This is a genomic window from Thioalkalivibrio sp. ALD1 (assembly GCF_000381245.1).
Classification (GTDB): domain Bacteria; phylum Pseudomonadota; class Gammaproteobacteria; order Ectothiorhodospirales; family Ectothiorhodospiraceae; genus Thioalkalivibrio.
In genome coordinates this window covers 287,484-345,154 of the sequence record NZ_KB906242.1, presented here as the reverse complement: position 1 = coordinate 345,154, position 57,671 = coordinate 287,484, and the positions used below count along the sequence as shown (strand labels likewise).

Annotated in this window: 46 protein-coding genes, 1 tRNA gene and 1 other RNA gene (1 of these 48 only partly in view); 7 read left to right on the top strand and 41 right to left on the bottom strand. The window is 63.9% G+C overall.

What is annotated here, in order from left to right; all coding sequences use genetic code 11:
* From F623_RS0106260 to F623_RS0106075, 39 genes are all read right to left on the bottom strand, one after another.
* A protein-coding gene (locus F623_RS0106260) for a ParA family protein (protein ID WP_018861338.1) crosses the window boundary here: on the bottom strand, positions 1-550 show its 5' portion. 251 nt of this gene lie to the left of the window's left edge; only the first 550 of its 801 coding nucleotides appear in the window; its start codon is at positions 548-550; its stop codon lies off the left edge, out of view.
* Positions 547-1,464 carry a flagellar motor protein MotD gene (gene motD, locus F623_RS0106255; protein WP_018861337.1) on the bottom strand — a complete coding sequence of 306 codons (918 nt, stop codon included), beginning with the start codon at positions 1,462-1,464 and terminating at the stop codon, positions 547-549. The genes F623_RS0106260 and motD overlap by 4 nt, the downstream gene beginning before the upstream one ends.
* A 7-nt stretch (positions 1,465-1,471) precedes the next feature.
* On the bottom strand, positions 1,472-2,215 hold the full coding sequence (locus F623_RS0106250; protein WP_018861336.1) for a flagellar motor protein: 744 nt from the start codon (positions 2,213-2,215) through the stop codon (positions 1,472-1,474).
* Positions 2,216-3,322, bottom strand: a complete 1,107-nt coding sequence (locus F623_RS0106245) for a chemotaxis response regulator protein-glutamate methylesterase (protein WP_018868234.1) — start codon at positions 3,320-3,322, stop codon at positions 2,216-2,218.
* A 2-nt stretch (positions 3,323-3,324) separates the two neighbouring features.
* Positions 3,325-5,457, bottom strand: a complete 2,133-nt coding sequence (locus F623_RS0106240; RefSeq protein WP_018868235.1) for a chemotaxis protein CheA — start codon at positions 5,455-5,457, stop codon at positions 3,325-3,327.
* An 81-nt stretch (positions 5,458-5,538) separates the two neighbouring features.
* Positions 5,539-6,315, bottom strand: a complete 777-nt coding sequence (locus F623_RS0106235) for a protein phosphatase CheZ (protein WP_018861333.1) — start codon at positions 6,313-6,315, stop codon at positions 5,539-5,541.
* 101 nt (positions 6,316-6,416) lie between these two features.
* On the bottom strand, positions 6,417-6,797 hold the full coding sequence (gene cheY, locus F623_RS0106230; RefSeq protein WP_026278642.1) for a chemotaxis response regulator CheY: 381 nt from the start codon (positions 6,795-6,797) through the stop codon (positions 6,417-6,419).
* A gap of 57 nt (positions 6,798-6,854) precedes the next feature.
* A complete protein-coding gene (locus tag F623_RS0106225; RefSeq protein WP_019572162.1) occupies positions 6,855-7,616 on the bottom strand; it encodes an RNA polymerase sigma factor FliA in 762 nt (253 codons plus the stop codon).
* Positions 7,613-8,437, bottom strand: a complete 825-nt coding sequence (locus tag F623_RS0106220) for a MinD/ParA family protein (protein ID WP_018868237.1) — start codon at positions 8,435-8,437, stop codon at positions 7,613-7,615. Before F623_RS0106220 ends, F623_RS0106225 begins: the two co-directional genes overlap by 4 nt.
* Entirely contained in the window at positions 8,424-9,668 is a 1,245-nt protein-coding gene (gene flhF / locus F623_RS0106215) for a flagellar biosynthesis protein FlhF (protein ID WP_026279354.1), read from the bottom strand. Before flhF ends, F623_RS0106220 begins: the two co-directional genes overlap by 14 nt.
* 78 nt (positions 9,669-9,746) lie before the next feature.
* Entirely contained in the window at positions 9,747-11,858 is a 2,112-nt protein-coding gene (gene flhA, locus F623_RS0106210; RefSeq protein WP_018868239.1) for a flagellar biosynthesis protein FlhA, read from the bottom strand.
* Positions 11,858-13,009 carry a flagellar biosynthesis protein FlhB gene (gene flhB, locus F623_RS0106205; protein ID WP_018861327.1) on the bottom strand — a complete coding sequence of 384 codons (1,152 nt, stop codon included), beginning with the start codon at positions 13,007-13,009 and terminating at the stop codon, positions 11,858-11,860. The genes flhA and flhB overlap by 1 nt, the downstream gene beginning before the upstream one ends.
* A gap of 1 nt (position 13,010) precedes the next feature.
* On the bottom strand, positions 13,011-13,772 hold the full coding sequence (gene fliR, locus F623_RS0106200; RefSeq protein ID WP_018861326.1) for a flagellar biosynthetic protein FliR: 762 nt from the start codon (positions 13,770-13,772) through the stop codon (positions 13,011-13,013).
* Positions 13,773-13,790: 18 nt separating this feature from the next.
* On the bottom strand, positions 13,791-14,060 hold the full coding sequence (gene fliQ / locus F623_RS0106195; protein WP_018861325.1) for a flagellar biosynthesis protein FliQ: 270 nt from the start codon (positions 14,058-14,060) through the stop codon (positions 13,791-13,793).
* Positions 14,061-14,069: 9 nt separating this feature from the next.
* Positions 14,070-14,837: a flagellar type III secretion system pore protein FliP gene (gene fliP / locus F623_RS0106190; protein ID WP_018861324.1), complete on the bottom strand. Its 768-nt coding sequence runs from the start codon at positions 14,835-14,837 to the stop codon at positions 14,070-14,072.
* Positions 14,837-15,280: a flagellar biosynthetic protein FliO gene (fliO, locus tag F623_RS0106185; RefSeq protein WP_026278637.1), complete on the bottom strand. Its 444-nt coding sequence runs from the start codon at positions 15,278-15,280 to the stop codon at positions 14,837-14,839. The genes fliP and fliO overlap by 1 nt, the downstream gene beginning before the upstream one ends.
* A gap of 3 nt (positions 15,281-15,283) precedes the next feature.
* Positions 15,284-15,895, bottom strand: coding sequence for a flagellar motor switch protein FliN (gene fliN / locus F623_RS0106180; protein ID WP_018861322.1), 612 nt, complete (start codon positions 15,893-15,895; stop codon positions 15,284-15,286).
* A 12-nt stretch (positions 15,896-15,907) separates the two neighbouring features.
* Positions 15,908-16,882: a flagellar motor switch protein FliM gene (gene fliM, locus F623_RS0106175; RefSeq protein WP_018861321.1), complete on the bottom strand. Its 975-nt coding sequence runs from the start codon at positions 16,880-16,882 to the stop codon at positions 15,908-15,910.
* An 8-nt stretch (positions 16,883-16,890) separates the two neighbouring features.
* Positions 16,891-17,400 carry a flagellar basal body-associated protein FliL gene (fliL, locus tag F623_RS0106170; protein WP_018861320.1) on the bottom strand — a complete coding sequence of 170 codons (510 nt, stop codon included), beginning with the start codon at positions 17,398-17,400 and terminating at the stop codon, positions 16,891-16,893.
* A 282-nt stretch (positions 17,401-17,682) separates the two neighbouring features.
* Entirely contained in the window at positions 17,683-18,762 is a 1,080-nt protein-coding gene (locus tag F623_RS0106165; RefSeq protein ID WP_026278636.1) for a flagellar hook-length control protein FliK, read from the bottom strand.
* Between the two features lie 64 nt (positions 18,763-18,826).
* Positions 18,827-19,279: a flagellar export protein FliJ gene (gene fliJ, locus F623_RS0106160; protein ID WP_018861318.1), complete on the bottom strand. Its 453-nt coding sequence runs from the start codon at positions 19,277-19,279 to the stop codon at positions 18,827-18,829.
* A gap of 1 nt (position 19,280) precedes the next feature.
* Positions 19,281-20,657 carry a FliI/YscN family ATPase gene (locus F623_RS0106155; protein WP_018861317.1) on the bottom strand — a complete coding sequence of 459 codons (1,377 nt, stop codon included), beginning with the start codon at positions 20,655-20,657 and terminating at the stop codon, positions 19,281-19,283.
* Positions 20,654-21,358 carry a FliH/SctL family protein gene (locus F623_RS0106150; RefSeq protein WP_018861316.1) on the bottom strand — a complete coding sequence of 235 codons (705 nt, stop codon included), beginning with the start codon at positions 21,356-21,358 and terminating at the stop codon, positions 20,654-20,656. The genes F623_RS0106155 and F623_RS0106150 overlap by 4 nt, the downstream gene beginning before the upstream one ends.
* On the bottom strand, positions 21,355-22,368 hold the full coding sequence (fliG, locus tag F623_RS0106145) for a flagellar motor switch protein FliG (protein WP_018861315.1): 1,014 nt from the start codon (positions 22,366-22,368) through the stop codon (positions 21,355-21,357). The genes F623_RS0106150 and fliG overlap by 4 nt, the downstream gene beginning before the upstream one ends.
* A complete protein-coding gene (gene fliF / locus F623_RS0106140; RefSeq protein WP_018861314.1) occupies positions 22,358-24,016 on the bottom strand; it encodes a flagellar basal-body MS-ring/collar protein FliF in 1,659 nt (552 codons plus the stop codon). The genes fliG and fliF overlap by 11 nt, the downstream gene beginning before the upstream one ends.
* 29 nt (positions 24,017-24,045) lie before the next feature.
* The gene (gene fliE / locus F623_RS0106135; RefSeq protein ID WP_018861313.1) at positions 24,046-24,375 is read right to left on the bottom strand and encodes a flagellar hook-basal body complex protein FliE; all 330 of its coding nucleotides are present in this window, start codon (positions 24,373-24,375) and stop codon (positions 24,046-24,048) included.
* 147 nt (positions 24,376-24,522) lie between these two features.
* A complete protein-coding gene (locus tag F623_RS0106130) occupies positions 24,523-25,896 on the bottom strand; it encodes a sigma-54-dependent Fis family transcriptional regulator (protein ID WP_018861312.1) in 1,374 nt (457 codons plus the stop codon).
* A 185-nt stretch (positions 25,897-26,081) separates the two neighbouring features.
* Positions 26,082-27,470 (bottom strand): sigma-54-dependent Fis family transcriptional regulator, encoded by a 1,389-nt coding sequence (locus F623_RS0106125; protein WP_026278635.1) that lies wholly within the window; start codon positions 27,468-27,470, stop codon positions 26,082-26,084.
* Between the two features lie 86 nt (positions 27,471-27,556).
* A complete protein-coding gene (locus F623_RS0106120) occupies positions 27,557-28,090 on the bottom strand; it encodes a PilZ domain-containing protein (protein ID WP_018861310.1) in 534 nt (177 codons plus the stop codon).
* Positions 28,091-28,159: 69 nt separating this feature from the next.
* Positions 28,160-32,035, bottom strand: coding sequence for a phosphoribosylformylglycinamidine synthase (purL, locus tag F623_RS0106115; RefSeq protein WP_018861309.1), 3,876 nt, complete (start codon positions 32,033-32,035; stop codon positions 28,160-28,162).
* Between the two features lie 86 nt (positions 32,036-32,121).
* Positions 32,122-32,541: a secondary thiamine-phosphate synthase enzyme YjbQ gene (locus F623_RS0106110; RefSeq protein ID WP_018861308.1), complete on the bottom strand. Its 420-nt coding sequence runs from the start codon at positions 32,539-32,541 to the stop codon at positions 32,122-32,124.
* 54 nt (positions 32,542-32,595) lie between these two features.
* Positions 32,596-32,956: a transfer-messenger RNA gene (gene ssrA / locus F623_RS13150) on the bottom strand.
* An 18-nt stretch (positions 32,957-32,974) separates the two neighbouring features.
* Positions 32,975-34,069: a 23S rRNA (cytidine(2498)-2'-O)-methyltransferase RlmM gene (rlmM, locus tag F623_RS0106105; protein WP_018861307.1), complete on the bottom strand. Its 1,095-nt coding sequence runs from the start codon at positions 34,067-34,069 to the stop codon at positions 32,975-32,977.
* Between the two features lie 94 nt (positions 34,070-34,163).
* Positions 34,164-35,897: a thiosulfohydrolase SoxB gene (gene soxB, locus F623_RS0106100; protein WP_018868240.1), complete on the bottom strand. Its 1,734-nt coding sequence runs from the start codon at positions 35,895-35,897 to the stop codon at positions 34,164-34,166.
* Between the two features lie 476 nt (positions 35,898-36,373).
* On the bottom strand, positions 36,374-37,378 hold the full coding sequence (locus F623_RS0106095) for a class I fructose-bisphosphate aldolase (protein WP_018861305.1): 1,005 nt from the start codon (positions 37,376-37,378) through the stop codon (positions 36,374-36,376).
* 143 nt (positions 37,379-37,521) lie between these two features.
* The gene (locus F623_RS0106090) at positions 37,522-38,079 is read right to left on the bottom strand and encodes an RDD family protein (RefSeq protein WP_018861304.1); all 558 of its coding nucleotides are present in this window, start codon (positions 38,077-38,079) and stop codon (positions 37,522-37,524) included.
* Positions 38,080-38,111: 32 nt separating this feature from the next.
* Positions 38,112-38,582 carry an SgcJ/EcaC family oxidoreductase gene (locus F623_RS0106085; RefSeq protein WP_018868241.1) on the bottom strand — a complete coding sequence of 157 codons (471 nt, stop codon included), beginning with the start codon at positions 38,580-38,582 and terminating at the stop codon, positions 38,112-38,114.
* A gap of 38 nt (positions 38,583-38,620) precedes the next feature.
* Entirely contained in the window at positions 38,621-40,183 is a 1,563-nt protein-coding gene (locus tag F623_RS0106080) for a phospholipase D family protein (protein WP_018868242.1), read from the bottom strand.
* 139 nt (positions 40,184-40,322) lie between these two features.
* A tRNA-Val gene (locus tag F623_RS0106075) sits at positions 40,323-40,399 on the bottom strand.
* A 267-nt stretch (positions 40,400-40,666) separates the two neighbouring features.
* Between F623_RS0106075 and F623_RS0106070 the strand changes: the two genes are divergently transcribed.
* From F623_RS0106070 to F623_RS0106045, 6 genes are all read left to right on the top strand, one after another.
* The gene (locus F623_RS0106070; RefSeq protein WP_018868243.1) at positions 40,667-41,569 is read left to right on the top strand and encodes a complex I NDUFA9 subunit family protein; all 903 of its coding nucleotides are present in this window, start codon (positions 40,667-40,669) and stop codon (positions 41,567-41,569) included.
* Between the two features lie 76 nt (positions 41,570-41,645).
* Complete coding sequence (locus F623_RS0106065) at positions 41,646-45,146, top strand: DNA methyltransferase (protein ID WP_018868244.1); 3,501 nt, start codon at positions 41,646-41,648, stop codon at positions 45,144-45,146.
* Positions 45,147-45,477: 331 nt separating this feature from the next.
* A complete protein-coding gene (locus F623_RS0106060) occupies positions 45,478-48,186 on the top strand; it encodes an ATP-dependent RecD-like DNA helicase (RefSeq protein WP_018868245.1) in 2,709 nt (902 codons plus the stop codon).
* 300 nt (positions 48,187-48,486) lie between these two features.
* The gene (locus F623_RS0106055) at positions 48,487-48,729 is read left to right on the top strand and encodes a type II toxin-antitoxin system Phd/YefM family antitoxin (RefSeq protein WP_018139194.1); all 243 of its coding nucleotides are present in this window, start codon (positions 48,487-48,489) and stop codon (positions 48,727-48,729) included.
* Positions 48,726-48,989, top strand: coding sequence for a Txe/YoeB family addiction module toxin (locus tag F623_RS0106050; RefSeq protein WP_018139193.1), 264 nt, complete (start codon positions 48,726-48,728; stop codon positions 48,987-48,989). Before F623_RS0106055 ends, F623_RS0106050 begins: the two co-directional genes overlap by 4 nt.
* Before the next feature lie 559 nt (positions 48,990-49,548).
* A complete protein-coding gene (locus F623_RS0106045) occupies positions 49,549-51,840 on the top strand; it encodes an EAL domain-containing protein (RefSeq protein ID WP_018868246.1) in 2,292 nt (763 codons plus the stop codon).
* A 523-nt stretch (positions 51,841-52,363) separates the two neighbouring features.
* Here the strand turns inward: F623_RS0106045 and F623_RS0106040 are convergent.
* The gene (locus tag F623_RS0106040) at positions 52,364-52,966 is read right to left on the bottom strand and encodes a bifunctional 2-polyprenyl-6-hydroxyphenol methylase/3-demethylubiquinol 3-O-methyltransferase UbiG (RefSeq protein WP_018868247.1); all 603 of its coding nucleotides are present in this window, start codon (positions 52,964-52,966) and stop codon (positions 52,364-52,366) included.
* Between the two features lie 113 nt (positions 52,967-53,079).
* On the opposite strand from F623_RS0106040, the gene F623_RS0106035 reads away from it, so the two are divergent.
* Positions 53,080-56,214 (top strand): error-prone DNA polymerase, encoded by a 3,135-nt coding sequence (locus tag F623_RS0106035; protein WP_018868248.1) that lies wholly within the window; start codon positions 53,080-53,082, stop codon positions 56,212-56,214.
* Positions 56,215-56,235: 21 nt separating this feature from the next.
* Here F623_RS0106035 and F623_RS0106030 read toward each other — a convergent pair whose 3' ends face one another.
* Positions 56,236-57,666: a mannose-1-phosphate guanylyltransferase/mannose-6-phosphate isomerase gene (locus F623_RS0106030; protein ID WP_018868249.1), complete on the bottom strand. Its 1,431-nt coding sequence runs from the start codon at positions 57,664-57,666 to the stop codon at positions 56,236-56,238.
* Positions 57,667-57,671: the final 5 nt, after the last annotated feature.

Genomic DNA, 57,671 nt, shown 5'->3' with positions numbered 1-57,671 from the left:
TCCGGTAGTGAAGCTCGGCCTTGCGCGATTTCTGAACCATTTTCAAGGTGTTGATCATGCGTTCGAGCCCCTTGAGCGCGAGAAACTCCGTCTGCACCGGAACCAGGAGCTCATCACAGGCGGCCAGTGCATTCACCATCAACACTCCCAGCATGGGCGGGCAGTCCATCAGCACATAGTCGTACTGGTCTGCGACCTGCTCCAGCGCCTGGCGCAGCACCAGGCCCATGCCACTGCGCGTACCCAATTGCCGATCGAGCGTGGCCAGTGCCGTGCTGGCCGTCAGCAGGTCCAGACCCGGGAAACGGGTCTCGCGGATCAATCCACGCGGATCCGGGCGCTTGCCCTCCGCACACTGGCTGAACAGTTCGTACACCCCGCGCGTGGCCGTTTCAGGGTCATGCCCAAAATAGGCCGTCAGCGACCCATGCGGGTCGACGTCGACCATCAGAACGCGCTGTTCCGGTCCAGACAGCAACCCACTCAGGGTCACCGTTGTCGTGGTCTTGCCGACCCCGCCTTTCTGGTTGGCAACCGCCCAGATTTTCACTCGGAACTCCCCCCGTTTCCATCCATCGTCGGTGACTGCAGCGACAAAGGCAGGTCCTCTCGCAGCTGCTCGGGCTCCTGCGTGCCATCCTCGCGCGGCCGAGCACCAGGGAGAACCACGATGGCCACTCGCCGATTCTCCGCCCGCCCTTGTTCCGTGTCGTTGCTGGCTACCGGCCGATGTTCCCCGTAACCGAGGGCCACCAGATTCTGCGGTTCGATGCCCGCATCTTCGAACACGCTCACCACGGCCGCTGCACGCCCCGACGAGAGCTCCCAGTTGGAAGGATAGACCGCCGTCTGGATTGGAACATTGTCCGTATGGCCCTCGACGTGCACTCGCGAGACACGAGGCGCGAGAATCGCCCCGACCTCGTCCAGCAAGGCCCGGGCCTCAGGATTCAGTGTGGCCGAGCCACTCCCGAACAGCAGTCGGCTGGTAATCTCGATTTCCAGCCAGTACGCCTCGCGACTGACACGGAGATCGCCATCCTCGATCAGTGGCGCCATCGCCATCTCCAGCTCGTCCGCCACATCGGCCAGTGCCTCCAGGAATTCCTGAAGCTCGTCATCCGTGCCCGCGTCGTCGAGCAGACCGGAGAAGGCCATGTCGATGGGTGCCACACCCTCCTCCATAATGCCGGGCTGTACCTCGATCGGTACCAGCGCGCGCATCTCGTCAAGGGAATGATCGCGTGACACGGTGGGTTCACCGACCTGAATCGGATCGGTCTGGGCCGGGGCACGGAACGCATCGACCAGTGATTCCGACAGCACCCGATACTTGCCGTCATCCACCGAGGAGATGGCGTACATCACCACAAAGAACGCGAGCAGCAGCGTGACCAGGTCGCCATACGGAATCGCCCAGGCCTCATGGTTCTCTGCTTCTTCGTGGCGTTTGCGCCGAGCCATTGCGACCTCACTCGCGGATGAAGCCGCTAAGCTTGCTTTCGATATTGCGCGGGTTTTCCCCCTCGGCGATGGAGATCAGACCTTCCATCAGCATCAGCTGATGCTGGGAGCGCTTCTGGATAATCGACTTCAGCTTGTTCGCCACCGGAAGGAACAGCAGATTCGCCGAAGCGATCCCGTAGATGGTGGCGACAAAGGCCGCGGCAATCCCCGCCCCGAGCTTGCTCGGATCCGCGAGGTTCTGCATGACCGCCATCAACCCCATCACGGCCCCCACAATACCCAGCGTCGGGGCGTAGACCCCCATGCTCTCGAATACCTTGGCGCCCTGGGTATCGAAGTGCTCGCGATTGTCCAGGTCCGCCTCGAGAATCTGGCGGATCGTCTGCGGTTCGGAGCCATCAACCAGTAGCTGGAGTCCCTTGCGGGCAAACTCGTCGTTCTCTTCGTCGGCCAGGGTTTCAAGGCCGAGAAGCCCCTCCTTGCGTGCCACGTTGGACCATTCCACGATGCGTTCCAGCATCGCCTCGTTGTCGATCCGAGGAGGCTTGAAGGCCCAGGGCAGGATCCGCATCCCGTGCAGGAAAACCGCCATCCGGGCCTGTACCAGGGTGGCCCCGAGCGTCCCGAGCACCACGATCACGAACGCGGCCGCATTCCAGAGTGCACCCAGACCACTCCCTTTCGCGATGCTCCCCCCGAGCACCGCGACGAGCCCCAGGGTGACCCCGATGAGGCTCAGGATATCCATCTAGCAAAACCCCTTCACCAGTGCCGGGCCAACCTCCGGCAACGGGTACACCTGGTCCACCAGCCCAGCCTCTGCAACTGCGGCGGGCATGCCATACACGACCGACGTCGCGGCGTCCTGTGCCCAGACCTGCGCACCGGCGGCCTTCAGTGCCCGCGCACCCTCGCGACCGTCCGCACCCATTCCGGTCAGCACCACGGCCAACACCTGACCACGCAAAGCCTCCACCGCCGAACTGAACGCGGCATCCACGCTGGGCTTGTAGATCGTACCCAACGGGCTCTCGCTCACCCGCACCGTGGTCTGGCTACCGCGCTCCAGGGTGGTTTGCATCCCCCCGGGAGCCAGCAGGGCGACCCCCGGACGCATCACATCTCCGTCCTCGGCCTGCTTGACCCGGATCTGGCACATTGCATCCAGGCGTTCGGCAAACGCGGGCGTAAAGCTCGCAGGCATATGCTGGACCAGCAAAATCGGCTGCGGAAAATTCGCGGGTAGCCCTTTAAGGACCTCCTGCAGAGCCACCGGCCCACCCGTGGACGTCCCGATCAGCACGGCGCGAACCTGGCGCAACGGTACCGCCGGGCGGCTGACCGGCGGCGCCTGACGCTGCACCTCGGCGGCCTTGCGGTCCGCCTCTTCGCGGCGCGCCGACGGCCGAGCCTCCACCGCCGGCCGCACGCTTCCGGGTTCGCTGGCCGAGCGGGCCCGGCTGCGCGAAAGGCTGCGCACCCGTCGGCGCAACAACATGCGGGCGCTGTCTTCGTCGGACGCGATATCGCTGAAGCGCTTCGGTAGAAAATCGACCGCCCCGGCCTCCAGCGCATCCAGCGTCGCCTGAGCACCTTCGGTCGTCAGGCTCGAGAACATCAACACCGGGCGGGGATTTTCCGCCATGATCCTGCGCACAGCGGTAATGCCATCCATTACCGGCATCTCGATGTCCATGGTCACGACATCGGGATCCAGTTCCTTGACCTTGCGAATCGCCTCCTCGCCGTTTTCCGCGCTGCCGACGACTTCAATACCCGCGTCGGAATCCAGAATCTCGGCGATGCGACGGCGGAAGAACCCGGAGTCGTCCACCACCAGTACCTTTACTGGCATTCTTAGCCCTCGACCGTTTGTGCGGGACGCCGGGTGCGGCCCGCCGACGGGAGCTTGTGCGTCAGCAGGCCCACCAGATCGGCGACATCCAGGATCAGCGCGATCCCACCGTCACCCGTGATCGTGGCACCCGCCAAACCCTTGACGCCCTGCAGATTCTGCCCCAGTGGCTTGATGACCACCTCTTCCTGTCCCACCAGATCATCGACCACCAGCCCCACCTTGCGGTCTGCGGTATGCACCACGACCACATGCGATTCCGGTTTCGCTTCGGGGATAAATCCGGGCTTCAACCAACGCTTGAGATAATGAATTGGAAGCGCTTGATTTCTCACTACAATGACTTCCTGATCGTCCACGTAATGGGTCTTGGTCAGATCCAGGTCCAGGATCTCCGAGACGGACGCCAGCGGGATCGCGAATCGCCGCCCGTCGAGGATGACCATCAATGCAGGGAGAATCGCCAGAGTCAGTGGCAGCTTGACCCGCAGCGTGGTCCCGACGCCAATCTCCGAATCGATCTCGATGGTGCCATTGAGCTGCGAGATCTTGGTCTTGACGACGTCCATCCCCACCCCGCGCCCGGAAACATCCGAGATCTCGGTCTTGGTGGAAAAACCGGCCATGAAGATCACGTTGAAGGCCTCGCGATCGGTCATTCGCTCTGCCATGACCGGCTCCATCAGGCCCTTCTCTACCACCTTGCGCCGAAGGGCCTGCGGGTCCATGCCGCCGCCGTCGTCCTTGATCAGCAGCGCGATGTGATCGCCTTCCTGTGCGGCACCCAGTACGACCGTACCCTTGCGCGGCTTGCCCGCCTTTTCGCGCACTTCGGGGGTTTCGATGCCGTGGTCCACCGCGTTGCGCACCAGGTGGACCAGCGGATCCGACAAAGCCTCCACCAGATTCTTGTCGAGGTCGGTGTCCTCGCCAAAGATCTCCAGTTCGATCTCCTTGCCGAGGCTGCGCGACAAGTCCCGGATCACGCGCGGAAAACGATTGAAGACCTTGTTGACCGGCTGCATGCGGGTCTTCATCACCGACGTCTGAAGATCCGAGGTCACCAACGCCAGCGAGCTGATGGCCTTGCCCAGCTCGTCGTCCACATGCTGGCTGCGCAACATGCTCAGGCGGTTGCGGACCAGCACCAGTTCGCCGACCAGATTCATGATCTCGTCCAGTCGCTCGGTATTCACGCGCACCGAGGTCTCACCCTGAGAAGCCTGTCGGGAGCCGCCCGCAGCCGCCGGCTTGGCCGGCTCCTTGGCGGGTTCCGGCGCTGAAGACGGTTTGGGATCGTCGGCAGGTTCGGGCTTCGCGCTCGACTCTTCGGGGGCTTCGGCATCGCTGGCTTTTGCAGGTGAAGATGCCGGCGACGCACTGGCGGGGGGTCCATTCCCACGCGCCTGCAGTTCGTCCAGCAAGTTCTCGAACTCGTCGTCCGAGATCAGGTCTCCGCCACCATCGGTGGCCCCACCCTCACCGGATTCCGCGCCAGTCGACTCCCCGGAGCCGCTCGCCGCTTCGACCGCCTGCGGGGTACCATCGCCATGCAGCGTATCGAGCAGGGCTTCGAACTCGTCATCGGTGATTTCGTCATCCGCGCCCACCAGCCCCGAATCATCGCCTGCATCGTCACCTGCGGCCGTGGAGGTGGCTTCCACCTCGGCGGGGGGCGCCGGCTCAGGCTCAGGGGGTACATCTGCGGTCGGGGCTGCCTCGGATTCGGAGTCACCAGCCACGTCCTCGTTGTTGGCCATCTTCCGCAGGTCTTCGACCAGATCCGCCTCGGCCGGAGTAGGCTCCACCCCGGAACGCAGGTCGCCGAACATTACGTTCAGCGTGTCGAGCACCCGAAGCATAGTATCCATCAAGTGGCTATCGACACGCCGCTCGCCATTGCGCAGCAGGTTGAAGACGTCTTCCGCGTGATGACAGACCGTCACCAGCGCATCCAGGCTGAGAAAGCCCGCGCCGCCCTTGATCGTGTGGAAGCTGCGAAATACTGCGTTGAGCAGATCCCGGTCATCGGGATGCTGCTCCAGATCAATCAGCTGCTCGTTGAGCCCTTCGAGCAGTTCCCCGGCCTCAATCAGGAAGTCCTGAAGGATTTCGTCGTTGGGGTCGATGGCCATTCGGTCTCTCCATTCCGGTGAGGCTTGCCGTTTAAGGGATGGGTCCAGGGAAAGCGATGCCGATTATCGAATCGGCATCCCCTAGAAGCCCAGACTGGACAACAGATCGTCCACCTCGTCTTGTCCTTGAACGACATCTTGGCCGGAATCTTGAGTCTTCGGCACTGCCGGGCCATGTCCACGCCGGTCCGCTTCACGCTGCTCCGGGTCGCCCCCCATCTTCTTCTCGGCGGCCTCCACCGTCTCCATGCGCCCGCTCGACAGCCGGATCAACGAAACCAGATTCTCCTCGAGATCCGTCACCAGCTGAATCACCCGACGAATCACCTGACCGGTAATGTCCTGGTAGCTCTGTGCCATCAGCACCTCGGACAACAGGCGCCGCAGTTCCTCGGTGTCGTTGTTCGCCTGGGCGAAGAACTCATCGAGATCGCGGGCGAACTCGCGGAACTCGTCCACCGAGAGCTGGCGATTGCGAAAGCGCGTCCACTTGGCCGTCAGCACACCCGCCTGCTGGCTGAAAGACTCGGCGATCGGGAGGCTCGTCTCGATAGCGGTCAACGTCTCGTGAGCGGCCTTTTCCGTCATCGTGACCACATAATTCAGGCGTTCACGCGCATCCGGGATCTCGGCCTGGGTCAGCTCGACCAGTCGCGAATCACCGCGGAAGCTTTGCAGGGCCTCGTGGAGATCACGGGTCAGCTTGCCCAGCTCGTCAAACAGCTCGCGATCGTATGGCCGCGCCAGATCCTGAATCAGCCCCCGGGCGGCAACGTCATCGCCTGCTTCCAGAACCTGGACAAGCTCGCGTGCGCGTGCAAGCTGCTGCTCCTCCACCGATTTTTCTTGTTTGGTCATCCAAAGCCCCTTGCTCGCTCCCTACCCCGGGCGTGCTGACCGGGATCTACCCCTTGGCCACGGCGTTGCGCGGACCGCGGGTACCGCATTCAAGACCCCAATTACCCTTGGGATTCAATGCGTTCGAATATTTTGTCGATCTTTTCCCTGAGGGTTTCCGCGGTAAATGGTTTCACCACGTAGCCGTTCACACCCGCCTCGGCCGCCTCGACAATCTGATCACGCTTGGCCTCCGCCGTCACCATCAGCACCGGCATCGTCTTCAGCTTGTCGTCCGCACGCACCGCCCGCAACAGATCGATGCCCGGCATATTGGGCATGTTCCAGTCGGTAATCAGAAAATCGAAGTCACCGTTCTGGAGCATCGGCAGTGCCGTGCTGCCATCGTCGGCCTCTTGCGTATTGTTGAAGCCGAGATCACGCAACAGGTTCTTGATGATCCGCCGCATCGTGGAGAAGTCATCCACGATGAGAATTTTCATTCCCTTGTCCACAGGTCACTCCGGGATAAATTTTTGTGGGTACCAATGGCGTGGCTGTCAGAATAACTGCAAAGCCTCACCGTCTTCGAGCCAGGATCCCATGCGAGCGCGCAGCCGGATCACGGCCTGACTGCGAATCTGGCTGACGCGCGACTCCGTCACACCCAGAACCGCGCCAATCTCGCGCAAGTTGAGCTCCTCAATGTAATAAAGCGAGAGCACCAGGCGCTCGCGTTCGGGCAGATCCCCCAACGCAGCGGCCAACTCCTCGCGGAAAGCCCCCACCTCCATCGCTCTCGCGGGCGAGGCCTCCTGCCCTTCAACCACCCGGTCGGCATCGCCATCGGTGCCGCCCAGATCATCCAGTGCAAACAAGTGTGCGCCCGCATGGTCCTGCAGCATTGCGTAGTACTCGTCGATCGGCACCTCGAGGACCTCGGCGACCTCGCTACCGCGGGCCGCGCGTCCCTCCCGGGCCTCGACCGCCTGAATGGCCTCGGCGATCTTGCGACTGTTCCGGTGAACGGAGCGTGGCGTCCAGTCGCAGCGCCGCAACTCGTCGATCATCGCGCCGCGGATGCGAATACCGGCATAGGTGGCAAAGGTTGCGCCCTGCCCGCCCTCGAACTGCCGTGCAGCCTCCAGCAACCCGATCATCCCCGCCTGGATCAGATCGTCCACCTGCACCGAAGCCGGCAGTCGCGCCATCAGATGATGTGCGATGCGATGCACCAGCTCGATGTGCTCCGCGACGCGCTGCTCGTGGCCGGTTGCGGCCACGCTCTCGTATCCGGGGAGGCGATTACGCGACGACATCATGCACTCTGCAGCATTCGCTCGACGAAAAACCCGACGCCGCCATCAACGCCCCGCGCCACGGGCCAGCGATCGACGGTGCGCGCGAGTTCGGTGAAGGCCTTGGCCGCGGGGCTACCGGGATACTGCTGCACGACTGGTGCCCGCTTCTGCACGGCCTTGCGCAGATTCTCGTCCATCGGGATGTACCCGGCCAAGTCCAGGATGACTTCCGGCAGATAGTTGCCACAAACGGTTGCAAGTTTCTGCAGCAATCGCTCGGCACCAGCGCGATCCTGCACCATGTTCGTAACCAGACGGAAGCGCCGAATGCCATGATCTCGGTGCAGCACTTTGATCAGGGCGTACGCATCGGTAATCGAGGCAGGCTCGTCACAGACCACCACCAGGGTCTCCTGGACCGCGCGGCAAAAGGTCGTGACCGATTCCTGCAATCCGGCCGCGGTGTCGACCACGAGTACATCCAGCGGTTTGGAATAGGCACTGAACGCGTGGATCAACCCGTTGTGCTCGACTTCGGAAAGGTTGGCCATCGAAGCAATCCCCGAGGCCGAGGGGATGACCTTGATCCCCTCGGGACCGTCGATCAGGATGTCCTGCAGATCCTCGACTTGTGCGGTCACCAGATCGTGCAGGGTTCGCTCGGGCCGCAGTCCGAGCAAGACGTCGGCATTTGCCAGCCCCAGATCGGCATCGAACAGCATCACCTCGCGCCCCAGCCGTGCGAGCGCGACGGACAGGTTGACCGAAACGTTGGTCTTGCCAACCCCGCCCTTGCCGGAGGCGACCGCGATGACCTTCAGCGGCGAATTAGTGCGTGGCATAACGTCCCTTTCCCACCGGATGGATCATTTCCAGGACACCCGCATCCCGGCTGGTGCGCCTTGCCGCCTCGCTGCGAGGCGCGCTGGTGAAGTCCGCAAGGGTTTCGTCGGTCCATCGTTCATCGCGTGACATTCCGCGCGCGGGCCGACGCTCTTCGCCGAGCGCCCGCCGAGTCAGATCACCCGTCTCGACCCGATGGAAGTCTTCCGCGATCCGCTGGCCATCACTGACAAAGGTGAGTCCCAGATGCTGATCGAGCAATACCGACAACGTCTCCCCCAACTGTTCGGCTTCATCCAGTTTAGTCAGTACGAGCGCCGTCGGCTCCGTCTTGCGAAAAGCATCCAGCACCCGACGCAGCGCCGCGGCCTGGGTCGTCGCGGAGACGACCAGCCAGCTCTCGCAACGCACGCGACCCGGCCAGCCGGCGAACAGCGACTCGTCTCCCACCGTCGAGGGCGCCTGACCCGCGGTGTCGACCAGGACCAGATGTCCATCATCCAAACGCGCGGTCATGTCCCGCAACTCGCGCACGCCCTGCAACACCCGCAGCGACACCCCTGCCATAGTCGCAAAGGCCTGCAATTGACGGGTCGCCCCAATACGCTGTGAATCCAGTGTGACCAGCGTAACCGAATCCGCGCCCATGCGGCGGATTTGCCGCAGGGCGATGCGCGCGAGTGTGGTGGTCTTGCCCACTCCCGTAGGACCCACCAGTGCCAGCACACCCCCCTCGTCCAGGATATCCGGGTGGCGGGTGGCAATCGCCCCCGAGAGCCTGGCGCGCAGGCGCTCCCACGCCTGTTCCACGGTGCTGTCGTCGAGGATGCTCCCGGCGAGGCTGCGCGCCAGTGATTCGCTGAAGCCCCGGTCCATCAGGCGCGCCTTGCATTCCGCCGCAAGCGGATGCCGCGCCGCCCATTGTGCGGCCTCATTGTCGCTGTGCTGACGCGTCAGAAGACTGCGCAGGTCTCGCAGCTCCTGGCGCATCGCGACCAGTTCCGGATCGGCCGGCCAGGCCGAAGCAGCCGGGGCACGCGACCCCGATGCCGGCGCCTCTCGCGGGGCATGGACTGCATTCACGGCGGCCTGCTGCTCGCGTTCGGAGACTCCTGCGTCGCCATCTTCCAGCGCCGCGACCACCTCCAGCCAGCCATCCACACGCCGGCTCGACAGGATAACCGCCTCGTCGCCCTGCTGTTCGCGCACCTGCCGCATCGCGTCGCGCATGTCGCGTGCCCGGTACCGTCTCACATTCATCGCTGTTCTCCCGTTTTGCCCTGGCGGAGCCGCTCGCTACTGTTTGCCTCAGGCGCTCGCAGGTGCTGCCTGCCGGGCCGAATCTTCCTGTCCGACCGTGGCCACCACACGGATCCGCCGGTTGTCGGGGATCTCGGTGAAGGCCAGTACTGCCAGATTGCGCACGGCGCCCCGCAGCCATCCGGCAATCCAGGAACGGATCTCCGGGGCCACCACCAGGATGGCCGGCTGGCCACTGGCTTCCTGACGCTGTGCCGCCTCGGAGACCGAACGCTGCAGGCGCTCCGCCAGACCCGGCTCCAGTCCCACCGTCTCGCCGTTACTGCCCTGCAGAGACTTATGCAAAAGCTGTTCCAACGATGGATCCAACGCGATCAAAGGCAGCTCGTCGTCCGGTCCCACAAGGTCCTGCACGATCGAGCGTGACAGGGCCACCCTGACCGCCGCGGTCAAAGTGCCGGGATCCTGACTCTTGACTCCCTCCTCTGCCAGGGTTTCGGCGATTGTGCGCAGATCGCGGATCGATACCTGCTCGGCCAGCAGGTTCTGCAGAACCTTCAGGATTACCGACAGCGAGAGCGTCTTCGGCACCAGGTTCTCGACCAGTTTCGGCGAATGCCGCGCGAGCTGATCCAGCAGATGCTGCGCCTCTTCGTGACCAATCAGGCGATGCGCGTTCTCGCGGAACACCTGGGACAGATGCGTGGCGATCACGGTGGCGCAGTCCACCACGGTGTAGCCGGCGCCCTGCGCCTGGTCGCGGTCTGCCGGATCGATCCACAGGGCGTCGAGATTGAAGGTCGGATCCTTGGTCGGCGTGCCCGGCACAGTGCCGAACACCTCGCCCGGGTTGATCGCCAGCTCGCGATCCGGGAAGACCTCGGCCTCCGCCACAGTGACACCCAGCAGGGAGATCCGGTACGCATTCGGAGTGAGCTCCAGGTTGTCGCGGATATGGACCGGCTGCAGCAGGAAACCGAGCTCCTGGGAAAGCTTGCGGCGAACGCCCTTGATCCGCCCCATCAGCTGACCGTCCTGACTACGATCCACGAGCGGGATCAGCCGATAGCCCACCTCCAGGGAAACCAGATCAATCGGCGGGACGTCGTCCCAGGTCAGGTCGCGGTTTTCCGGGCTGGTTTCGGCTGGCTCGTCCGGCACGCGTTCCACCTCCAACGCCTGTTCGCGCTCGCGCCGCTGCATCAGATAGGCCGAGCCGATGGCCAGCGAGGCCAGGCCCAGGAACACGGCATTGGGCATGCCCGGCACCAACCCCAGCACAGCGATCACGCCGCCGGCTACGTACAGCACGCGCGGGTTGGAGAACATCTGGCCGAACACCTGTTGCCCCATGTCCTGCGTGCTGGAGACGCGGGTCACGATGATGGCCGTGGCCGACGACAGCACCAGCGACGGGATCTGCGCGACCAGTCCATCGCCGATCGTCAGCAGCACGTAATTGGTCGCGGCATCGCCCATCGACATGCCGTGCTGCAGCGTACCGATAGTCAGGCCGCCGATGATATTGACGAACAGGATCAGGATCCCGGCGATGGCGTCCCCGCGCACAAACTTCGAGGCACCGTCCATCGAGCCGTAGAAGTCGGCTTCGCTGGCAATGTCCTCGCGGCGTTTGCGCGCCTCTTCCTGAGTCAGAATTCCGGCATTCAGATCGGCATCGATCGCCATCTGCTTGCCCGGCATGGAATCCAGGGTGAACCGGGCGCTGACCTCGGAAACGCGCCCCGCGCCCTTGGTCACCACCACGAAGTTGATGATGATCAGGATCGCGAACACCACCAGGCCCACGGTGTAGTTGCCGCCCACGACGAAATCGCCGAAGGCCTGGATCACCTGACCGGCTGCATCGGTACCGGTGTGGCCCTCCAGCAGGATGACGCGCGTGGAGGCCACGTTCAGCGCCAGACGCAGCAACGTGGCGACCAGCAGCACCGTGGGAAACACCGCGAACTCCAGCGGCCGTGGCGTGTACACCGCGACCATGATCACGACCAGCGACAGCGCGATGTTGAAGGTGAACAGGACATCCAGGGCGATGGGCGGCAGCGGCAGCACCATCATCGAGAGCATCGCGATCAGCAGGATCGGCGCCCCCAGGCCCCATTTGCCGACAGTCCCCAAGCGGTCGAAGAAGGCCATTAGCGGTTCCTCCGACGGCCGCGCTGCCGCTGCGGATCGAGATAGTCATCCGGCACCGGCAGATCATCCGGCATGGCGACGTCCGCATCCGAGCGCTTCAACTGATAGACGTAGGCGAGGATGCGCGCGACGGCGACGAACAGCCCGTTCGGGATCTCCTGGTTCAGGTCCGTGGTGAAATAGATCGCTCGGGCCACACGGGGTGCCTCGACGCGAATGATCTTGTGTTCGTCCGCGACCGCCCGGATCGAGGCAGCAACCTCGTCTACGCCCTTGGCCACCAGCTTCGGGGCCGCCATTCGCGAGGCCTCGTACACGATCGCCACCGCGAAACGGGTCGGGTTGGTGATCACCACATCCGCCTTCGGCACCTCCTCCATCATCCGACGCTGAGCCATTTCCTGCTGCAACTGACGGATTTTCTGCTTGACCTCGGGTTTACCGTCGGTCTCCTTGTATTCGTCCTTCAGTTCCTGGCGCGTCATGCGCAGCTGTTTCTGGTGATTCCACATCTGGAACGGTGCATCGATCGCGGCGACCAGGATCAGCGCGGCCGAGACCGCCACGAAGGTGCCCAGCGCCAGTTGCGCGGCGTGGGCGATCGCCTGCTCCAGGGGCTCGTAGCCCAGCATCAGGAGTCGGTCCGAGAACGTCCACAGCACCGATATGGCCACGCCGGCCACCAGCACGAACTTGGCAAAGGTCTTGCCAAACTCCATCAGGCCCTGCCAGGAGAAGATGCGTTTGAGACCCTTGAGCGGGTTGAGCTTGGAGGCCTTTGGCTTGGCTGCCTGCCACGAGAAGTTTGCCCCGCCGATCAGGAAGGGCGCGAGTACGGCTGCCACCATCAACACACCAAACAGTGGTAGCAGCGTGCGCAAGGTGGCAAACATCTGCTCGGACAGGTAGGGCAGTAACAGCGAGCTGTCGTAGGCCAGTTCGCGCTCTATATCGAAACGCCCGGCCGTCTGCTCGGCCAGCTGGCCGCCCAGCGTCGGGCCGAAAAACGTCATGAAACCACCGGCCGCCATCAGCACCAGGAACGTCGACAGCTCCCGCGAACGCGGGACCTGACCCTTCTCCTTCGCCTCGCGCAGGCGTTTCGGAGTCGGCTGTTCGGTTTTCTCTTGTCCGTTCTCGTTCTCGGCCATTCTAGAACCCCAGCATCGCTTGCATCAGGCCAAAACCGTCGAACATCAGATCCCCGAGCCGCTCCGGCAGACCGGGCATGGTCAGCAGCAGCAGGATGAAGCCCATCAGGATCATCATCGGGAAACCCACCGCGAAGATGTTCAGCTGCGGCGAGGCACGCGTGATCACGCCCATCGAGAGGTTGACCAGCAACAGCGAGGCAACCGCCGGGATCGCGACCAGAACAGCGCCCTGGAACATCGCGCTGCCAAAGGCCAGGAGAGAGGCCAGGGCCTCCGCGTCCAGCCCCGACGGCGCCACCGGCAACGTCTCGAAGCTGGTCAGCAGCAGCTCCAGCGCGATCAGGTGCCCGTTCATCGCCAGAAAAATCAGCGTGGACATGATTACGAAGATCGTGGACACCACCGGCACCTGAACCCCCTGCGCCGGATCCACAATCGAGGCAAAACCAAGGCCCATCGACAGTGCGATCACCTCGCCGGCCTGCGTCAGCGCGGAGAACACCATCTGCAGGATGAAACCCATCACCAGCCCAATCAGGATCTGGTGCACTGTGACCACCACCCCCTCGATGCTGATCGGGTCCACCGCCGGAAGTGCCGGTCCCTGCATGGCCACGAAGATCGCCAGTACCAGGGCAAACAGGATGCGCACGGTCGCCGTCAGTTGATCACCGCCAAAAATGGGCATCACCAGGAGCATCGCCCCAATGCGGGCAAACGGCCACATGACCGCTCCCACCCACACGAGGATCTGCTCCATGGCGAGGTTCACGGCTGCCTACCCCACCATCCCCGGCGCGGCGTCATATAGCCGCTCGGTGTATTCGATGATCAGCGCAAGCATCCAGTGCCCGGCCACCAGCAAGGCCGCGAACATCGCCAGCAGCTTGGGGATGAAGGACAGCGTCATCTCCTGGATCTGCGTCGCGGCCTGCAGCATCCCGATCGCCAGGCCCACGGCCAGGGCCGTCAGCAGCGGCGGCGCGGCCAGCAGGACCACCACGGTGAGCGTCTCGCGCCCGACATCGACCACCATTTCGGGTGTCATCGTTTCTCCCTAGACAAAAAAGCTGGTGGCGAGCGTGTTCATCATCAGGGCCCAGCCATCGACGAGAACGAAAAGCATCACCTTGAAGGGCAGCGAGATGATCAGCGGCGACAGCATGACCATACCCATCGACATCAGGACCGAGGCCACCACCAGGTCGATAATCAGAAACGGAATCAGGATCAGGAACCCGATCTGGAAGGCTGTCTTCAGCTCGCTGGTCACGAAGGCCGGCACCAGCAGGCGCAACGGGATGTCGTCGGCGTCCTCGAAGCCGTCGATTCCGTTGATCTCGGCAAACATGCGGATGTCACTTTCGCGGGTGTGCGCGAGCATAAATTCGCGAAGCGGCTGCACACCCGCCTGCAGGACCTCTTCGGTCCCCATCTCCTCGTTCATGTACGGGACGACCGCCGTCTCGTAGATCTCGTCGAATACCGGGGCCATCACGAACAGCGTGAGAAAGAACGCCAGGCCAATGAGAATCTGGTTCGACGGGGTCTGCGTCGTCCCCAACCCCTGGCGCAGGATCGCCAGCACGACGAGGATGCGGGTAAAGGCCGTCATCATGATCAGCGCCGCCGGCAACAGCGTCAGCAGCGTCATCAGCAGCAGGATCTGCAGGGTGACGGAGTAGGTCTCGCCCCCGTCGCCGTCGGAAGTCACCGTCAGCGCTTCGATCCCCTCACCGCCAAACTGGCCCCAGGCCAGGCCCGGGAGCAGCAAAAGCGCCAGCGCCAGAAAGGCGCGTGGCAGGTGCCTGAGCCCGCCCGCCATCACGACCGCTCCCCTCCCGTCTCGCGCCGTCCCGAGACGGCCCGGCGAAGTGCGCTGGAAAAGTCTGCCGTGCTGGCCTCTTCGACAGCCACCGGCTCGCGCATGGTATGCAGGGTCCGCATGCCGGAGGGCGCCACACCGATCAACACCTGCTCCTCCCCAACCTGGACCAGCATCAGGCGCTCGCGCGTGCCCACCGAGCGCACGGCCACCAGTTCTATAGCCTGCGAACCCCGGCTCAAGCCCCCCTGTGTACGACGCAGGATCCAGCCCAGAACCACGATGGCAATGATCACAATGACCAGGCCGCCAATCATTTGCGTCAGGTGAGCGGCAGCCGAAATCCCGCCTCCCGATTCCTCGGCAAGCGCGAGCGCAGGCCAGAGCCCCCCTGTGCCGGCCAGTCCAAAGACTGCCAGCCAATGCGAAAAATGCTGTTTCATCAGTTACTTGAGCTTTCGGATACGTTCACTTGGGCTGATCACGTCGGTCAGCCGTATGCCGAATTTTTCATTGACCACGACCACCTCTCCATGCGCGATCAGTGTTCCATTGACCAGCACGTCCAGCGGCTCCCCCGCGAGCCGGTCCAGCTCCACCACCGACCCCTGATTCAGTTGCAGCAGATTGCGGATCGGAATCCGGCTGCGACCGATCTCCATCGAGATGGTGACCGGTACATCCAGCACCATCTGCAGGTTGATGTCCTCGGCCGACATCCCCGCCGATGCCGCCAGCTCCTCCGGTTTCAGGGGTTCTGCATCGGGGTCGGGCTTGTGCCTGCGCTCCCTCTTCTCGGCGCCCATCAATGCATCGGCCGACTCACCTGCACCGCTGCTGCCTTGAGCCTCGTTCAGCAGCTCGTCCGGATCAGCCGCCGGCTCGCCATCGGTATCCTTCTGCTCGGCCAGCGCCGCGGCCCACTCATCCGCCAGGGCGTCCTGATCGTCTTCGGCTTCACTCGACTCGGCTTGCTCGGTCGTCTCGGTCGTCACATCGCCCTCCTCCTCGGAGGCCTGATTCTCGTCGTCTTTCTTGTGGTCGTCGGTGTCTGCCATGGGTGCAGCCCTCTATCGCTTGATGATGCGGTCCGTCACCTGGATCGCATTCAGGCCATCGGATACGCCAAACTTCCCTCGAAACAATGGGATGTCTTCGACTTTTAATGTCACAACCTCAGGGAGGTCGATCGGAATGATGTCGCCCGGCTGAATGTCGAGCAGTTCCTGCACGGTTACCTCGGTCTCGGTCAGGATCGAGCTCACCTCGACTTCCGCGTCCTGAATTTCTTCTTCCAGCGCCTTCATCCAGCGCTGATCCACATCCGAACGGTCCGATTGCAGCCCGGTATCCAGCTGCTCACGGATGGGCTCGATCATCGAATACGGCAGGGTGAAGTGCAGATTGCCTCCACCACCATCGAGCTCGATGTGAAACTCGCTGATCACCACAATCTCGGTCGGGGACACGATGTTGGCGAACTGCGGGTTGACCTCCGAGTTCAGAAACTCGAAACGCAGATCCATGACCGGCTGCCAGGCCTTCACCATGTCCTCGAATGCGCCTTCGAGGATTCCGTGGACCACCCGCATCTCCATCGGCGTGAAGTCACGGCCCTCGATGCGGGTGTAATAACGACCATCCCCGCCAAAGAAATTGTCGACCAGGATGAACACCAGCTTCGGGTCAAACACGAACAGACCAGTCCCGTGCAACGGATGCGCGCGCACCAGGTTCAGGCTGGTGGGGACAAACAGGGAGTGCATGTACTCCGAGAACTTCGAGATGCGTGTCCCGACCACCGAGATCTCGGCGGAGCGGCGCAGCAGATTGAACAGTCGAACCCGTAGATGGCGCGCAAAGCGCTCGTTGATCATCTCCAGCGTGGGCATGCGCCCACGGACGATCCGATCCTGCGTGGCGAAGTTGAATTCCCGCGCCTGCCCGTCATTCGGAAACGGATCTTCGGTCTCGATATCACCGTCATCGACGCCATGCAGGAGGGCGTCGATCTCGTCCTGGCTGAGAATGTCGGTCTGCGCCATGGTTGTGCCTACTGCATGACCAGTTCGTTGAAACGCACCGCTTCGACATCATGCGGGGCGTCACGCTGCTGGAGAATGGACGCAATCACCTCGCGCAACTCGTCGGCGAGAGACTCCTTGCCCCTGCGGGTATTGAGTTCGTCGTAATGCTTTTCCGCGAGCAGACCCAGTACATCATTGCGAATCGCCGGCGCATGCCGTTCGACCGCACTGACCACCTCGGGGTCGGTCGTCACGACGCTCAGCTCTACCCGCAGGTAACGGATGCGCCCGGGCGCTTCGATGTTCACGGTCATGGGCGCGAGACCGTGGTAATGGCGCTGCGCGGGGCGGTCTTCGGCCGTTTCGTCCGCCTCCCCGCTGTCGGCCAGGAAGAACCACGCGGCAGCGCCCCCCGCTCCCACGAACACCAGCACCAGCAGTACCACCAGCAGGAGGCGTCCTTTCTTGCCCTTTCCTCCGGTGTCCTCGGTGTCCCCGGTGTCTTCTTCACTCAGTTCGACTTCCTTATCCGCCATTTTCCGCCCTCGACATTCGTACCTGCGACCATACTGAACACACTGGACCGCTCTGGCTATTGACTGAACCAGTAGCAAAGCCAGTGCCAATGTCCATTTTAGTCGTTATTTCCGCAAGTTACGGAACCCGATCAAGGCATCGGGGTATGCGAGACGGGGGGCAAGGTCGAGAATCGTCAAGATTCAGCCGCCCACCACGGAGTGGAAGACGGGATCTTGGCGGGGCAATACGGGGAGATTGCGGGCAAAGGCCAGGGCCTCGCAGCCCCGGCCGTCGAACCATCAAGCGAACAGATCGAGCCGGCGACTCAGGATCGAGAGCGTGCTGTCCGCACCCTGCTCGTCGTCTGGCTCAAGCCCATCGGCTTCGTCTTCAGGCAGTATCGTTCCGTCCGCCAGCGTCTGCTGTCCCTCACGCTCTTCGTCCGCCTGATCCGAAACCGTGGCGTCCTCAAGCGTCAGGCCACTTTGCGCAAGACTCTCGCGCAACCGAGGCATCGCGGCCTCCAGCACTTCGCGTGTCACCGGGTTGGCGCTGATAAATTGAACCGTCGCGCGATCGCCATCCACGTTCACGCGAACATCCAGCGTCCCCAGTTGCGGCGGATGCAGCTTGATTTCGGTGCGGCCACCCTGCGCGCGCGCCAGCATGCGAATCTGATCGGTCAGTTCGCGTTCACCCCCGGGCTGCAGCAGGCGTGTGAGGTCGAGGCGAACCGGGTTGCGTGTGCCTTCGCTGCCTTCCGCGGCCTGGGCATGCGCTGGCAGAATACCGGCCAGAGGCTCGGCCGCACGTGCCTGAGCTCGATGCGGGTCTGACCCCTGGGCCATCCATTGCGCGAGCAGATCCAGCACATTTTCGCGTGAAAGCCGGCTGTTCGAGCCGAGCAGGTCAGTGCCCGCGCCCGTCCCATTCTGGCTGGACTCGAGGAACAGGCGCATAACCGCAGCGGGCAGCGGCTTGATGTCGCGGGCGCTGCCGCCAGCCTCACGTCCATCTGTCCCCTTTCCGCCCATGCCGGCCCGATCATCAGCGGCCTTCATCAGGGCCGCCAGCGGCAATTCCTTGCCGCCCGGATTATCCGCGGCGGCAAGTTTCTCCTCGTCCACCATGGCCTGAAGCCGCGCCAGCATCGCTTCCAGATCCAGCCCCTCGAGCTCATCCTCGCCCACGCCAAGATCGGCAAGAAGCGCCTCAAGCTGGGGCCGGAGGATATCGAGGAAACCTTTGCCGTCGGCGGTCTTGAGGTCCTTAAGGCCTTCCAGACCCTCAAGCGCATGAAGATCCTTGAGGTCGCCAGCTCCTCCCAAAAGCTGAAGCAGAGGCATCATCCCCTGGCTGGAACTATTTGTTGCGATCATTCCTGGGTCCTCTGATTCATCGCCCGAGTCACATGCCCCGTTGGGCATTCCCGATCATTCCCATTCAAGAACCTTGCCAGTCGCCATTGGTGTCCTGAGTACGGGCATGCACCTGGCGCGTTGCCCACATGTCCTGCTCATGCTGGCGTCGGCGGTCGGCTTCCCGTTCCTGTTCGGCGATTCGCCGTTCCAGGAGCTTCTCAAGGGACATCACGGCACGATGTCGTTCGAGCCACTCCTGCCGCGCCTGCTCGGCCTGAGCTCCAGCCGCCTGAGCACGCAAGTCCTGTTGCTCCAGCGCGTGCCGCAGCTTGTCCCGCATCCCGGAAAGCCATTTGAGTTGATTCGTATCGTCGGGCAACGGTGCGCGGAGGTATTCCAGCTGATAGCCCTCCAGTTGGGTCCGCTGGGTCTCCACCGCGTCCAGTTGCTGCAACCGGGCGCCCAGCTGGCGGGTCGCCTCGCTCTCCTCAATGCGTCGCAGTCGCAAAAGGCGTTGCAGCCGACGCGAATCCACCTCACACGGCTCCGGTCAGCGCCAGCAGCTCATCACGCGCCTGATCAAACCCAATCGCCTCGTCTCGACCCTGCCCAAGGTACGCCTCCAGCCGCTCGTGCATCGCCACCGCTTCGTCCAGGTGCGGATCCGCCCCCTTGCGGTACGCACCCACGGCGATCAGGTCGCGGTTTCGCATATAGGTCGAGGCCAGATCACGGAAACGCCGGGCCGCCTGCTCGTGTTCGGACGTGATCAGCGCGCTCATCACTCGCGAAACCGACGCCGACACGTCGATCGCAGGATAGCGCCCGGTTTCCGCGATCTCGCGCGAGAGGACCACGTGCCCGTCAAGGATCGCGCGCGCCGCATCCACGATCGGGTCATTCTGGTCATCCCCCTCGGCCAGCACCGTATAGAACGCCGTGATCGAACCACCGCCCACATCTCCGTTCCCCGCTCGCTCCACGAGCTGCGGGAGGCGCGCAAACACCGAAGCGGCATAGCCTTTCGACGCCGGCGGTTCGCCAATCGCCATCGCGATCTCGCGCGCGCCCTGGGCAAAGCGCGTGAGCGAATCCATCAGCAGAAGCACATTCAGTCCACGGTCCCGAAACGATTCCGCCACAGTGGTGGCTACCCAGGCCCCATGCTGGCGAAGCAACGGCGACTGATCGGCCGGGACGGCCACTACGACAGTCCGCTGGCGGGACTCCTCGTCCAGGATCTCGTGGATGAATTCATTCACTTCGCGCCCACGCTCGCCGATCAACCCGACTACGATCACGTCCGCGTTGGTATTGCGCGTCATCATTCCGAGCAGAACGCTCTTCCCGACCCCGGAACCGGCAAACAGGCCAAGCCGCTGCCCCCGGCCAACACAAAGCAGCCCGTTGATCGACCGGATCCCGACATCCAGCGGTTCCCGCACCGGCGCGCGCTGCAGCGGGTTGATCGGGCGCCCCGAAAGCGGGCTGTGGTCACGCGCGCGCAAAGGGCCCTTGCCATCCAGCGGCTGGCCATTGGCATCGATCACCCGCCCGAGCAGCGCATCCCCGACCGGGATCTCGCGTTGGGTATCGAGGGGCTCAATGCGCGCACCGGGTGTCAGGCCCGAGGCCAGTTCCTCCGGCATCAGAAAGGTGCGATCGTTCTGGAATCCGACCACCTCCGCCGGGACCGACGCGCCGTTCTCGCCGTGGATCAGCGCCCGCCCACCCATCGGCAGACGCAGCCCCTCGGCCTCGAAGGTCAGGCCGGTCAGGCGCGATAGCCGCCCCTCGGACTGCACGGGATGAACCCGTTCCAGCCGGCCACGTGACTGTTGCAGGCGTTCCAGAAGGCCCGAGGCCAGCCGCTCCTGTCCCCGCTGATGCAGTGTGTCCAGCCGCGAGCTCACGTCCCGTCTCCCGGTGCCGAACCATCTTCCGGTTGTTGCGAGGCGGACGCAGAGGCCTCCAGCTCGCCCCAGATCGCCTCGACCGCCTGCTGCAGACGATGTTCCAGCGAGGCATCGACCAGCGCCGCGCCCGCCTCTACACGGCAGCCACCGCGCGCCAGCTTGGTATCGGATACCCAATGCACCCCGGCATCCAGCCCCTGGGCATAGTCCTCGAGCAGGGCGCGATCCGCAGGGTGAACATGCACCCGCACTTCCTGATGCCGGCCGGGTAGCTGCGCCAGCGCCCGGTGCAGGACCTGCTCGATCAGCTCGGGGCGAGTCTTTAGTTCTGCCGCCAGCACCTTGCGGGCGATCGCGACGGTCAATTCGAGGAGTTCGGGTTCCAGCTGATCGGCCGCCTCGGCCAGGGGATCGATCAGTCCACGCCCAAGGGACTCCAGCTTGGCCACCGTCTCGCGAAGCTGTTTGTCGGCCTTGGCTCGTGCGGCCTTCTCGGCTTCCTGCTTTCCGAGCGCATGGCCTTCGGCGTAGCCAGCCTCGAATCCATTCTGACGCGCCTGGTCCTCGATGGCCTCGATCTCGGCCGCCGTTGGCAGGCGCCGCGCCGGACGCACTCCGCCCTCACCGATCTCCGGTGGCTCCCATACCGACGCATCCGGGTCATGCACCCGCGTTTGGGCGCCGGAACCCGAGGTCACAACATCGCCTCGCTACCCTGCCCGCCGAGCACAATCTCGCCGTTCTCGGCCAGGCGGCGGGCGACCGCCAGGATTTCCTTCTGCGCCGCCTCGACCTCGCTCACGCGGACCGGGCCCTTGGCTTCCAGATCCTCGCGCAGCATTTCGGCCGCACGCTTGGACATGTTGCGGAAGATCTTGTCCTTGAGGTCCTCGTCGGCTCCCTTCATCGCCAGCACCAGGGAGTCCGTCGAGATCTCGCGCAGCAACGTCTGAATACCGCGATCGTCAATATCGACCAGGTTCTCGAACACGAACATCTCTTCTTCGATGCGGCCACCAAGATCCGAGTCCGACTCCTTGATGGACTCCATGATCTCTGCCTCGCGTGCGCTCTCCATCAAGTTCATGATGTTGGCGGCTGTGCGAACGCCCCCCAGCATCGAGGTCTTGCTCGCGGCATTGCCCGACAACTGGCGGTCGAGGATTTCATCCAGCTCCTGCAATGCCTGCGGCTGGATGCCATCCAGGGTTGCAATGCGCATGACGATGTCGGTCTGCACACGCGAGGGCAGGTATTGCAGCGTGTCCGACGCCTGATCGGAATCCAGGTGCGACAGCACGATCGCGACAATCTGCGGATGCTCGTTGCGCAGCATGTCGGCGATCGCCCGCGGATCCAGCCACTTGAGCGCATCGATCCCCTTGGAATTTCGCCCGAGCAGGATCCGGTCAATCACCCCCGAGGCCTTTTCGCCCAGTGCGTTCTCCAGCACGCTGCGCACGTATTCGTCCGCACCCACGCCCAGTGCCGTCTGTTCCTGCACATGCGTGGAGAACTCATGCAGCGCGGAATCGACATCGGCGCGCGAGATACGGTCCATCGAGGCCATGGCGGTCCCGATCTTCTGCACCTCTTTCGGCCCCATGTGGCGCATGACTTCGGCAGCGGCATCCTCGCCGAGACTCATCATGAACACCGCGGCGCGCTCTGCACCATCGAGCTTTCTTGCTTGCTTGTCAGCGGCCATCGTCACCCAACCACGACTTCATTACCTGTGCCACGCGCTTCGGATCCTCGCGCACCATGTCGCGTACAGCCTCCAGATCCATCTCCTGCTGGTCCGGCCCCTTGGGCCCGGTCAGGGCCGCCACCGCGGATCCTCCCCCCGCCGGTCCGCCAGCGGGGCCGACACCCGACTCGTCCGTCAGCGCCTGTTGCTGTTCGACCCGTCGCTCGCGCGGCGGCCGGGCCATCAGTTGCTTCAGCGCCGGGCGCACCACTGTCAGCAACAGGATCAGCGCCAATATCAGGCCCGCACCAATCTTGACCATCTCGAGGAACCAGGGTTGCGACCAGAACGGCACCTCCTCCTCGACCATCTCCTCCACGGGCGCCTCGAATGGCGCGGTGACCACGTTCAGCGTATCGCCCCGCGCCTCGGAGAAGCCAACGGCCTCGCGCACCAGTGCCTCGATCCGCTCGAGCTCTTCCGCATCGCGGGCCACGCTCTCGGTCGCGCCGTCGTCGCCAACCTGCTCGCGAAAGTCCACCACTACCGCGGTCGAGACCCGGCGAATGCCACCGGGTGCCTCACGGATATGGTTGATGCGCCGGTCGACTTCAAAGTTACGGGTGACATTGGTGCTCCGGCTCGTGGGTATTGGTGCCGGTGCCGCCTCGCCATCCGGGCCTTCCACTGCACCGCCCTCCGGCGGCTGATTGGTCAGCGCGCCAGGGACGCCGGCCGGCCCACCATCCAGCCCGCTGCGCTCGTCTTCGCGTGTTTGCTCGGAACGCAACGCAATGGTTTCCGGGTCGTACAACTCCTCGGTGCGCTCGACCTGAGAGAAATCAATATCGGCGTTGACCTGGACGCGCACCTTGTCTGCACCAACGATGGGTGCCAGCAGGTTATGGATCCGCTCGGCATAGCGCTGTTCCACCTCGCGCGAGAACGACAGACGGTCACTGCTGGCCATACCACCCCGCTCGGCGCCATCCTGCGTCAGCAGGCGACCGCGCTGATCCACCACGGTTACCCGTTCTGCCTCCAGGTCGGAAGTGCTCGAGGCAACCAGATGGACGATCGCAGCAACCTGCGACTCGGAAAGCGAACGGCCGCCACGCAAATGCACCACCACCGAGGCGCTGGCAGGTCGCCGATCCCGCACGAAGACCGACTGCTCGGCCTGCGCGATATGCACACGCGCCCGCTCGACCGCGTCCAGCGACGAGACCGTACGTGCCAGTTCGCCTTCCATCGCACGATGGAAACGCGCGCCCTCGACCATACGGCTGGTACCCAGCCCTGTATCTTCCTGCAGCAACTCAAAGCCGACATCGCCGGAGCGTGGCAGGCCTTCCGACGCCAACTGCAAACGAGCCTCGGCCACGTCTCCCTGCGGGACCTTCACCTGTCCCGTGGTGGCATCCACCTGATACGAGATACCCGCCTGGGAGAGCGCCTGCACGACTTCTGCCGCTTCCTCGCTTTCCATGCGGGGAAACAGGGGCACATAGGTCGGACGGAAAGCCCAGTACAGGACGGCCACGATCACCACGATCGCGCCGGCCAGCATGCCCAGAAGCGCAAGCTGGCGACCCGCCGGCATCCCATTGAAGTCCCGGATTCCGCCACTGAGCACGGCGGGCAGGGATTGTGCGTTCTCGGCCATGAGTCCTTATTCTCCGTGGGATCCGGGCATCAGACCTGCATCCGCATGATTTCCTGATAGGCATTCAACAACCGATTGCGCACCTGGTTCGTGGCCTCGAACGCGATGCTGGACTTGTTCATGGCTACCATCACCTGGGGCAGACTGACATTCTCGTCGCCAAGCTCGAAGCGCGTCTGCAGATCGCTCGCATCCTGTTGCACCTGATTCACCCCGCGCAGCGAGTCGCGCAGCACGTTCTGGAAGTCCGCCCCGCCGACCTGACTTGGCTGCTGGGTGGGATTGGTCCCCTCCACGCCAGAGTTCTGGGTCAGCTGGCGCATCTGGGCCAGCACGTTCTGAATCTGCAACTCGCTCATGATCTAGACTCCCCTCTTCCACCATCCAGGCGCCCGGCAACCGTCGGTCAGCCTCGGCCCTAGCCAGGCGTGGACCCCCAGGGCATGTGGCCGGTGTGCCCGGAATACTCCAATGCAGCCAATGCAAGGCACGTGCCAGTAACTCCGCTAGTTTCCAGCGGAAGGCACCGCGAATCCCGACTCTCGCAGGCGCGCGATCTTGTAACGCAATGTTCTGGGGCTGATTCCGAGTCGTTCCGCCGCCTCCTTGCGACGCCCACCCGACTCGCGCAGCACATTGAGAATCACTCGGCTCTCCTGCGTCTGCAGGGTCTGCTCCAACATGGGCGTCGAGTTCTCGTCGACCAGGTCACTGGAATCCTGATCCGTGGCGTCCAATGCCTGACGCTCATGCGTACCCCAGGGCATCAGCATGTCCAGGTCCAGCCAGATCGCTTCCCCCCCGATAACCGAACCCCGTTCCGTATCGTGCAGGGTCACGGCGCGCTCCATCACATTCGCGAGCTCGCGTACGTTCCCCGGCCAGTCGTGCTCCACCAGCCGTTTCTGTGCAGACGCATCGAGATCGGTCAGAACGTTGCTGCTTAGACGCCGCAACAACGCGCGCGCCAACGGCACAATGTCCTCCGGCCGCTCGCGCAGGGGCGGGATCCAGACGGGAAAAACATTCAGGCGGTAGTACAGGTCATCGCGCAGCACACCCTCCGCCAGCGCCTCGCGCAGATCGCGGTTCGAGGTCGCAATGACCCGTACGTCCACTCGGCGAGCCTGTCGCCCCCCTAGCGGTTCCACCTCGCGCTCCTGCAGTACGCGCAGCAGCTTGGCTTGCAGATTCACCGGAATTTCGGTGACCTCGTCGAGCAAAAGCGTCCCACCGTGGGCCTGTGCAAACTTGCCCGCACGGGCCTCCAGGGCGCCGGTGAACGCGCCCTTGGCGTGCCCGAACAGCAGCGCCTCCAGCATGGTTTCCGGAAGGGCCGCGCAGTTGACCGCCTCGAACGGGCCATGTGCACGGGGAGAACGCGCGTGCACCTGGCGGGCCAGTACTTCCTTGCCCACGCCCGACTCACCGGTAACAAACACAGTCGCCGGGCTCGCGGCGATCCGTGACACGAAGGCATCGAGCAACTGCATCGAGACGCTTTGCGCCACCATCCGGGGAATCACGATGCCAGGCGAAGGCTTGACGATCGTCCGTAGCCATTCGCCCATGGCATCCGCCATGCTCGGGAGTGCGAAGTGTGCGGCCAACCCCTGACGAAACGCCCGGATTTCATCTTCGTGCGCTGCGTCAGACCCAACAGCGGCCACCGGAACCTGCTCGCCGAGAGCATTCCAGTCACCCTGGGCATCACCACTGGCTACCAGTACGACCCTCGGGCGATGTGTCTCCAGCGCAGCCGCGAAGGCATCACTCTGGCAGGACTCCAGACGCACACGCGGAATCGTCGCCAACACACGCACGACCGCCTCGCGCAACGCGGGCTGTGCATCGACAAGCAGAATGGTTGCTCTGGACATAAACCGGTTCCTCGAAAGTTCAAGAGGCAACCAGCAAAAACCAAGCCAGAAAAGATAAATAAAAGGGATACAGCGAGTTAGGACTGGAAGCGAACGCTCATCGTCAAATCCTCGTCAGGCGATTCACTCCCGGAACGCTCCCCATCTGACGGCTTCCCGACGATGGAGCCCGACGAAACGCCGCGTCAGGCTTTGCCCAACCCGAACTTGCGCATGCGCTCGACCAGGGTGGTGCGGCGCATCCCGAGCCGCCGCGCCGCACGGGCGACTACCTGCCCGGTTTCGTTCAATGCCGCCACGATCATTTCTCGTTCCAGATCGTTCAGATAGCCCCGTAGATCCACCCCCTCGGGCGGGAGTCCCTCGCGGGGCAACCCCAGGGCTGGGGCCGTCGAACCCGCAACCTGGCCGTTCGCATCACCCTGGGGCAGCATGCTCAGGTCCTCGATTCCCTCCGGCCGGACGCGTGGCGGAAGCTGCCCGAGGTCCACCGGAAGGTCCGGATACATGATGGCCAGCTGCTCCAGCAGGTTCGCCAGTTCGCGGATATTCCCCTTCCATTCCAGCTGACTCAGATGGGCCATCACGGCCGGGGTCAGGTGGGCCGGTGTCATCCCCTGATCCCGCAGCCTTTCCTCCAGCGCGGACACCAGCGACGGGATGTCACTGGCACGCTCGCGCAGCGGCGGCAGCTCGATGGGGAATACACTCAACCGGAAGAACAGATCCTGCCGGAAACTGCCTTCGGTCACTGCGTCATCCAGGTCGCGATGAGTAGCGGCGATGATGCGAGCATTGGTGGAGATCGACTTGTTCGAACCGACACGCTCGAACACCCGCTCCTGCAGCACGCGGAGCAGCTTAACCTGCATAGGCAACGGCATGTCGCCGATCTCGTCGAGGAACAGCGTGCCATCACCCGCCAGTTCAAAACGACCGGTGCGCGCCGTGAAAGCCCCGGTAAAGGCCCCCTTCTCGTGCCCGAACAGTTCGCTTTCGAGCAGATCCGCCGGGATCGCTCCGCAGTTGACGGCCACGAAGGGCTTGTCCGCACGATCGGAAGCGGCGTGAATCGCACGTGCGATCACTTCCTTGCCGGATCCGGTCTCACCCAGGATCAGCGCAGTGGCATCGGTGCGCGCCACCTGCGCCACCAGACGCTTGACCGCCAGCATGGTCGGGTGCACCCCAACCAGACCCGGCATGTCGTCATGGCCGGGCTCGCGGCCATAGCGGAGCCACTGCAACACCTGGCTGACCTGGGCGATCGACAGCGGATGCTCGACCACGCAACCCGACCCCGGAGCGGTGATTTTCTCGCCATCGGTTGGCTGTACGACCACCGGCGTCTGGTTGTTCAGTCCCTCGAGCAGGCGCTGGTCTAGTTCCGCTGCCGGGCCGCACCACCATACCGCGGCGGCATCGGAACCGCCGTCAATTAACGCCTCGGCTGTCTGGTGAGGCTCGGTCTCGCAGCCAAGACAACTCAGGATGGCCTGCGTGTCGCGGGCGGCGCCTGGTTCACCGGTGAGAGCTATCCGTAGTTCCTGATTGCGTCCGTTCAGATCCGTCATACCGGCCACCGCTCGCAGACTGAGTTGACTCATATGGGACTCGCGAGGGACCCATACGAATGTGTGATGTGCGTCTCAGTATCCGGCTAGTTGTGACTGGCGTCAACTTTCTGTCGTTTGTCGGCAATCTCGCGTCGGTGGAGTCGAAAAATCCAGCGCGCGAGTGCCTCCCGGAGGCTGCCTTCCATGCCCGCCCACCGCATCAGCTGGACGTTTCCGGCGGTAGTCGGAGTCTCGACACCCAGCACGCAAGGCTGCGGCAGAAGCCGGCTGAGGTAGATCTCCAGGCGGTCGCAATTCTCCGGAACGGTCTCCGCCGGCAGCACAATCCCGTTCCGCGACAAGGTCACCTCCACCGGGTCGGGTCGCTGCGGATGCAGCGACTCGGCGACCAGGTGCAGCAGCAGGTCCAGCTTGTGCTCGAGACGCTGGATCTCGGGGGCGGATTCGTCTTCGTGCGGGATCGAACGTGGGTGGGTATCGTCGAAAAGATCCAGGCTCTCGATCAGGCGTTGTGCGAGCCCCGGGTCGGTCAATGCTCGCTCCGAGGGCCCAATCGACAGCGCGCTGGTCACTCGCAGATCGTCGCCCAGATACTCGTCCCATTCACCGGTCGTCATTGGACCTCCAGGTCATGCACAGGCAGGAATCGCGCCCTGTTCCGAAGCCTATAGACCGTCACGCGACGATCAGCCAACAAACACGCGCGCATTGCGGAACAGTCGCATCCAGGGCCCATCCTCGCCCCAGTCACGCGGGTGCCAGCTGTGCTGTACGGTCCGGAAGACCCGTTCGGGATGCGGCATCATGATCGTGGCGCGCCCATCCTGCGTGGTGAAACCCGTGGCGCCCCCTGGGGAACCATTGGGGTTTGCCGGGTAGTGCGTGGCCGGCTTGTCGTCCGCCTCCACGTAGCGCAGCGCCGCCTGGTCGTGCACCGGCACCTCGTCGGCGTAACGCACGCGGCCCTCCCCGTGCGACACCACCACCGGAAGCAGCGATCCGCCCATACCGTCCAGCAGTACCGAGGGCCCTGGTTCCACGCGGACCAGTGACAGCCGCGCCTCGAACTGCTCCGAACGGTTGCGCACAAAACGCGGCCAGTGGTCCGCCCCGGGGATCAGCGGGGCCAGATGGGACAACATCTGGCAGCCATTGCAGACCCCGAGCGTAAAGCTGTCTCCACGCTCGAAGAAGGCCTGAAACTGATCGCGCAACTCCGCGTGATTCAGGATGGTCTGCGCCCAGCCACCACCGGCCCCGAGCACATCACCGTAGGAAAAGCCGCCACAAACAGCGAGGCCCTGCATCTCGTCGAGCGCCCGGCGCCCTGACAGAAGATCGGTCATGTGAACATCCACGGGCTGAAAACCCGCACGCTCGAACGCAGCCGCCATCTCCAGCTGCCCGTTCACCCCCTGTTCACGCAGAATCGCCACGCGTGGACGAGCGCCGGTCGCGATCAACGGGGCCACGAGGTCCTCCTCCGGATCGAAGCCCAAACGGACGACCAGTCCGCCGTCCGCTTCGACACGCGCGAACTCCTCGTTGGCACAATCCGGATCATCACGCAGCCGTTGCATGGCGGCCGAGGTCGCCTGCCATGTTCCCTGCAGCTGCGCACGGGTGGAATCCAGCAAGTCTTCTGGTCCCTGGCGCACGAGGATGCGTTCATCAATGCGCAAGGTTGCAACCCGGTGTAGATGCGCGCCCAGACCGACAGCGTTCAGTCCGTCACGAAGCGCAGCCTCTGCCCCCGGGGCCAGCTGCACGACCGCACCCAATTCCTCGTTGAACAGCCACTCCTGCGCACGATGATCGTCGGGCACCGTGATCTCCAGCCCGCAACGACCGGCGAACGCCATCTCCGCAAGGGTCGTGAACAGACCACCATCGGAGCGATCGTGATACGCGGCCAGCAGGCCCTTGCGGCGCAGCCCCGTGATCACGTCAAAAAATCCGCGCAGACGTGCCACATCGACCAGATCCGGTGTCTCGCACCCGATATGCCCCCAGGCCTGGGCCAGTGCCGAACCGCCTATGCGGGTGTTCCCCTCGCCCAGGTCAATCAGCCACAAAGCCGGATCCGCACCCGGGTTCAGCTCGGGTGTCACGCTACGACGAACATCGGCGACCGGGGCAAAGCCCGAGACGATCAGCGAGATCGGCGAGTACATGTCGCGCGCCTCGCCATCGGCGGTCTCCCAGACAGTCCGCATCGACAGCGAGTCCTTGCCGACCGGGATGGAGATGCCCAGGCCCGGGCAAACGTCCTCGGCCACCGCGCGCACCGTATCGAACAGGTTTGCATCCTCGCCGGGGACGCCGGCGGCGGCCATCCAGTTGGCCGACAGCCGGATCATCTCGGTACTGTCGATATCGGCGGCGGCCATGTTCGTCACGACCTCGCCAATGGCCATGCGCCCCGAGGCCGGGCCGGAGAGCACGGCCAGGGGCGTGCGCTCGCCCATAGCCATCGCCTCGCCGGTATAGCCCTCGAAGTCGGTCAGCGTCACGGCACAATCGGCGACCGGCACCTGCCACGGGCCGACCATCTGGTCGCGCGCGACCAGCCCGCCCACGCTGCGATCGCCGATCGTGATCAGAAAGTGCTTGGCGGCTACCGCCGGCATCTGCAGCACGCGATGCACCGCTTCATCCAGGGGGCAGGCGCCCGCGTCAAAATCAGTGGTGGGTGGTGTTGCGCGACGGTCCTCGCGCGTCATGCGCGGCGTCTTGCCGAGCAGCATGCCCATCGGCATGTCCACCGGCGGCTCGTGGAACAGCCGGTCCTCGACCTTCAGGTGGCCTTCCTCGGTCGCTCGTCCCACCACTGCGAACGGGGCCCGCTCGCGCTCCGCCAGCATGCGGAAGGTCTCCAGGCGGCCGTCGTCCACGGCCAGCACATAGCGTTCCTGTGCCTCGTTGCACCACAGCTCCATCGGCGACAGACCCGGCTCGGCGGTTGGGACCTCCCGCATCTCGATCACACCGCCCCGCCCGGCATCGTCGAGGATTTCGGGGATGGCGTTGGAAAGGCCGCCCGCACCCACGTCATGGATTGACCGAATCGGGTTCTGCGTACCCAGCGCGGTGCAGCGGTCGATCACCTCTTGGCAACGCCGCTCCATCTCCGGGTTACCCCGCTGCACCGAGGCGAAATCGAGCTGCTCCGCACTGGCGCCACTCGCCATCGACGAGGCCGCCCCGCCGCCCAGGCCGATCAGCATCGCGGGCCCACCCAGCACCACGATCGGCGTGCCCGGGGGCACATCCTGCTTGTGCACGTGTTCGCCCCGGATCGATCCCAGCCCGCCGGCCAGCATGATCGGCTTGTGGTAGCCGTACAGGGCGTCGCTTCCGTCCGGGCGCGGCAGCGCCATCTCGAAGGTGCGGAAGTATCCGGCCAGCGCCGGGCGGCCGAATTCGTTGTTGAATGCGGCGGCGCCGATCGGGCCGTCCAGCATGATCTGGCGCGCACTCTCGATCCGCTGCGGGCGTCCGAAGTCACGCTCCCACGGCTGCGGCAGCTCGGGGATCTGGAGATTGGAGACGGTAAAGCCGGTCAGCCCCGCCTTGGGCTTCGAGCCCTGGCCGGTGGCCCCCTCGTCGCGGATCTCGCCCCCCGAGCCGGTGGCGGCGCCCGGGAACGGAGAAATCGCGGTCGGGTGGTTGTGGGTTTCCACCTTCATCAGGATCGGCAGATCCAGCGATTCACGCTGATATTCGCCGGTGATCGCGTCCGGCATCAGGCGGATGCCCGAATGCCCGGCGATCACCGAGGCATTGTCACTGTAGGCGGACAGCACACGCTCCGGATGCTTCTGGTGGGTACTGCGGATCATCCCGAACAGGGTGCGTTCGTCCGCCTCGCCATCCAGGATCCAGGCGGCGTTGAAGATCTTGTGGCGGCAGTGTTCAGAGTTCGCCTGGGCGAACATCATCAGTTCGGCATCGGTGGGTGCCCGCCCGAGCGCCGCGTAGCCCTCCGCCAGATACTCGATCTCGTCCGGCGAGAGCGCGAGGCCCAGATCGACATTGGCGGCTTTCAGTGCCCGGTGCGGGTCGTCGCCCAGCTCCACACGCCCCAGCGAGCGCGGCGTCTCGGACTGGAACAGCCGCGCCGCCTCCGCCGGATCCTCGATCACGGTTTCGGTCATCCGGTCGTGCAGAACATCGCCCAGTGCCTCGAGGGATGCGCCTTTGGCCCCCTGCCCGCCAATCTGCCAGTGGATGCCGCGTTCGATCCGCCCGACGGCCTCTTCCAGACCGGCGTGGTGCGCGATCTCGGTGGCCTTGGACGACCACGGGCTAATCGTGCCGAAACGGGGAATCACCACCAGCTCGCGCTGAATCTCGAAGTCCGGCTCGCGCCAGGCCTCGCCCTCGCGCAACAGGCGGTCCAGGATCGCGTCTTCTTCCGCCGTCAGGCGGCGTCGGGGTTCGATGAAGTAGACAAAACGCGCCGTCAGTGGGCCCGCCTCAGGAACACTCGCCCGCAGGCCGGCTTCCAGTGCCCGGAGCCGAAATGGCGAGACGGCGATACCCCCTTCCACAAACCGCATTGCGCTTCCTCGATACCCGGAGATGACAAAGGCTGCGCATTGTACCGGACCCGACGCCGGGCCGGGACCGCTACTCGCCTACTGGATCACTCTCCGTGGACCGTTACCGTCAGCGTGCGGGTGTGCGCGGCGTAGCGGTGCTCCCACAGGAACAGGCCCTGCCAGGTCCCCAGGACCAGCCGGCCGCGCCCGACCGGCACGGTCAGGTCGTTGTGGGTCAGCATCGCGCGGGCATGGGCGGCCATGTCGTCGTCGCCTTCCATATCGTGCCGGTAGGCCGGATCGGCGTCCGGTGCCATGCGCGCAATCAGGGTCTCCAGGTCATGGCGCACATCGGCATCGGCGTTCTCGGTCACCAGCAGCGAGGCGCTGGTGTGGTGCTGGAAGATATGACAGGTACCGGTGGTGATCCCGCTGGCAGCCACGATCTCGTCGATCTGGCGCGTGATGTTGATGGTGCCCCGCCCCTCGGTACGTACGCGAAAGGTGTCCTGATGCACGGCCATACCCGTCTCCCCAACAAAAAAGCGCCCGAAGGCGCTTGATTGGACTTGCTAACTTGGTGGAGGCGGCGGGAATCGAACCCGCGTCCGCAGGCCCTCCGCCCTCGGCTCTACATGCTTATTCTGTCTTTGAGTTTAACCAGCCGCTACCCGACAGGCAGGGAAAACAACTGGCGATCCCGGTTTAGTTTTAATGGATCCACGCCGGGCGCGCTTCACCACGAGCTTGTGAGAGTCGACGCCCGATACTGGACGCACAAGCACGGCTCCAGTCGGACGGCATCTACCGGTTTTTAAGCGGCGAGTGCGTAGTTGTCGTCGTTGGCAACTATTTTTTTGCAGTGATTTTTACGAGGCTCACCACATCCTCGGCATGCACCTCAGGTTTCGCGACCCGCGTCGAATCCAAGTCGCCCCCTTGCAGTACACAGACAGTCTAGCGCGCCCGAGGTTCCCCGGCCAGTTGAATATGCACGGTCACCTCCTCTCGGTCGTGATAGAGCTGCCGCGCCCTGCATTCGCAAGGGATTCCCGCCACTTCCAACCGCTGTACAAGATGCACCAGGCAGTCCCGCACGGTCTGCCAGCGTTTCTTCATTGGCAATTTCAGGTTGAACACCGCCTCGCGACACCAGCGCCTTTCCAGCCAGTCACCCATGCGGGCCGCGACACGCGCCGGCTTGTCGACGATGTCGCAGACCAGCCAGGTCACGGGGTTGGGCGGTTCCCAGAAAAAGGCATCCTCGCGGTGATGTTCCACCTGTGTGGTGGCCATCAGGCGCTCGTCCATCGGACCGTTATCCACGGCATGCACATACATGCCCCGACGGACCAACTGCCAGGTCCATCCACCCGGAGCGGCTCCGAGGTCCACGGCCTGCATCCCCTCGGCCAGCCGCTCGGGCCACTGATCCGCCGGAATGAACGTGTGCCAGGCCTCCTCCAGCTTCAACGCCGAACGACTGGGCGCGTCGGACGCCGCCCGCAGGCGCGGCTTCCCTTCCGGCCACTCGCTGCGCTCGCCCCGACTGGAAAACGCGATCTGCACACAATCGCCGGCGGACCAGAACAGGTGTGCCCGCACGCCTGCTGCATCGGTCACCAGCAGGTCGCGCTTGCGCAACACGGCCTGCAGCGGCCGATCCAGTGCTCGCGCCAACCGGACCAGCGACTGACCTTCGTTAGTGTCCGGGCACTCGTGCCACAGCGAGTCGAAGCGGATTCCCGTCAATTGGAGCTGATCAAGGATCGGCGTTACCCGATCCTCCCGACCCAGTCGTTCCAGCGGGTGCAGGGCCAGCACGCGCTGGCGGGCAAAAACCAATCCATCCAACGGCAGGGCCGCGGCCAGCCCCATCAGATCCCCATCCGCCGGGACAAAGCGTACGTAACCGGTATCCGGCTTCGAACGTGGATAGGCACCCAGACCCGCGTCCGCCGCCCGCTCCGTCAACTCGGCAATCAGGTCCGGCTCGAAGCCCGGGCGGCAGTAAAACAGCAGTTCGGACGCCGTCGCCTCAATCGACACCATGTCCCCTCCATGAAAAAAGCCGCCACACCCGGGGGGTGAGGCGGCTTCGAGGGTACCCGGACGATGACCTCCGGGCCACCACGGAACGGTCGAATTACAGATCCAGGCCCGGATCTCCTTCGACGTTCTTCAGCTTCGGCACGTAGGGCTTGCTGACCTCGACCGAGCCCTTTTCGCGCAGATAGTCCGCGACCAGTTCCCAGACCGGTTCGGAATCCAGCGGCTCGTGCACGTTCGCCCAGCCGGCGACCACGTACTTCTTGTCCATGTCGATCGGCTCGCCATTGATCTCCAGGTCGCTGATACGCGAACCCATCGACTCGTGCGGGTCGATGGTGTACTTGATCCCGCCGGTGCGAACCATGTCGCCGCCACGATGGTGGTACGGGTTCTGGTTGAAGATCGAGTTGGCCACGTCTTCCAGCGTGTTCTTCAACTGTTCGCCGGTCATCTCGTTACGCTGGACCTCGGAGTACGTGGTCACGGTCTGGGTCATCACCTCCTCGAAGGTGATCGGCTGACCCGGCAGGACACTCACACCCCAGCGGAAGCCCGGCGACAGCGCAATCTCGGCATCCAGTTTTTCGCGCAGGGCATCCAGGATGACTTCGTCGAACGTGCCGTTAAAGTTGCCGCGGCGATACAGCACACCCTCGGTCACGGCCAGCTCTTCGTTCAGTTTGTCCTGGTAGGGCTCGTGGACCTTCTTCACGTGCTCTTCCATCTCCGGATCGGCGTCCAGCAGGTTGGAGAACACCGGCAGCATGTGGAACTTGTAGTCGCGCACGCCGTTGTCGCCCACATCCAGGTCCAGCAGGCCCAGGAACTTGCCGTTCGAGCCCGCGTTGGTCACCAGGGTGATGTCGCCGCCAGCGTTTTTGATCTCCATCGCGCCCGGAACCGCGTCATGGGTGTGACCACCCATGATCACGTCGACGCCTTCCAGATTGCGCGCCATTTCCATGTCCGTGACCATGCCGTTGTGCGACAGGATCGCGACCACCTTCGCGCCCTTCTCGCGGCACTCGTTGATCATGCGCTGCATGTTTTCGTCGCGGATGCCGAAGCTCCAGTCCGGGAACATGTAGCTCGGGTTGGCAACCGACGTGTAGGGGAAGGCCTGGCCAATGACCGCCACCGGCACACCATTCATCTCGCGGATGGTGTACGGCTCGAACACCGGATCGCCCCAATCGCGGTCCTCGATGTTCTGCGCCAGGAAGTCGATGTCGTTCGGCTTGAAGTCGTTCTCGATGATCTCGAGCACGCGCTCGTCGCCAAAGGTGAACTCCCAGTGGCCGACCATGATGTCGATACCCAGCAGTTTCTGTGCATCGACCATGTCCTGCCCATCATCCCACAGCGACACAGCCGTGCCGTGCCAGGTGTCACCGCCGTCCAGCAGCAGCGAGTTCGGCCGGTCGGCGCGCAGCTTCTTGACCAGCGTGGACAGATGGGAGAACCCTCCCATGCGGCCGTACTTCTCCGCTGCATCCACATAGTCCAGGTGCGTAATGGCATGGGCCATCGGGGTGCCGGGCTTGATGTCGAACCACTCGAGCAGATCCTTGCCCACCAGCACCGGCGGCTTGCCCTGCATGTCGCCCACGCCAATGTTCACGTTCGGCTCGCGGAAGTAGATCGGCTTCAGTTGTGCATGGCAGTCGGTGTAGTGCATGAACGAGACGTTCCCGAACTTCGGAATGTCGTACATCTCGCTGCTCAGGGGCTTCCAGGACCCCTTCTCGCCGGCCCAGGCATTCATCGAGAAGCCGGCGGCACTCGCCGCGACCATGGCTTCGAGGAATTCTCTCCGAGTCAGATTCATTGACTGGCTCCTATTGGTGGTTTGAGTTGGATTTAATGCAATTTCTAGCTGGGCCTGTCCCGGCCCTCTTCCCGGTTATTCCGGACGTGCATCCGCCAGTTTTGTTCCATCGGCAAAGCCGTTCCTGGGCGCGCGGGCTACTGGAGTTGCTGAGATTTCGCGCGGGATCGGACTCGAAACAAGCCTGTTCCCTTCCGATCAGCGGAGACAAAAGATTGCGCCAGGAGCGTGCCAGAGCCACCACGCAGTTCACAAAAAAGGCCTGTCACCCTGGGGGTAACAGGCCAAGACGCGACATACACCGCCAGAGGACTCGATGCGGGGAGCACTGCGCCGCTAGCGCTGATCGCTGTGCCCTCGCCGATCGGTCCGTACCCGGCAGCTACAGCCTACAAATACCTCGACCAGTGGAAATTGATTCAGATCAACGAACCCTCGAGTTGGTGATCACATCCACTGATCGTAGTCCGCGCCGCCTAGGCCGCGTATTTGCCTTCCGCGGCCAGTCCATTGTCACGTGCACGCTCGTAGACCGTCTTCTGTGCGCCCTCGAAATTCGCCTGCATGTCCTGACCCCACAGCTGCATCGCCGCCTGCTGCATGCCGCGCCCATACGAGAACGACAGCGGCCAGGGCGTGCCGCCAATACGGTTCATCGCATCCAGATGTGCGGTGGCGTCGGCATCGTTTTGTCCACCCGAGAGAAACACGACGCCGGGAAGTATGGCGGGCACCGCAGAGGCCAGGCAGCGCAAGGTCGCATGGGCCACGTCCTCGACACTGGCCTGCTCCGGGCAATCCTTGCCGGGGATGACCATGCTGGCCTTGAGGATCGTGCCTTCCAGCAGGACATGATGCTCGTATAGCGCACTGAACACGGCCCGCTGGGTCGCTTCGGTCACGCCATAACAGGTTTCGATGTCGTGATCGCCGTCCATCAAGACCTCGGGCTCCACAATCGGTACCAGCCCCTGCTCCTGACAAAGCGCCGCATAGCGCGCCAGCGCATGGGCATTGGCCTCGATACAGGTATCGGTCGGCATGGTCTCGCCAATGGTGATCACCGCTCGCCACTTGGCGAATTTCGCACCCATCTTGGCGTATTCCTGCAGGCGTTCGCGCAGCCCGTCCAGACCCTCGGTGACCTTCTCGCCGGGGAACCCCGCCAGGTCCTTGGCGCCCGTATCCACCTTGATGCCGGGCAGGATGCCCGCTTCGCGCATGACATCGACAAACGGCTTGCCGTCGCGCGTCGACTGACGCAGGGTCTCGTCATAGAGAATGGCGCCGGAGATGTACTCGTTCAGCTTTGGGGTTGTAAGCAGGAGTTCGCGATAGGTCCGGCGATTCTCCTCGGTATTCTCCACGCCCACGGCATTGAGTCGCTTGCCGATCGTGCCCGTGGATTCGTCGATCGCAATGATGCCCTTGCCGGGGGCGACCATGGCTTCGGCCGTCTCGATCAGGGTGTCGATTTTCATGTCTGCTCCTTGGGGTCGGTATGCCCGAATGGATTTCCGTTGGAGAGTAGCTCCCCACCTGCGGTTCTTCCATACGGACTCCCAACGCCCGGGCGCAGTTCACAAACAGTGGTTTCTATGGCACGCAACGACGCGCCCCCGACTTAGTTCAGCCACTCCTTGCGCACGACGAACGTCTCCGCGATCAGGTCGTGCAGCGCCTGGCGGCGGCGGGTAAAGGCCACCATCAGGTAGCCGATGCCGAACAGCAGCCCCGAGAGGATCTCCGCGAGATAACGCCCCGTGGCGCGCATAAAGGTGATGCGCTCGCCGTGATAGTCGACCACGCGCAGCCCCACCGCCATCTTGCCCACCGTCGCCTGGTAGCGGGAGCTGTGCATCCCCGCCCAGTACAGCCAGGCCACCAGGATGTTGATCAGCATCCAGGCAATATCGGCCGCCATCAGCTCGGGTTCCGGCCCCTTGGGTGCCATCGTCTCCGGGCTGATCACCATCTGCGCCACGATCTGCGGCACCCCGATCACCACCATGTCGACCAGGGTGGCCAGCACACGCCGCCAGAACCCGCCAAAGGCGGCGCGATCCTCCGGCGGCCCGGCGTGCGCCGGCGACGCTACGGCCACCTCGACCAGATCCGCTCCACAGCCATTGCAGTAGCGCGCCTCGGGCGGGTTGTCCCGCCCGCATGCCTTACATTCCATGTAAACCCCTTTTCGTCCCTGATACTGCAGCCCTACGGATGCACGACCGTGTTATGCCCGAACCGGATCTGCCAGCCGTGGTGATCGTCCCGCTCGAGCAGAAAGCTCATACGCGTGTACAGCACGCCATCCCCGCGATCCGGCAGCCCGGCCGGCATGGACTCGATATCCGATACCCGCAGCACGGCCTCGGCAAACGCCGTGTCTTCGCTCAGCATCGAAATATCCTGGACATCCACGCTCAACGAGCTGCCCGCAAACGGCCCCTGCAGGACCTCGGCATGCCGCTTGGCATTCGTCGCACGATCATCAAAGCGCGTCCCGAACAGGTTCACCAACCCCGCGTCTTCCTGATAATCCCGCGCCCAGGCCTCGCCATCACCGGCCGCCCAGGCCGCCTCCTTGGCTTCCAGGATGCGCTGGATTTCACCTTCATCGGCACCCGCGGTAGAAATCAGCGCGGCCAGCGGCAGCGCGAGCAGCGAGAGCAGTTTCCTGGACATGACAACTCCAATAATGAACGGCAAGACAGGCCCCCTGTTTACAGGAGCGGCTCCACAGGCGCCAGTCGCGTGATTCCGGACAGGAAGCGCCGCCAGATGCCCGCTTTCGGATCGGTACGGTAGAGCGTGCCCTCGTCGTCCGTCCAGACCGGCCAACCCTCGTCATCCAGCCGAACCTGATACGCCAGCTCCGGCCGGGTGCTGTGCTCGTACAGTTCCAGCAACTCCTGGACGATCTCCGGCTCGCGCAGGAACACGCCCAGCTCGGTGTTGGTGTAGCGTGAGCGCGGGTCCAGATTGAACGAGCCGACAAACCCCTCCTCGCGGTCGATGATCAGCGCCTTGGTGTGCAGGCTCGCGTGCGACGAGCCGATCCCCATCTCGCGATCCTCGGCCGCGCGCGGCGGCAATGCGGTCGGGCGCAGCTCGTGCAGCTCCACCCCGGCCTGCAGCAATGCAGGACGGCGACGCGAGTACCCGCTGTGCGTAAAGGCCACATCATTGGCCGCCAGGGAGTTTGTCAGCACACTCACCCGGACCCCGCGCTCACGCATCGCGATCAGCTGCGCCGTGCCGTCCCGCCGCGGCACAAAGTACGGCGAGATCATCAACAACTCGTGCTCGACCGCATCCAGACGACGCGCCACCGCCTCGGCCACGCCTTCGCGGATGTCTTCATGTCCCTTGGCCTTGCCGACGTCATCCACCACCAGCTTCGCCTGGTGGGTCCAGGTGTACACCCCGGCATCATCGATCGGCTCCGCAAGGGGCGCGCCGTTGAACGGCTCCAGGGCAAGCAGCGGGTGGCCCTGGTGCCCTTCCAGCCAGGCGTCGAGCTTCTCCCGCTGCCGCGCGAGCTTCTCCGGGTTCTGCTCCACGCGGCGCATGCGCTGCAGGTCGATCGCCGCCCGGCTGTTCCAGTACTCCACGAATGCGTGGTCGACCTGGATCGCCAGGGGCCCAACCATCACCAGATCCAGGTCGGTAAAGTTGTAGTACGGGCTGACCTCGAAATACTCGTCGCCGATATTGCGCCCGCCGATGATCGCCAGGTGCCCGTCCACCACCCAGGCCTTGTTGTGCATACGGCGGTTCAGATCGCTGCCACGAAAGACAAACTCCACCCCCGCACGCACCGCACCCCGGCGCGTACGAAACGGGTTAAACACGCGAACCTCGATGTTGGGATGCTGATTGACCGCCGCCAGCAGGTCATCGCTGCCACGCACATCCATGTCGTCCAGCAACAGCGACACCGACACGCCTCGATCCGCCGCATCCAGCAACTCGCCGAGCAGCGTGCGACCGGCCACGTCATCGCGCCAGATGTAGTACTGGATATGGATGCGCTCCTGCGCCTTGCGCGCACTCTGCACCCGCCACTGGAAGGCCTCCGCCCCGGTATCCAGCAACCGGAACCCCGTCTGCCCTTCCTCCACCGCCGGCAACGTATCCAGCCAGGCGGCCAACTCGCCCTGCGCCGCCGGCGCCTGAGGGGCGCGGTCCATGCGGTCCGGGGCAGGCTGCATCGGCGCACACGCCGCCAGAACTGCAACCAGCAACGCCGCGACGAGCGGCTGAAGCAACGCGCGCGTGTTCATTCGCAGACGTTCGACCTCTGCTCCCACCCAAGCCCCAATGCCTACAGCATGTACCGCCCGTGCGAACCATTCCATGGTCCGTCTCCCCCAAAACAAAAAAAGCGAGCCAGGACACCCGGGCTCGCTTTCTTTCAGATACTGGTAGGCGCGATTGGACTCGAACCAACGACCCCCACCATGTCAAGGTGGTGCTCTAACCAACTGAGCTACGCGCCTGTCGTCTTCGAGCCGCGTATTCTACGCGCTCCCTGCCCCCTGTCAAAGCCCATCGTAACGCATTGTCTTCCCGCCACCATCCCATCTCCAGCCATCGCGAACGATGCAGTCGCCCGGCGCCTTGACGGCCATTGCATCGCCCGGAGATACCATCCCCCACGGGGATCATTCTCCCTTCACCCCAGTCTTACCTATAGGCCATTTGCCAGACGGATCGACAACCATCCACATCCCGTAACGATCGGATTCGCCCAGAGGGGGCTCATCATGCGCCCGGACCTGATCACCGTATTCGGCGGCACCGGCTTCCTCGGCCGCACAACCGTGCACGAACTGCTCAACGCCGGACATCCCGTGCGCATTGCCTCGCGCCACACGGCGCTACCCGCCTCCCTGCAAGACCACGCCCGCCTGGAACACTACCGCGCCGACATCCGGGACGAAGCCGATGTCGCCCGCGCCCTAGAAGGCGCCAGGGGCGTCATCAACGCCGTCAGCCTGTACGTGGAGCAACGCGACCTGCGCTTCACCACCATCCACGTCGAAGGGGCCGCGCGCCTCGCCCGCGCTGCCCACAAGGCGGGCCTGGAGCGAGTCATCCAGATCTCCGGCATCGGCGCCGACAGCGACTCGCCATCGCCGTACATCCGCGCCCGAGCCGAAGGCGAAGCGGCCGTACTCCGCGAATTGCCAAACGCCATCATCGTGCGCCCCAGCGTCCTCTTCGGCCCGGGCGACGCCTTTGTGCGCAACCTCGCCGGCCTCGCCCCGCTGCCGGTGATCCCCCTGTTCGGCCGCGGCACCACCCGCCTGCAACCGGTACACGTCGGCGACATCGCCCGTGCCCTCGCAAGCCTGTGTGCAGACGATCCGCCCACGCACCAAACCTTCGAACTCGGCGGCCCGGACATCCTCACCTATCGCCAGATCGTGCGCCTGGTCCTCACGCACCTGGGCCGCAAACGCCCAATGCTGCCCATACCATTCACCGTCTGGCACGCCCTGGCCGCCCTGGGTTCGCTACTCCCCAACCCACCCCTGACCCGCGATCAGATCTACCTGATGCAACAGGACAACATCGCCAACTCTGCCTTCGGCAGCTTCGGCGACCTGGGCATCACACCCCACTCCTTCGAACAATCCCTGCCCAACTGCCTCCCAGCCAGGTAATCCCAACCCACTCAGACAGGACAACCGCGGCCGGAATCGGTAAGGTCTCCACAGAACGAAAACGGACTTACGTCACATGGATGGACTCGCGGCCCGCCCGGCCCACGCCGAAGAATCCGGCCCCGCCCCCATTGCCCCGCCGGAGCAGGTCGAGGCCTTCCTCGACCGCTGGCAGGAGGCCGGCGGCAGCGAGCGCGCCAACTACCAACTCTTCCTCACCGAGCTGTGCGCGCTGCTGGACCTGCCGCAGCCCGACCCGGCCAGCGACGACACCGCAGACAACGCCTACGTCTTCGAACGCCGCGTGACGATCCGCAACCCGGATGGCAGCGAGAACCGCGGCTACATCGACCTCTACCGCCGCGGCTGCTTCGTGCTGGAGGCCAAGCAGACCGGCAAGGGCCTGCACACCCAGGGCTGGGACAAGGCCATGCTCGCCGCGCAGAACCAGGCCGACCAGTACGTGCGCGCCCTGCCGGAAGACGAAGGCCGCCCGCCGTTCATCGTGGTCACCGATGTCGGCCGCAGCCTCGAGCTCTACGCCGAGTTCTCCCGCTCCGGCGGCACCTACGTCCCCTACCCGGACCCGAGCCGCCACCGCATCCGCCTGGAAGACCTGCGCGACCCCGAGATTCAGCAGCGCCTGCACCACCTGTGGCTGGCGCCCGACCAGCTCGACGCCAGCAAACACGCCGCCCGCGTCACCCGCGAGGTCAGCGCGCGCCTGGCCGAACTGGCCAAATCCCTGGAACAGCACGGCTTTGATGTCGAGCGCGTCGCCCACTTCCTCAAGCGCTGCCTGTTCACCATGTTCAGCGAGGACGTCGAACTCCTGCCCAAGGGCAGCTTCACCGCCCTGCTGGAGCGCCTGCAGCAGAACCCCGAACACTTCCCCGACGCCATGCGCTCGCTGTGGGAGACGATGAACACCGGCGGCTATGAAGGCCAGCTGATGCACAAGCTGCAGCGCTTCAACGGCGGCCTGTTCCAGAACATCGACCCCATCCCGCTCAACGCCGACCAGATCGGCCTGCTCATCCAGGCCGGCAAGGCCGACTGGCGCTTCGTCGAACCCGCCATCTTCGGCACCCTGCTGGAACGCGCGCTGGACCCGCGCGAACGCCACAAGCTCGGCGCCCACTACACCCCGCGCGCCTACGTGGAACGCCTGGTCATGCCCACGCTCATCGAGCCCCTGCGCGCCGAATGGAACACCGTGCAGGTCGCCGCCGAGGCCTGGCTGCAACAGAACAAGCCCGACAAGGCCCTGGACGAACTGCACCGCTTCCATCAGCGCCTGCGCGAAGTCCGCGTGCTCGACCCCGCCTGCGGCTCCGGCAACTTCCTCTACGTGGCGCTGGAACACCTCAAGCGCCTGGAAGGCGAAGTGCTCAACCTCATCCGCGACCTGAGCGCCGGCCAGGCCACCTTCGACACCGAAGGCCTCACCGTCGACCCGCACCAGTTCCTCGGGCTGGAGATCAACCCGCGCGCCGCCGCCATCGCCGAGATCGTGCTGTGGATCGGCTACCTGCAATGGCACTACCGCCTGCACGGCCGCCTCAGCCTGCCCGAACCCATCCTGCGCGACTTCCACAACATCGAATGCCGCGACGCGCTGATCGACTTTGATGCCCGCGAACCCATGACCGACGACCACGACCAGCCCGTGACCATCTGGGACGGCATCAGCTACAAGAAAAGCCCCGTCACCGGCGAACTCATCCCCGACGAAACCGCCCGCACCCTCGTTTACCACTACAGCAACCCGCGCCGCACCGAATGGCCCGAGGCCGACTACATCGTCGGCAACCCGCCGTTCATCGGCGCCGCCACCATGCGCCGCGCACTGGGCGACGGCTACGTGGATGCCGTGCGCAAGGTCTTCAAGGGGATCGTCCCGGACTCCGCCGACTTCGTCATGTACTGGTGGCACATCGCCGCCGAGAAGGTGCGCAAGGGCGAGGCCCGACGCTTCGGCTTCATCACGACCAACAGCCTGCGCCAGACCTTCAACCGCCGCGTCCTCGAACCGCATCTGAACAACACCAAGAGACCGCTGTCGCTCGCCTTCGCCATCCCCGACCACCCCTGGGTGGACAGCGCCGATGGAGCTGCCGTGCGCATTGCCATGACCGTTGGTGGATCCGGAGACCAGCCCGGGATACTGCGGCATGTCGCCAACGAGCGTGATACGGACGACGATGCCCGCACCGTGGAATTGAGCCACAGGGCGGGGAAGCTTTTTGCGGATCTAACCATTGGAGCCAACGTCGCAGGCGCATTGCCGCTTCGGGCCAACTCAAACATCAGTCAGCGAGGATTCGAACTCGGTAATTCGGGTTTCATCATTGAGTCTGACGATGCGACTCGCTTGGGACTGGGCCAGACGTCGGATGTTGAAGGAGTCATCCGCCAATACCGAAATGGTCGTGACCTCACGCAACGACCTCGCGGCGTGATGGTCATCGATTTCTTCGGGCTGACGGCGGAAGAAGCTTGCAAGCAGTATCCGTCGGCTTTCCAGTGGGTGCTTGAGCGTGTGAAGCCCGAACGCGAACAAAATCGTGATCGGAATCTTCGAGAGAATTGGTGGCTCCACCGTCGACTCCGCACGGACCTTCGTGCGCAGATAAAGGGCCTCCCGCGCTACATCGCCACCGTCGAAACCACCAAGCATCGCGTCTTCCAGTTCCTAGACGGCCACATCCTACCCGACAACATGCTGGTGAACATCGCCATCGAGCAGCCCGCCACCTTGGGTGTCCTGTCCAGCCGCATCCATGCCGCATGGGCGCTCGCCGCAGGCGGGCGTCTGGGCATGGGCAACGATGCCCGCTACAACAAGACCCGCTGCTTCGAGACCTTCCCCTTCCCGGAACTCGACGATCAGCAGGCCGCCACCATCGGCGACCTCGCCGAACGCATCGACGCCCACCGCAAGGCGCGCCAGGCCGAACACCCGGACCTCACCCTCACCGGCATGTACAACGTGCTAGAAAAATTGCGCGCCGAAGACCCGCTGACCGCCAAGGAACGCACCATCCACGAACAGGGCCTCGTCTCCCTGCTGCGCGAACTGCACGACGATCTCGACCGCGCCGTCTTCGACGCCTACGGCTGGAACGACCTCGCCGACCGCCTCGTCGGCCGCCCCGGCGCCACCACCCCGCTGCCGGACAAACCCGCCGACCAGGCCGAAGCCGAAGAAGAACTCCTCAGCCGCCTCGTCGCGCTCAACACCGAACGCGCCGCCGAAGAAGCCCAAGGTCACATCCGCTGGCTCCGCCCCGACTACCAGGCCCCCGAAGCCACCCAGACCACCGCCACACTGGAAGCCAAACCCGAGGACGCCGCCGAGACCCCGACCGAACCGGCCAACAGGCCCACCTGGCCCAAATCCATGCCCGACCAGGTCGAAGCCGTCCGCCGCCTCCTCGCCATCGGCCCACAAACCCCCAAAGCCCTGGCCAGCCACTTCAAGCGCAAACCAACCAAGTCCATCACCCAGGTCCTCGCCGCCCTCCAGATCCTCGGCCAGGCCACCACGGACAACGATCACTGGCGCCTGACATGACAATCCCCAAGCAGCAGCAAGGGCTAACCGCTCGCCGATGGCCCCCAAACCGCATCGACAGCCGCGCGAGATAACTCCGTGCCAAAACACCCACGGGCCACGCATCCACCTCATTCCCCGTCCTTTTCATGCACTCGACAGTCGGTCCAATATCGAATTGAACACGCGCGCACGTTCATCCGATATCCGCGCGCGCTATCCCATCACTGTTGGGCTTGAGCAGGTCGCGCAATACGTGGATGTTTATTGATCGATTGAAAAGGATATCAGCAAGATGGTACTTAGCGAAAATTGGACACGCATATCTTTATTATGTGGGGCTTGACAGATAATGACTACGACCACCGAACAGATCCGGCGCGCCAATGAGGTGATCTGTCAAAATATTGAATCACTTTCCGATCAGCGAGCATTACTCTCGCAGAACGTCCTCTCTCAGCTCCGGAACCTCGTAGAAGGCGTTATTGTTCTGTTGCATGAAGGCTCGGGAGATGCATCGTTTCGCTACGATTCTGTACGGCCGGGACTTTATTTCGTCAGAAGCAACGCAAGATTCAGCTTTCTGAGCAGGTTCCACAAGCTACTCCAGAAAAGTGTTTCTCACTACACGATGGATGGCGATGCTTCCGAGCGTTTGATGCTCAAGTACTACGAGTACCTCTACCGAATACGCAGTTTACTTCATGATTGCTGTGAAATTGAGGTGCTTGCAAACCTTGAGGAGTTTCCGGTTGATCTCGATCCATCACTGCGGGAATACCATGAGAAAATCGCAGGAAGAATTGAAGCTGTCCGCTTAACCCAACCAAACAACCGTGCGGACAGCAGGGAACGGTACTACATCCACAAAACGCGACCTTTTTTCGTAGGTGGACGAATTTACTACGAAGTGACTTTCTACCGCGCTATCAATAAGGTAAGTAAGTTTGATCGGATCATAGCTTTCACCGACATTGATATGACAGATAAGTATTCTGCCATGTTATCCCTCCGGCGGGACTCCATATCTGTGCTCGGTCAGACCATGCCAATCACGATTATTCGTGAGTGGGAGGTGTCAATTCGTCCGTGTGAGTTCGATAACTTCGCGCGTATTGTGGGAATTGAATTAAAAACAAATACCAGCTCTCCGGAGTACCGCCACCTGATGGGGTTGTTGACGCGGAATTCGACCAATCTGCTTGACCTGTTTGAAATGCCTGACAATCTGTATGCAACGATTAGAGCAGCAGGAATCGCTGGCATGACCAAGCCGAGGCTCTTTCCTGTGCTGGATGAAGTTCGTCATATTGTTAAGGAGGGTTCACCAGGTCAAAACGTTTTGCGCTATCTAGTGCTTCGAATGAACAATAACATTATCAAAGCGCAGTATAGTCGGGGCAGCTGTTATCGCCTCTCTGATATGCAGCTTGCTTTTGGGTGCATCCCCTTCGATACCATGCCATTTTGCACATCGCTGCCTGGGCATAATCCCCGTTACTGGGACCTTGTCGAGAGCCTTGACGTAATCGGCCGGGCCCACGAATTGCTAGCTCGGCGTGTGAAGAATAACGTTGAGCGCCATGGAGTTCTCTACACGCCCACAGGGGATCTCGAGGAGTTCGGGGACGTCAGCAGATTGATTGCCACTTACAATAATACGCTCTACTACAAGCATACGGAGCGACGGCTTGTGGTCGACAAAGGGCATGTCTTCATCTGTAAGTATGAAAACGACACGGTCTCCATCGTCGAAAAACTTCAGGGATTCGCAACGTGCGGGATCGCCGGCTATACTCCCGCTGTCGAGCAGTGGCTCAATGAAACACCTCGTAGCATAGATGACCCTACGAAAGTGGATGCGCTTAAACACCTATTTAGTCAGTCGCACGTTGCTCTGATCTATGGGGCGGCTGGCACTGGCAAGTCAACGATGGTAAATCACATCGCGAACTACTTTAACGACAAAACTAAGCTCTTTCTGGCGCATACCAATCCAGCAATTGACAACCTCCAGCGCAAGGTTACAGCGCAGAATTCTGAATTTCGGACGATCAGTAGCCAGGTTGGCAAAAAGACCTCCACCCAGGAATATGATCTCCTCATCATCGATGAATGTAGTACCGTCAGCAATGCTGGTCTAATTAAGGTTTTGGAGAAGACTCCCTGCAAGCTGCTCGTGCTAGTTGGTGACATCTACCAGATTGAGTCGATTCAATTCGGAAACTGGTTTGGAGTTATTCGCTCATTTATCCCGAACATATCAGTGTTTGAGCTTAAGATTCCTTTTAGGAGCACGAATGAATCACTCCTGAATTTCTGGAAGAAGGTCCGAGACATCGAAGACGACCTCACTGAGGTTGTCTCCCGCAATGGCTATTCGGCTGTGCTCGACAAGACACTATTCGAGGCCCAAGGCGACGATGAGATTATCCTTTGTCTCAATTACGATGGGCTCTACGGGATCAATAATGTCAACCGATTCCTGCAGAGCCGGAATTCTAATGCAGCGACTATCTGGCGGGAGTCTACGTATAAGATTGGTGATCCGGTTCTGTTTCACGATAGCGAGCGCTTTCGGCCTGTAATCTTTAACAATCTGAAGGGCTGGATTGTCGATATTGAAAATGATCGAGGCTGGATTAGATTTGATGTGAAGCTTGATCGTCCACTTAGCGAGTTCGATGTCGACAATCCTGAACTCGAATGGATCGGTGACTCGACTGTGCGCTTCTTCGTGTATGATCACGGCGGCACCAGTGATCAAGACGATGATTCACTGAATACTACCGTTCCGTTTCAGGTGGCTTATGCTGTATCCATACATAAGGCACAGGGCCTAGAGTATGACTCAGTTAAAATTGTCATTACCAATGCTAATGAAGATGACATTACACACAGCATTTTCTACACAGCCGTAACCCGGGCACGCGAGCGACTTAAAATATTCTGGACACCCGAGACACAACAAAGAGTGTTGCAGCGATTCAGTCGCAAGAATACCCAAAAAGATGTCCACCTTCTGTCCAGTCGGCGTGGCCTTGAACCGGTCAACACATGAGCCAAGGAAAAGCCGCAGCGAGAAAGAGGACACCCATCTTCTCCCTGGCGGCAAACGGTGATCCCGGCCGGAACGAAGCGTAGAGCCGGGATCTCTGGTGTACGCTTCTGCCTCGGCGCCCGAGATCCCGGATAACCGCTGCGCGGTTTCCGGGATGACCTTCCAGGACAATTCCTGGAACGATCCGAACGGTTGGCGCAGTTTCTGCGGTGTCTGGCGGTGACGGAATACCCATACGGTTTACGGGACGTACGCGAAGGCGTACTCTTGGTCGAAGCCCACACACTTGCGAGGTGCGCCATGACGGGAATTACGGCTACAGAGGCGCGCAGCAACCTCTACCGGCTGATCGACGAAACGGCGGAATCCCATGAGCCGATTGTGATCACCGGCAAGCGGAACAACGCAGTGCTGCTATCCGAGTCGGACTGGTCGGCCATTCAGGAGACCCTGTACCTTCTATCGGTGCCGGGTATGCGCGAGTCGATCCGCGAGGGGATGGATACTCCGGCGGATGAATGCCACGAGGAGCTGGATTGGTGACATGGAAGTTGGTCTACACCCGGCAGGCTCAAAAGGATGCGAAGAAGCTGGCTGCCAGCGGCCTGAAGCCGAAGGCACAGGAACTGCTGACGCTGATCGCGGAAGATCCGTATCGAAAGCCCCCACCTTTCGAGAAGCTGGTGGGTGATCTCTCCGGCGCGTACTCGCGGCGCATCAATATTCAACACCGGCTTGTGTACCAGGTGCTTGAAGACGAGGGAGTCGTCAAGGTGATTCGTTTATGGAGCCACTACGAGTAACCCGGCTACACGATCCCGGACAGCCCCTGCACGGTTTACGCGAGAAAGCGCGAGAAAGAGGACACCCATCTTGTTCACATGCCGCCACAGCCCTCTCCTCTCGTAGGAGCCCAGCCCTCTGGGCGATGGGGAGCTGGACACGCCCGATCGGCGAGAGGGCTCGCCTCCTACAGTGGGTTGGCCCCCAGCCTCGGGGGCGTGAGAATAGAGAAGCCCACCCTCCTCCGGCTCCATGCCGCCATTCCGGCCGCATTGGAGCTTCAGGATATCGATCCTCAGGATTGACAGCCCCGTTCGTGTAAGGCTCCAGACTCAAGCGCTTTGGGGCGGTATCGCCGTTTCGCTGGGGGCTGGACCCCAGCACAGATCGCTAAGGTATCGAGGCAGTGGCAAAAAACTCAGCCATCCTTGGAAGGGTTGTCTATAGTTCACGAAGCACTTTCCAAAAAGGACTTTGAACTTCATGGCCGATGCGTCTGGCAGCACCCCTCAGGCGAAGTCCTCTCCCGACACACCAGACCACACCACCAGCCGGGAATTTGTCAGGGGCCTGCCACGGATGGTGGCCGACCTGGCCGATCGCTGGTACATGATCCGGCAGCGTGGCTGCCGCCATGTGGACCTGGGGGACATCCGCGCGCTGACCCGGGTGATCGCCGGAGGCCTGGCCGGGACATCGCTGAAGGAGGCGCTGAACACGGCCCGGCGCATTGACGAGCGCGTGGCCCAGCACCTGCAAAGCCCGCTGCCCCCCACCTCAAACGAACAGGAGACCATCGGCTCCCTGATTCTGCGGCTGCAGGGGACGCTTCCAGGCGATCTCGATGCCTCGGAGGGGCTCCCGGCGGCTCCTGAAACCGAGAATGTGCGTACTCCGGTTCCCGACCGGCTGCGGGTCCAGTTGCTCGGGCCGGCCGGCGCGGCGCGCGACGAACTGGCACTGCAACTGGTGGCCTGCGGCTTCCGGGTGGACCCCTTCGCCAACCTGCAGGAGGCGGTACATGCGGAATCGACAGCAACGCCTCATGCACGCGTCGTCCTGTCAGCGCCACCGGGTCCGCCGACCCCTGATGACGAACACCGCCTGCCCAACATCCTAGTCCTACAGGAAGCCCAAAGTGGAGAACAGCCGACCACGTCGGGCGACTGGGACGCGGTCCTGACCATGCCCACGATTCCCTCCGAAATGGCCGCGACACTGGAGGGCCTGGTGGACTCCAGCCCGTGGGACCCGCTGCGGATCATGCTCGTCACCACGGGGCAGTCGGTCTCCCCTACCCGCGCCCTGCAGGAATCCTCCGCGCTCGACATCCAGCGTCTTTCGCCGGAATACGACGTGCCCGGCCACGCCCTGGAGAGCCTGCCCGAGGCCATCGTGATCGACGTGGACATCGCGGCCGACCGGGCTGCGGCCCTGTCCCGCTTCCTGGCCCAGGATCCATCGCTGTTCGACATCCCATGTGTTCTGCTGACGTCACCAGAAGGATCTGTAGCCGCGCCGGGTCCGGGACTTTCCCACATATCACCGGAAGCGGCGCCCGAACGCGTCTGCGCCGAGGCGCGCCTCTGCCGACGACGTCGCCGGGCTGGGCGTGGCACCGCCACCCTGCGCTCCGGTGATCTGGCGCCCCTGCTGGACCACTGGCGCACGGGGCTAGCGACGCAGCCCGGGATCGTCGCACTCGCCTGTATTGAATGGGACGAGGCCTCGAATCTGCTCCGGGAACAGGGGGTGACCGGTTTCTCGCTGCTTCAGCGGCGTCTGCTGGGGCGAATCTCGGCGGGCCTTGCTGCGGGCGAGCGCATCACCCGATTCAGCGAGAACGCGATCCTGGTGCTGCTGAACCGGGCCGACGCGGAAGCCCTGTCGGACTGGGGCGATGCCCTTTATGCGAAGGTCCCGGCGCCGCATGGTGCTCCGAGTCACGCACCATCCCCGGGCCTGAGCATCGGCATCACAGCACTGGCCGACATTCCTGCGGCGGATGCCGTGGACCAGTCTCTGGCGCTTTGCGCACAGGCCCGCCGGGAAGGCGGCAACCGCATCCAGCTGGATCCCGCGCTGGTCACGCCGGAGTGTGGCGTCGCCCAGCAACAGCACTGGCGCCAGGTCATCACCCGCGCAATCCACGAGCAGCGCCTCTTTCTGGTGTATCAACCCATCGCCAACATCGCCGGCTCCGACAAGACCGAACGCTACGAAGTCCTGCTCCGCATTCGGGATCCGGAAGGCCACACCCAGCTACCCGGCCCGTTCGTGAACATGGCCGGACACCTGGACCTCGACCGGGCGCTGGACCGCTGGGTACTGGCCAATGCCGTGGACATCCTGGGCGCGCGTCTGCGCACCCATCCGGACTCGGTGTTCTTCGTCAAACTGTCGCCCGGGTCGCTGCGCGACCAGGATCTGGCCGGCTGGCTCGGACGCATACTTGCACGCGCAGCCCTGCCATCCCGGGCACTGGTGCTGCAACTGGCGGAGGAGGATATCGTGGCGGATCCGGAACAGGCCGAGCGCATCACCGGGGCACTGCGTGACATCCAGGTCGGGGTGGCCGTGGAGCACTTCGGGCTTTCCAGTAGGCAACCGGCCCAGCTCCTGCGCAGCCTGCAGCCCGACTACGTGAAAGTCGCCCGTCCACTGACCCACGGGCTGCACGATGCCGCGGACAAACTTGTCCGACTGGAACCGCTGCTGAACATCGCCCGTGCCAGCGGTGCTCGCACCATGGCGGCCTATGTGGAGGACGTAGACGGGCTGGCCCTGCTGTGGCAGTCGCAGGTCGACCTGGTGCAGGGCAACTTCCTGCGCCAACCGGACGAAGAGCTGCGCTACGACATCGAGTTCTAGCGCACGGTGCGGTAGTGCCTTCAGTCGCAGGGGCGCCCGGGGTCTTCCTTCGGAATTAGCAGGCCGACGCGTTATCGGAAGAAGTCGCCCGTCTTGTTCACATACCGCCACAACCCCTTTCTCTTGTAGGAGCCCAGCCCCCTGGGCGATAGGGAGCTGGACACGCCCGATCGGCGAGAGGGCTCGCCTCCTACAGCGGGTGGGCCCAGCCTCGGGGACGGACCGGCGTGGGGCGATCTCCGTTGCTACGCGATACGGTCCGCCAGCCCCTTCTCTCGTAGGAGCCCAGCCCCCTGGGCGATGGGGAACTGGACACGCCCGATCGGCGAGAGGGCTCGCCTCCTACAGTGGGTAGGCCCAGCCTCGGGGGTGAACCGGCGTGGGGCGATCTCCGTTGCTGCAGGATACGGGCCGCCACAGCCTCTTTTCCTCGTAGGAGCCCAGCCCCCTGGGCGATGGGGAGCCGGACACACCCGATCGGCGAGAGGGCTCGCCTCCTACAGTGGTATGGCCCGGTGTTCTTTCAGGCGGGTCGGGCGATGGCCAGGACGGATGCGCGCGGGCCGTGGCGTCCGAGCGTGGTGAACTCGTCGATCGCGAACCCCGCTCCCGCCACCTGCTCCCGAAACGTTTCTTCGTAGGTCACGCGGCCGAAGTCAATGGTCGTAATACGCTTGAGCAGGGGTTTGAAGCGCTCCATCCAGCGGGAGGGGCGGGTCTGGAAGGTCTGGGTGAAAAACACTCTCCCCTCCGGCTTCAGCAGGCTGCGGCAGTGACGCAGAGCGCCCTCGGGGTCCGGCAGGAGCATGAAGCTGGCGGAGAAATAGATCGCGTCGTACGGGCCGCCCGTGTGGTCGTAGATGGATTCGAGACGGGCCTCGGCACGATCGGCCAGGGGCGACTCACGCAGGGCTTGCCGGGCGTGCTTGATGTAGTCGGCGTCGATATCGATCCCCGTGATGACGAGCCCCTTCTCGCGCGCCGTGTCGGCATTGGCGAGCAGCGCGCCAGCGGTGCCAATGCCCACATCCAGCAGGGCCGCTCCGTCCGACAACCGCCGCATTACCTCGGCATACCACTGCGAGGTAAGGCGGAGGATCAGCAGATTGTAGATGGCGCTGCGCATAGGGGAGTCGTCACTGGGGTCGGCCGGTAGCGGGCCTACCATACCGGAGCCGGCGCACCGGCTCGAAGCCAGGGTTTCTTGCCAGCCCCATATACTGTTTATATAAACAGTATATGGATGATGCCGCCCCCGAACCGCCGGAGTACGCCGAGCTGACGAGCGTCAGCAACTTCTCGTTCCTGCGCGGGGCCTCGCACCCGGAGGAGCTGGTGGAGCGGGCCGGGGCGCTGGGCTATCGCGCGCTGGCGCTGACCGATATCGCCTCGCTGGCCGGCGTGGTCCGCGCCCACGCGGCGGCGAAGGACTGCGGCCTGCACCTGATTCTCGGGGCGACCTTCCGGCTGGCGGACGGCCCCGCCCTGACCCTGCTGGTGCGCAATGCGGCGGGCTACGCCGGGCTGTGCCGGCTGATCACCCGTGCGCGCGGGGCGGCGGACAAGGGGCATTACCACCTGACGCAGTCGGACCTCGACGCCCTGCCCGCCGAGGCGCGGGCCGGCTGGCAGGTCCTGCTGCGTATCGAACCCGAGATTCCGGAGACGATGCTCGCCGACGTGGCCCGCTGGCTGGCCGGGTGGGCCGCGCCGGGCCAGGCCCATCTGGCGGTCAGCCAGCTGCGCACGCCGGAGGATGCCGCGCTCGCGACCCGCGCACGGCAGCTCGCCGACACGACGGGACTCCCGATCGTCGCCTGCGGCGATGTGCACATGCACGCTCGCGGCCGACGTGCCCTGCAGGACGTGCTGACCGCGCTGCGCCTGCGCACCACGGTTGCCGAGGCGGCCCCGGCGCGCTTCCCCAACGGCGAGCGCTGTCTGCGCCCGCGCGACGACCTGGCCGCTCTGTACCCTGCCCACTGGCTCGCGGCCAGCGTGCGGATCGCGCGGGACTGCGACTTCTCACTGGACGCGGTCACCTACCGCTACCCCACCGATCCCCTGCCCCGGGACATGAGCCCAGCCGCCTACCTGCGCGAGGAGACTCTGAAGGGGGCACGGGAGCGCTGGCCTGACGGCATCCCGACCAAGGTGACGGAGCAGATCGAGCGCGAGCTCGGGATCATCGCCCGGCTCGGCTACGAGCCCTACTTCCTGACGGTCTACGACATCGTGCGCTTTGCCCGCGGCCGCGGGATCCTGTGCCAGGGGCGTGGCTCGGCGGCGAATTCCGCCGTTTGTTATGCCCTCGGCATCACGGCGGTGGACCCCTCGCGCTCCAGCATGCTGTTCGAACGCTTCATCTCCGCCGAGCGTGGCGAGCCGCCGGATATCGATGTCGACTTCGAGCACGAGCGCCGCGAGGAGGTGATCCAGTACATCTATCGGCGCTACGGTCGCGAGCGCGCGGCGCTGGCCTGCACGGTGATCCGCTACCGCCGGCGCAGCGCCCTGCGCGACGTCGGCCGCGCCCTCGGTATCTCGCGCGCGCGGCTGGATGCGCTGACCGCCAACCTCGCCTGGTGGGACGACGGCATCCCCGCCGAGCGCCTGAGCGAGGTCGGGCTGGACCCGGATGGCGCCCTGGCCCGGCAGTGGCAGGCCCTGACCGCCGAGCTGCTGGGCTTCCCGCGCCACCTGTCGCAGCACACCGGCGGCTTCGTGATCGCCGAGGGCCGGCTGGACGAGCTGGTGCCGATCGAGAACGCGGCGATGCCGGAGCGTTCGGTGATCCAGTGGGACAAGGACGACCTCGATGCGGTGGGGCTGTTGAAGATCGACGTGCTGGCGCTGGGCATGCTCTCCTGCGTGCGCCGCGCGCTGGAGCTGATGGCACGCCACCGGGGCCGCGACTGGGGCCTGGCCGACATCCCTGCCGAGGACCCGGTGGTCTACCGCATGCTGCAGAAGGCCGACACCCTGGGCGTGTTCCAGATCGAGTCGCGCGCGCAGATGAGCATGCTGCCGCGCCTGAAGCCGGCGAACTTCTACGACTTGGTGATCGAGATCGCCATCGTGCGCCCCGGCCCGATCCAGGGCGAGATGGTGCACCCGTATCTGAAGCGCCGCGCCCACCCGGAGCGGGTGCGCTACCCGAATGAAGAAGTGAAGCGCGTGCTCGGTCGCACCCTGGGCGTGCCGATCTTCCAGGAACAGGTGATCGAGCTGGCGATGGTCGCGGCCGGCTTCTCCGCCGGCGAGGCGGACGGGCTGCGCCGCGCGATCGGGGCCTGGCGCCGTACTGGCCAGCTCGCGCGCTACCGCGAGCGCCTGATGGACGGGATGCGGCAACGCGGCTATCCGGAGAAATTCGCCGAACAGCTGTACAAGCAGATCCTCGGCTTTGGCGAATACGGCTTTCCCGAGTCGCATTCGGCCAGCTTCGCGCTGATCACCTATGTCTCGTCCTGGCTCAAGTGCCATGAGCCGGCGATCTTTGCCTGCGCCCTGCTGAACAGCCAGCCGATGGGCTTCTATGCCCCGGCGCAGATCGTCGCCGACGCCCGCCGCCACGGCGTGGAGGTGCGCCCGGTGGACGTGCGCCGCAGTGACTGGGTCTGCACGGTGGAACCGCTGGCCGGCAGCGACGCGCTGGCCCTGCGCCTGGGTCTGAACCGGGTCGGTGGGCTCGCGCAGGCCGTGGCCGAGCGTGTTGTCGCCGCGCGCGCCGAGCTCCCGTTCACGGACGTTCCGGATCTGGTGGCCCGCGCCGCCCTGACCCGCGCCCAGGCCAACCGTCTGGCCCGCGCCGACGCCCTGAAGGGGCTGGCCGGCAACCGCCATCAGGCACGCTGGGCGACCGAGGCGGTGGAGGAGCCCCTGCCCCTGTTCGCCGACGCCCCGGCCGACACGGTGCGCGAGGCCGACGTAACCCCGCTCCTGCCGCGCCCAAATGCGGTGGACGACCTGGTGCAGGATTACGCCACCACCGGGCTGAGCCTGGGCCCGCACCCGCTGGCCCTGATACGCCCGTTCCTGGAACAAAAATGTTTACCCACCGCCGCCCGGCTGCTGGAACGCCCCGGGCATCCCGGTGCCCGCTATGCCGGGCTCGTGATCACCCGCCAGCGTCCCGGATCGGCCAACGGCACGGTGTTCCTGACCCTGGAGGACGAGAGCGGCACGCTGAACCTGATCGTCTGGCCGGACCGGGTGGAGCGCTTTCGCGCCGAGGTCCTGCACGGGCGCCTGCTGGAGGCCCACGGGGAATGGCAGTACAGCGAGGGGGTTGGGCACCTGATCGTGCAGCGTCTGATCGACCGCAGCGCCTGGCTGGGCGAGCTGACCACCCGCTCCCGCGACTTTGGATAGGGATTGCGCCTCGGGCGACTCTCAGACGCGGCCGTAGAGGTCCTCCAGCCGCACGATGTCGTCCTCGCCCAGATAGCTGCCGGACTGGATTTCGATCAGCTCCAGCGGGATCGCGCCCGGGTTCTCCAGCGAATGGATCTGCCCGATCGGCACATAGGTGGACTGGTTCTCCGTCACCAGATAGGTCTCTTCGCCGTTGCGCACCCGCGCGGTGCCGCTGACGACCACCCAGTGTTCCGCGCGGTGGTGATGCATCTGCAGCGAGAGCTTCGCCCCGGGTTTTACGGTAATGCGCTTGACCTGATAGCGCCGCCCGACGTCGACGCACTCGTAGCAGCCCCAGGGGCGATAGACCGCCGGGTGGTCCACATGCTCGCTGCGGTTGTCCGACTTCAGCCTTTCGACGATGCGTTTGACGTCCTGCACGCGGTCACGATCCGCCACCAGCACTGCATCGCGGGTGGCGACCACCGCGAGGTTGCGCAGGCCGATCCCCGCGACCAGCAGGCCGTCGGCATCGACCACGCAGCCCTCGCTGTCCTCCAGCAGGCAATCACCGCGCAGGGTATTGCCCTGCGCGTCGGTGCCGCGCACCCCGGCCAGGGCGGACCAGGAGCCGATATCGCTCCAGCCGGCGGCCAAGGGCGTGACCGCCGCGCGGTCGGTGCGTTCCATCACGGCGTAGTCCACCGAGATGTTCGGTGCCCGAGCAAACGATTCCGGTTCCACGCGCAGAAAATCGAGGTCCTCGCGCGCGCCCTCCAGCGCGGTCTGACAGGCCGTGACGATCTCGGGCTCGAAGCGCTCCAGCTCCTGCAGATACTGCGAGGCGCGGAACACGAACATGCCGCTGTTCCAGAGATAGTCCCCCTGGCTCAGATACTCGCGCGCGGTGGCGGCATCGGGCTTTTCGACAAAACGCGCAACCCGCGCACCGGCCTCGCCCAGCGACTCACCCTGCTGGATATAGCCGTAGCCGGTCTCGGGCGTCACGGGCACGATCCCGAAGGTGACCAGATATCCGGCCTCCGCCAGTGCCACGGCGCGCCCCACAGCCGCCTTGAAGGCATCGCCATCGCCGATGTGGTGATCCGCGGCCAGGACCAGCAGCAAAGGATCGCGCCCTTCCGCCCGGGCCTGCAGCGCCGCCAGGGCAATCGCCGGGGCCGTGTTGCGGCCCTCTGGCTCCAGCAGGATGCGCGCCTGCTCGATGCCAATCGCGCGCAGCTGCTCGGCGGCCAGAAAGCGGTGCTCCACGTTGGCCAGCAACAGCGGTGAGGCGGTGTGCAGTCCCTCCAGACGAGTCACCGTTTGCTGTAGCAGGGTCTGCTCGCCGGTCAGGGGCAGGAACTGCTTGGGATAGTGGCTGCGCGATACAGGCCACAACCGTGTGCCTGTGCCACCCGCCAGAATTACGGGCTGCAATTCATCGTGAATGTTTGGTCGCGCCATCGTTG

Excerpts from the sequence above, each read along its gene's own strand:
- motD (WP_018861337.1), bottom strand. The coding sequence starts at position 1,464 with ATGGCTCGGCGCAAACGCCACGAAGAAGCAGAGAACCATGAGGCCTGG.
- F623_RS0106250 (WP_018861336.1), bottom strand. The coding sequence starts at position 2,215 with ATGGATATCCTGAGCCTCATCGGGGTCACCCTGGGGCTCGTCGCGGTG.
- F623_RS0106245 (WP_018868234.1), bottom strand. The coding sequence starts at position 3,322 with ATGCCAGTAAAGGTACTGGTGGTGGACGACTCCGGGTTCTTCCGCCGT.
- F623_RS0106240 (WP_018868235.1), bottom strand. The coding sequence starts at position 5,457 with ATGGCCATCGACCCCAACGACGAAATCCTTCAGGACTTCCTGATTGAG.
- F623_RS0106235 (WP_018861333.1), bottom strand. The coding sequence starts at position 6,315 with ATGACCAAACAAGAAAAATCGGTGGAGGAGCAGCAGCTTGCACGCGCA.
- cheY (WP_026278642.1), bottom strand. The coding sequence starts at position 6,797 with ATGAAAATTCTCATCGTGGATGACTTCTCCACGATGCGGCGGATCATC.
- F623_RS0106225 (WP_019572162.1), bottom strand. The coding sequence starts at position 7,616 with ATGATGTCGTCGCGTAATCGCCTCCCCGGATACGAGAGCGTGGCCGCA.
- F623_RS0106220 (WP_018868237.1), bottom strand. The coding sequence starts at position 8,437 with ATGCCACGCACTAATTCGCCGCTGAAGGTCATCGCGGTCGCCTCCGGC.
- flhF (WP_026279354.1), bottom strand. The coding sequence starts at position 9,668 with ATGCGCGACGCGATGCGGCAGGTGCGCGAACAGCAGGGCGACGAGGCG.
- flhA (WP_018868239.1), bottom strand. The coding sequence starts at position 11,858 with ATGGCCTTCTTCGACCGCTTGGGGACTGTCGGCAAATGGGGCCTGGGG.
- flhB (WP_018861327.1), bottom strand. The coding sequence starts at position 13,009 with ATGGCCGAGAACGAGAACGGACAAGAGAAAACCGAACAGCCGACTCCG.
- fliR (WP_018861326.1), bottom strand. The coding sequence starts at position 13,772 with ATGGAGCAGATCCTCGTGTGGGTGGGAGCGGTCATGTGGCCGTTTGCC.
- fliQ (WP_018861325.1), bottom strand. The coding sequence starts at position 14,060 with ATGACACCCGAAATGGTGGTCGATGTCGGGCGCGAGACGCTCACCGTG.
- fliP (WP_018861324.1), bottom strand. The coding sequence starts at position 14,837 with ATGGCGGGCGGGCTCAGGCACCTGCCACGCGCCTTTCTGGCGCTGGCG.
- fliO (WP_026278637.1), bottom strand. The coding sequence starts at position 15,280 with ATGAAACAGCATTTTTCGCATTGGCTGGCAGTCTTTGGACTGGCCGGC.
- fliN (WP_018861322.1), bottom strand. The coding sequence starts at position 15,895 with ATGGCAGACACCGACGACCACAAGAAAGACGACGAGAATCAGGCCTCC.
- fliM (WP_018861321.1), bottom strand. The coding sequence starts at position 16,882 with ATGGCGCAGACCGACATTCTCAGCCAGGACGAGATCGACGCCCTCCTG.
- fliL (WP_018861320.1), bottom strand. The coding sequence starts at position 17,400 with ATGGCGGATAAGGAAGTCGAACTGAGTGAAGAAGACACCGGGGACACC.
- F623_RS0106165 (WP_026278636.1), bottom strand. The coding sequence starts at position 18,762 with ATGATCGCAACAAATAGTTCCAGCCAGGGGATGATGCCTCTGCTTCAG.
- fliG (WP_018861315.1), bottom strand. The coding sequence starts at position 22,368 with ATGGCCGCTGACAAGCAAGCAAGAAAGCTCGATGGTGCAGAGCGCGCC.
- fliF (WP_018861314.1), bottom strand. The coding sequence starts at position 24,016 with ATGGCCGAGAACGCACAATCCCTGCCCGCCGTGCTCAGTGGCGGAATC.
- fliE (WP_018861313.1), bottom strand. The coding sequence starts at position 24,375 with ATGAGCGAGTTGCAGATTCAGAACGTGCTGGCCCAGATGCGCCAGCTG.
- F623_RS0106130 (WP_018861312.1), bottom strand. The coding sequence starts at position 25,896 with ATGTCCAGAGCAACCATTCTGCTTGTCGATGCACAGCCCGCGTTGCGC.
- F623_RS0106125 (WP_026278635.1), bottom strand. The coding sequence starts at position 27,470 with ATGACGGATCTGAACGGACGCAATCAGGAACTACGGATAGCTCTCACC.
- F623_RS0106120 (WP_018861310.1), bottom strand. The coding sequence starts at position 28,090 with ATGACGACCGGTGAATGGGACGAGTATCTGGGCGACGATCTGCGAGTG.
- purL (WP_018861309.1), bottom strand. The coding sequence starts at position 32,035 with ATGCGGTTTGTGGAAGGGGGTATCGCCGTCTCGCCATTTCGGCTCCGG.
- F623_RS0106110 (WP_018861308.1), bottom strand. The coding sequence starts at position 32,541 with ATGGCCGTGCATCAGGACACCTTTCGCGTACGTACCGAGGGGCGGGGC.
- rlmM (WP_018861307.1), bottom strand. The coding sequence starts at position 34,069 with ATGGTGTCGATTGAGGCGACGGCGTCCGAACTGCTGTTTTACTGCCGC.
- soxB (WP_018868240.1), bottom strand. The coding sequence starts at position 35,897 with ATGAATCTGACTCGGAGAGAATTCCTCGAAGCCATGGTCGCGGCGAGT.
- F623_RS0106095 (WP_018861305.1), bottom strand. The coding sequence starts at position 37,378 with ATGAAAATCGACACCCTGATCGAGACGGCCGAAGCCATGGTCGCCCCC.
- F623_RS0106090 (WP_018861304.1), bottom strand. The coding sequence starts at position 38,079 with ATGGAATGTAAGGCATGCGGGCGGGACAACCCGCCCGAGGCGCGCTAC.
- F623_RS0106085 (WP_018868241.1), bottom strand. The coding sequence starts at position 38,582 with ATGTCCAGGAAACTGCTCTCGCTGCTCGCGCTGCCGCTGGCCGCGCTG.
- F623_RS0106080 (WP_018868242.1), bottom strand. The coding sequence starts at position 40,183 with ATGAACACGCGCGCGTTGCTTCAGCCGCTCGTCGCGGCGTTGCTGGTT.
- F623_RS0106070 (WP_018868243.1), top strand. The coding sequence starts at position 40,667 with ATGCGCCCGGACCTGATCACCGTATTCGGCGGCACCGGCTTCCTCGGC.
- F623_RS0106065 (WP_018868244.1), top strand. The coding sequence starts at position 41,646 with ATGGATGGACTCGCGGCCCGCCCGGCCCACGCCGAAGAATCCGGCCCC.
- F623_RS0106060 (WP_018868245.1), top strand. The coding sequence starts at position 45,478 with ATGACTACGACCACCGAACAGATCCGGCGCGCCAATGAGGTGATCTGT.
- F623_RS0106055 (WP_018139194.1), top strand. The coding sequence starts at position 48,487 with ATGACGGGAATTACGGCTACAGAGGCGCGCAGCAACCTCTACCGGCTG.
- F623_RS0106045 (WP_018868246.1), top strand. The coding sequence starts at position 49,549 with ATGGTGGCCGACCTGGCCGATCGCTGGTACATGATCCGGCAGCGTGGC.
- F623_RS0106040 (WP_018868247.1), bottom strand. The coding sequence starts at position 52,966 with ATGCGCAGCGCCATCTACAATCTGCTGATCCTCCGCCTTACCTCGCAG.
- F623_RS0106035 (WP_018868248.1), top strand. The coding sequence starts at position 53,080 with ATGGATGATGCCGCCCCCGAACCGCCGGAGTACGCCGAGCTGACGAGC.
- F623_RS0106030 (WP_018868249.1), bottom strand. The coding sequence starts at position 57,666 with ATGGCGCGACCAAACATTCACGATGAATTGCAGCCCGTAATTCTGGCG.